Source organism: Pseudomonas migulae (genome assembly GCF_024169315.1).
In the GTDB taxonomy this organism is placed as follows: Bacteria; Pseudomonadota; Gammaproteobacteria; order Pseudomonadales; family Pseudomonadaceae; genus Aquipseudomonas; species Aquipseudomonas migulae_B.
This window is the reverse complement of the sequence record NZ_JALJWR010000001.1, coordinates 2203212-2259208: the sequence shown is the minus strand read 5'-3', so window position 1 is coordinate 2259208 and position 55997 is coordinate 2203212. Positions and strand designations below refer to the sequence as shown.

Genomic DNA, 55997 nt, shown 5'->3' with positions numbered 1-55997 from the left:
CGGACGCTTCGAGCCGGCGTGGACAATGCGTCAGGAACGGCGTTTCTGGCGCTCCCCGCCATAACCGAGCGTTATTAAAGCCCGACCGGATGCGACATCACGGTCTTCGGTGAGTCGACCCCCTATGTTAGAGTGGCGCACTTTTTCGAGGGGACTGTCACTGTGTGGGAATTGGTCAAATCCGGCGGCTGGATGATGCTGCCGATCATTCTGAGTTCCATCGCGGCCATGGCGATCGTCGCCGAGCGTCTCTGGACCCTGCGTGCCAGCCGTGTGACCCCGGAGCATCTGCTCGGACAGGTCTGGGTGTGGATCAAAGACAAGCAGCTCAATAAAGAAAAGCTCAAGGAACTGCGTGCCAACTCGCCGTTGGGCGAGATTCTGGCGGCGGGCCTGGCCAACTCCAAACATGGTCGGGAGATCATGAAAGAGTGCATCGAAGAGGCCGCTGCACGCGTGATTCACGAGCTCGAGCGCTACATCAACGCCCTCGGCACCATCGCTGCGATGGCACCGTTGCTGGGGCTGTTGGGCACGGTGCTGGGCATGATCGATATTTTCAGCGCGTTCATGGGCACGGGCATGGGCACCAACGCCGCCGTGCTGGCGGGTGGTATTTCCAAGGCCTTGATCACCACGGCCGCCGGCCTGATGGTCGGTATCCCGGCGGTATTCTTCCACCGTTTCCTGCAGCGCCGGATCGATGAACTGGTCGTCGGCATGGAGCAGGAAGCGATCAAGCTGGTCGAGGTGGTGCAGGGGGATCGTGACGTGGACCTGGCTGAGGGCAAAAAAGCGTGAAATTCCGCCGAAAGCCGCGGGAAACGGTAGACATCAACCTCGCGTCGCTGATCGACGTGGTGTTTATCCTGCTGCTGTTTTTCGTTGTCACCACCACCTTCACCCGTGAAACCCAGTTGCGCGTCGATCTGCCGGAAGCGGTCAGCGGTTCGCCTGCCGAAGACCAGCAGGTCAAGCACCTGGACGTCGCCATCAGTGCCGAAGGCGTGTTCTCCGTGAACAATCAGCTCTTGCCGAAGAATGACCTGACCACGCTCATGGAGGCGTTGCAGAAAGAATCCAACGGTGACACCAACCTGCCGTTGTCCATCAGTGCCGATGGCAAGACCCAGCATCAGTCGGTAATCACCGCCATGGACGCCGCCGGCAAACTCGGTTTCAGTCACTTGCGCATGACCACAGTCGAGGCGGCGCCGCCCGCGCCCTGATGGCCATGTCCGATCGCTTGCTCGCCGCCTGGTACGGCGGTCATCCGGCCCTGAAGTTGTTGCAGCCACTGGAGTGGTTGTATCGGCGCGTGGTCACGAACAAGCGCAAACGCTTTCTGGCGGGTGAGGGCGAGATTTATCAGCCACCGGTGCCGTTGATCGTCGTCGGCAACATCACCGTGGGCGGTACGGGCAAGACGCCGCTGATTCTGTGGATGATCCAGCATTGTCAGCGCAGTGGCTTGCGGGTCGGCGTGGTCAGCCGCGGCTATGGCGCCAAACCGCCACAGTTGCCGTGGCGTGTCGAGGCCGAGCAAAGCGCCGAAGTGGCGGGCGATGAACCGCTGTTGATCGTCCAGCGCACCGGCGTTCCGTTGATGATCGACCCGGACCGCAGCAGTGCCGTCAAAGCGCTGCTGGCGAGTGAGCCGCTGGACCTGATTCTGTCCGATGACGGCATGCAGCATTACCGGCTGGCGCGGGACCTTGAACTGGTCTTGATCGACGCCGCCCGTGGCCTGGGCAACAAACGTTGCCTGCCCGCCGGACCCTTGCGCGAGCCGGTCGAACGTCTGCAAAGCGTTGACGCGGTGCTGTACAACGGCGCCACTGAAGATCGCGACAACGGTTTTGCCTTTCAGCTGCAACCCACCGAACTGGTCAATCTGCACAGCGGCGAACGGCGTCCCCTCGATCACTTCCCCGCAGGCCAGGCGCTGCACGCCGTGGCCGGGATCGGCAATCCGCAGCGTTTCTTCACGACCCTCGAAACGCTACACTGGCGGCCAGTCCCGCATGCATTTGCCGATCACGCCGAGTACAGCATGCAGGCCTTGAATTTCACTCCGTCATTGCCGTTGGTGATGACCGAAAAGGACGCGGTGAAGTGCCGTGCCTTCGCCGCCGCCGATTGGTGGTACCTGGCAGTCGATGCTGCGCCGTCGCCGGCCTTCGTGGCCTGGTTCGATACGCAGCTGATGCGCCTGTTGCCGGCTCGTCTTTTGCCTTAAACCGTTTTTATCCAGGGAATGCTCATGGACACCAAATTGCTCGACATCCTCGCTTGCCCGGTCTGCAAGGGCCCGCTCAAGCTCAGCGCCGACAAAACCGAGCTGATCAGCAAGGGCGCCGGCCTGGCGTACCCGATTCGCGACGGCATCCCGGTGATGCTCGAAACCGAAGCCCGCACCCTGACCACTGACGAGCGTCTGGATAAATGACCACAGCCTTTACCGTTGTCATTCCATCGCGTTACGCCTCCACCCGCCTGCCGGGAAAACCGCTGCTGCTGATCGCCGGCAAACCGATGATCCAGCACGTCTGGGAACAGGCGAGCAAAAGCAGCGCCGAGCGCGTGGTGGTCGCCACCGACGATGCGCGCATTGTCGAGGCGTGCAACGGGTTTGGCGCTGAAGTGGTGCTGACCCGCGAAGATCACAACTCCGGCACGGACCGCCTGGCCGAAGTCGCCGCAAAACTCGGCCTGGCGCCTGACGCCATCGTGGTCAACGTTCAGGGTGACGAACCGCTGATCCCTCCGAGCGTGATCGATCAGGTTGCCGCCAATCTGGCCGCCCACACCGAAGCGCGCATGGCCACATTGGCCGAGCCGATCGAAGACGTTGAAACCCTGTTCAACCCGAACGTGGTCAAGGTCGTCAGCGACCTCAATGGCCTCGCGCTGACATTCAGTCGCGCGACGTTGCCGTGGGCCCGGGACGCGTTCGCGAAAAGCCGCGATGCGCTGCCGGAAGGCGTGCCGTATCGCCGTCACATCGGCATCTATGCCTACCGCGCCGGTTTCCTGCATGACTTCGTCAGCTGGGGACCGTGCTGGCTGGAAAACACCGAGTCCCTGGAACAACTGCGTGCCTTGTGGCACGGCGTGCGAATTCACGTCGCCGACGCGTTGATCGCGCCGCCCACCGGCGTCGACACCGTCGAAGACCTTGAGCGCGTTCGTCGCCTGCTGGAGGCCTGATGCGGGTTTTGTTCGTGTGCCTGGGCAACATCTGCCGTTCTCCGACGGCCGAAGGCGTGCTTCGACACAAACTGCGTGAAGCGGGGCTGGCCGATCAAATCGAAGTCGCCTCCGCCGGCACCGGTGACTGGCACGTTGGCAGGGCGCCGGACCAGCGCAGCCAGGCAGCGGCCAAACTGCGCGGTTACGACCTGTCCATGCAGCGTGCCCAGCAAGTGACCCGCGCCGATTTCGCCACGTACGACCTGATCCTGGCGATGGACCACAGCAACCTGCGCAACCTCAAGTCGATGCAACCGGCCAAAGGCAAGGCCGAGCTGGATCTGTTCCTGCGTCGCTACCAGTCGGATGTCGATGAAGTGCCGGATCCTTACCACGACGGTGACCAAGGGTTCGAGTACGTGCTGGACCTGATCGAGCGCGCGACGGACTTGCTGGTGATCGAATTGAAGGGCCGGTTATGAGTTTGCAGGTTCAACCCGGAGTTTCGCTCAAACCGTTCAATACCTTTGGCGTGGACGTCCAGGCGCGTTTGTTTGCCGAAGCCCACAGCGATGCCGACGTGCGCGAGGCTCTGGCCTATGCGGCGGAGCATGACGTGCCGCTGCTGGTGATCGGCGGTGGCAGTAATCTTCTGCTGACGGCCGATATCCAGTCGCTGGTGCTGCGCATGGCGACACGCGGGATTCGTATCCTGAGCGACGACGGCAGCAAGGTCGTGATCGAAGCCGAGGCCGGCGAGCCTTGGCATCCGTTCGTGCAACACACGCTGGCGCAGGGGCTGTCGGGGCTGGAAAACCTCAGTCTGATCCCCGGTACCGTCGGCGCGGCACCGATGCAGAACATCGGCGCCTACGGTGTGGAGATCAAGGACGTGTTTGCCGGCCTGACCGCTCTGGATCGCCAGACCGGCGAATTGCGCGATTTCACGCTGGCCGAGTGCAACTTCGCTTACCGCGACAGCCTGTTCAAACAGGAACCGGGACGTTGGTTGATCCTGCGGGTTCGTTTCGCCCTGGACCGTGCCGCTCCTTTGCATCTGGAGTACGGCCCGGTGCGTCAGCGCCTGACCGAGCAGGGTATCGATCACCCGACCGCCACCGACGTCAGCCAGGCGATTTGCAGCATCCGCAACGAAAAGCTTCCGGACCCGGCAGTGCTCGGCAACGCCGGCAGCTTCTTCAAGAATCCCTTGGTGTCGGCTGAATTGGTCACCCGGCTCAAAGGCGAATACCCGGATCTGGTGGCCTACGCGCAACCCGACGGGCAGATGAAACTGGCCGCAGGCTGGCTGATCGAGCGGGCAGGGTGGAAAGGTTTCCGCGAAGCCGACGCTGGCGTGCATAAATTGCAGGCGCTGGTGCTGGTCAACTACGGGGCCGCGACTGGCCTACAGTTGTTGAGCCTGGCGCAACGCATTCAAAAAGACATTGCCGAACGTTTCCACGTCGAACTGGAAATGGAGCCCAATCGGTATTGAGGCTACGCTTTCAAGACTGATCTCAAAGCCCTGCACAGCTTCAACTGTGCAGGGCTTTTTTGTTAATGCTGGGTTAACTTAGCCACCTGACGATCAAGCGTTTGTTCCACCAAAGGCCCGATGCAGACGTCCCCGTCCGCATAAGAGAGCCTCATTAGCCTGAGTCGATCTGTGATGCCAACCGCTTGTTCCCAAGCGGCAGATTGCTCGACCCCATAACCCTATAAATATGCGGGCGTGCCCATGATTACCCTGAAGCTCAATGGTCAAGACCATCAACTCGATGTCACCGAGGACATGCCGCTGCTCTGGGCCATCCGCGACGTGGCCGGTTACAACGGCACCAAGTTCGGCTGCGGCATGGGCCTGTGCGGCGCCTGCACCATTCATATCGAAGGCGCCCCGGCGCGCAGTTGCATCACGCCGATCGGCTCGGTGATCGGCCAGAACGTCACCACCATCGACAACCTGCACGCCGACCCGGTCGGGCAAATCGTCCAGCAAGCCTGGCTCGACACCGCCGTCGCCCAATGCGGTTACTGCCAGGGCGGGCAGATCATGTCCGCCACGGCACTGCTCAAGACCAACCCGAACCCGAGCGACGAACAGATCGAAGAGGCGATGGTCGGCAATATTTGCCGTTGCGGCACTTACAACCGCATCAAGACCGCCATCCGCCAGGCATCCACCCACCTGAAGGAGGCCAAGGCATGAGCCAGTTACCGAATGATTTCGCCCTGAGCAACTTCAGTCGCCGTGGTTTCCTCAAAGGCGTCGGTGCCACCGGTGCGCTGGTCATCGCCGCGAGTTGGGGCTGGCAGGACGCTTTTGCTGCCGAGAAAGAAAAGAAATTCGGCGCCGACGGCATGCCCAACGGCTGGATCGATGATCCGAAGGTGTACGTCAGCATCGCCGCTGATGGCACGGTGACGGTAGTCTGCAACCGTTCGGAAATGGGCCAGGGCGTGCGCACCAGTTTGACCATGGTGGTGGCCGATGAACTGGACGCCGACTGGGCTCTGGTGAAAGTGCAACAGGCGCCGGGCGACGAAGTGCGGTTCGGCAATCAGGACACCGACGGTTCGCGCAGCATGCGTCACTGGTACGAACCGATGCGCCGTTGCGGTGCTGCTGCGCGGACCATGCTCGAACAAGCCGCCGCCGAGCAGTGGAAAGTCCCGGTCGGCGAATGCCATGCGCAATTGCACAAAGTCATCCATAAACCGAGTGGGCGTGAGCTGGGCTACGGCGCGCTGGCCGTCGCTGCCAGTGCGTTGGCGGTACCGGCGCGCGACAGTGTGCGGCTCAAGGAGCCTTCGGAGTTCCGCTACATCGGCAAGGAAGGCACCAAAGCCATCGACGGTGCAGACATCGTCAACGGTCGCGCCATCTACGGTGCCGACGTGCATTTCGACGGCATGCTGTACGCCACCATCGCGCGTCCGGCGGTCTATGGCGGCAAGGTCAAATCCGTGGATGACAGCGCCGCGCTGAAAGTCCCGGGGGTGATCAAAGTCATCCGGATCGAAGGCCGTCCGCTGCCCTCGGAATTCCAGCCGCTGGGTGGCGTGGCCGTGGTCGCCAGCAACACTTGGGCGGCAATCAAGGGCCGAGACGCGCTGAAAATCGAATGGGATGACGGGCCTAACGCCAGTTACGACTCGATCGCCTACCGCAAGGAAATTGAAGCCGCGTCGCTCAAACCCGGCAAAGTCGTGCGCAATACCGGCAACATCGACGAGGCCATGAGTAGCGCCAACAGCACTGTCGAAGCCTCCTACTATCTGCCGCATCTGACGCAGGCGCCGATGGAGCCAATGGTCGCCATCGCACGCTACAAGGACGGCGTATGCGAAGCCTGGGCACCGAGCCAGGCGCCGCAAGTCACCCGCGAACGGATCGGCGAGCGCCTGGGCATTCCGTTCGATAACGTCACCTTTAATGTCACCTTGCTCGGTGGCGGTTTCGGTCGCAAGTCCAAGCCGGACTTCATTATCGAAGCGGCGATCCTTGCCAAGGAATTCCCCGGCAAGGCGGTTCGGGTGCAGTGGACCCGTGAAGACGACATCCATTGCTCCTATTTCCACACCGTGTCGGCCGAGTATCTGAAAGCCAGCCTGAACAAGGATGGCCTGCCGTCCGGCTGGCTGCACCGCACTGTGGCGCCGAGTATCACCGCGCTGTTTGCACCGGGCATGAACCACGAGGCGGCCTTCGAGTTGGGCATGGGTTTCACCAACATGGCTTACGCGATTCCCAACGTGCGCCTGGAAAACCCGGAAGCGGCGATCCATACGCGGGTTGGCTGGTATCGCTCGGTGTCGAACATTCCCCACGGGTTTGCGATTCAGAGCTTTGTCGATGAGCTGGCGCACAAGGCCGGTGAGGATCCGCTCAAGTATCAGATCAAGTTGCTGGGGCCGGATCGTCAGATCGATCCGCGCACCTTGAGTGAAGAGTGGAACTACGGTGAGTCGCCCGAGCGCTATCCGATCGACACCGGGCGGATGCGCACGGTGCTGGAAACCGCTGCCAAAGCGGCGGGTTGGGGGCGTGAGTTGCCGAAGGGTCGGGGCCTGGGGCTGGCGGTGCATTACAGCTTCGTCACCTATGTGGCGGCGGTGATCGAAGTCGAAGTCAAGGACGACGGCACATTGATCGTGCACAAGGCCGATATTGCGGTGGATTGCGGTCCGCAGATCAACCCGGAGCGGATTCGCTCGCAGTTCGAAGGTGCCTGTGTGATGGGCCTGGGCAATGCGGTGCTGGGGGAAATCAGTTTCAAGGACGGCAAGGTCCAGCAGGACAACTTCCATATGTACGAAGTGGCGCGCATGTCCCTGGCGCCGAAGGAAGTCGCCGTGCATCTGGTGACTCCTCCGGGCAACGTACCGCTGGGCGGTGTCGGTGAACCGGGCGTGCCGCCGATCGCGCCAGCGCTGTGCAATGCGATCTTTGCCGCGACTGGCAAACGTATCCGCGATCTGCCGGTTCGCTTTCAGTTGCAGGGTTGGCAGAAGGCTGAGGCTTGATGGACAGCGTCGATCTGAACGTCCTGCGCAGCGTGCTGGAATGGCGCCGCGCCGGTCAGCGAGTGGTGTTGTACAGCGTGGTCCAGACCTGGGGCACCGCGCCCCGGGCACCTGGCGCCATGTTGGCCTTGCGCGAAGACGGGGTGGTGATTGGCTCGGTGTCCGGTGGTTGTGTCGAGGATGACCTGATTGCCCGGCTGCACGATGGCCGGATTCCGGCTGACGGGCCGCCGGTGCAACTCATCACCTACGGCGTTACCCGCGAGGAGGCCGCACGCTTCGGTTTGCCGTGCGGTGGCACCTTGCGCCTGACCGAGGAACGCGTCGGTGACCCGGAATGGGTCGCTGAATTGCTGGCGCGTTGCGAAGGCCATGAAATCGTTGCTCGCTCGCTGGATCTTGCAACCGGTGACGTGGTGTTGCAGCCGGCGAACAAGAGCGATGTGCTGAGTTTCGACGGTCACACGTTACGGGCGATCTACGGTCCGCGCTGGCGATTGTTGCTGATTGGTGCGGGGCAACTGTCCCGGTATGTCGCCGAGATGGCGCGGTTGCTGGATTTCGAAGTGCTGATCTGCGACCCGCGCACCGAATTCGCCTACGGCTGGGAAGAACAGCACGGTCGCTTTGTCTCCGGCATGCCGGACGAAGCGGTGCTGAACATTCAAACCGACGAACGCACGGCCATCGTTGCGCTGACCCACGATCCGCGCCTGGATGACATGGCGCTGCTCACGGCCCTCGACTCCCGGGCCTTTTATGTCGGCGCGCTGGGCTCACGGGTCAACAGCCTGAAGCGCCGGGATAACCTGGCTCAGCTAGGCTTGTCACAAGAGGCCATCGAACGCTTGCACGGTCCGATCGGTCTGCACATCGGCAGCCATTCCCCGGCGGAAATCGCCTTGTCGCTGCTGGCCGAAATTGTGGCGATCAAGAACGGTGTCGAGCTGAAACAGAAGAAGCCGTTGCGGGAGGAAGTATGAGTGAGCCAATCGGCGCTATCGTGTTGGCGGCGGGGCAGGGCAACCGGTTTCGGCAAGTGGCGGGAGCCGACAAGGATAAGTTGCTGGCGGACTGTGCGGGACGCGATGGCGCCGTTCGTTCGGTGATCGAGCAGGTGCTGGTGAGTGTGCCGGCCAGCCTTGAAAAACGCGTTCTGGTGACGACCGAAGATCGCCCGCAAGTGATTCGCATGGCCCAGGCTTATGGATTTGAGATTGTGCTGATCGAATCGACCGGCATGGGTGACAGCATCGCGGCTGGGGTGGCGGTGTGCCCGCAGCTCGGTGGGTGGTTGATTGTGTTGGGGGATATGCCGTTTATTTTGCCGTCGAGTATTGAGCGGGTGGTAGCGGGGGTTGCTGATGACTCTGTCAGTGTGCCGGTACATCAAGGGAAGTATGGGCACCCAGTGGGTTTCGGGCGTTCGTTTGGACCGGGATTGATGGCGTTGTCCGGAGATCACGGGGCCAAGCCATTGTTTGCGTCGGCGAGGATGGTCGAGGTCGCGGTGGACGATCCCGGGGTGTTGTGGGATGTGGATGTGCCCGCTGCGTTGGTCTTCAAGTAGGCGTGGCGCAGCTCAAATGTGGGAGCGGGCTTGCTCGCGAATCCGGTTCAACATTCAAACATTGATGCACGCTGATCCACCGCATTCGCGAGCAAGCCCGCTCCCACATTCGTTCTTGGTGATATTCAAGACATAAAAAAAGCCCCGCCTGGATCACCAGACGGGGCATTTTAATGGCCGATGGAATCAGACGAGGGGTTTAGGCTCGTGTTCTTTTTCCAGGGCTTGTTCGTGTTGCTCTACCGCTTCCTGAACGGAGCGCGGTGCTTCGTCGATCACGGAGTCAGCTGGCTCGGCAGTGACTTCAGCAGCCGGGGCAGGAGCTGCCTCGACGACTTCAGCCACAACAGGTGCCACTTCGACAGCGACCGGAGCAGCAGCGGCAGCTAGTTCGGCTTCCTTCTGCAGACGCTCTTCTTCACGCTTGCGACGACGCACTTCACGCGGGTCGTTCGGCGCGCGGCCACTTGGCGTCAGGGCGCTGACGGGAGCGGCTTCGACGGCTGGTACAGCCACTTCAGCGACAACCGGCGCAGGCGCTTCGACCACCGGAGCAGGTTCGGCAGCAGCCACTACTGGCTCGGAGACCTTGGCTTCAGCTTCTGGTGCTGGCGCTTCGGCAACAGCTGTCTCGGCAACCCAGTTGAACGCGGTTTGCTCTTCGCGAACTTCACGAACCGTTTCGGTCACGGTTTCAGCAACGGTTTCAACAACCGGCTCTGCAACCACGGCAGGCGCTTCAGCAATGAACGCCGGTTCAGCGGCAGCTTCAACCTGAGGCTGTGCTTCCTGAGCCGGTGCCACTTCGATTTCCGGAGCGGAAGTTACTTCTACAGGCGTAGTCGCTTCAACGACCGGCGCTTCTACTGGAGCAGTTTCCAGTGTGGCGGCAGTGGCGCGTTCGGCTTGCTCGTTGGCTTGTGCTTCGGCCGGAGCGCTGATCACGCTGCTGGCAACGGCTGCGGTAACGGCAAGACCGGCGGCCAGATCGGCAGCGCTTGGCGCTTCGCGGCTTTCGCCCGCTTCGTTGCCTTCCGCGGATTCCGATTCTTCCGAACCTTCGATCACGTTGCCGTTGGCATCGCGTTGACGCTCGCGACGGTTGCTGCGACGACGCTGGCCACGGGAGCGGCGGCGTGGACGATCGCCTTCGGCGCCTTCCTGACCGTCTTCCTGCAGTTGCTCTTCGTTGCCGGTCAGTTCTTCTTCGGCTACAGCGGCAGCGGCTTGCTCGGCACGTGGTTGACGCTCTTCACGCGGTGGGCGTGGAGCACGTTCTTCGCGTGGCTGGCGGGCTGGACGCTCTTCAGCGGTAGCTGCAGCTGCAGCGACCGGAGCCGTGGCATCCAGAGGTTCACGCAGTTCACGAACCCGCTCTTCACGCTCGCCACGTGGCTTGCGATCTTCGCGAGGCGCGCGCGGTGCACGTTCTTCACGCGGGGCGCGCGGTGCGCGTTCTTCGCGTGGAGCGCGTTCTTCACGAGCGACTGCCGGGGTTTCTTCGCGGGCTTCGCGGGCTTCGCGTGGCTCACGTGGTGCGCGTTCTTCACGCGGTGCACGTTCCTCGCGAGGCTTGCGCTCTTCATCGCGGCGACCGTTACGGTTGCGGCTCTGCTGGCGACCGTTGCGGCGCTCTTCGTTGCGGGCCGGACGCTCGGTGGTCGCCGGTTTTTCAACCGCAACCGGAGCAGCAGGCTCTTCCTTGGTTGCAAACAGACCAACCAGCGACTTCACCAGGCCTTTGAACAAGCTTGGCTCTGGCACGACGGCCGGTGCAGCAACAGGAGCAGCAACGACTTCGGTCGGAACCGGAGCGTTGGCGCGGGCCGGAGCAGTCTTGACCGCGGCTTCCTGGCGAACCAGGGTGCGGGTCGCAGCGGCTGGCTGGACTTCTTCGACTTCGGCAGCGGCAGCAGCGATTTCGTAGCTGGACTGGCCAACCGCGGCTTCCGGGCTGTCATCGCGCAGACGCTGAACTTCGAAGTGCGGCGTCTCGAGGTGATCGTTCGGCAGAATGACGATGCGGGCACGGGTGCGCAGTTCGATCTTGGTGATCGAGTTGCGTTTTTCGTTGAGCAGGAAGGCTGCGACCGGAATCGGCACTTGGGCGCGGACTTCGGCGGTGCGGTCTTTCAGGGCTTCTTCTTCGATCAGGCGCAGGATCGCCAGCGACAGCGATTCAACGTCACGGATGATGCCGGTGCCGTTGCAACGCGGGCAAACGATGCCGCTGCTTTCGCCGAGCGATGGACGCAGGCGCTGACGGGACATTTCCAGCAGGCCGAAGCGCGAGATGCGACCGACTTGCACGCGAGCGCGGTCGGCTTCCAGGCATTCGCGGACTTTTTCTTCCACGGCGCGCTGGTTCTTGGCAGGGGTCATGTCGATGAAGTCGATGACGATTAGGCCGCCGATGTCGCGCAGGCGCAACTGACGGGCGATTTCTTCGGCGGCTTCAAGGTTGGTCTGCAGGGCGGTTTCTTCGATGTCGCTGCCTTTGGTGGCGCGCGCCGAGTTGATGTCGATGGACACCAGGGCTTCGGTCGGATCGATAACGATGGAGCCGCCGGAAGGCAGTTCAACGACGCGCTGGAAAGCGGTCTCGATCTGGCTTTCGATCTGGAAACGGTTGAACAGCGGAACGCTGTCTTCGTACAGCTTGATCTTGCTGGCGTACTGCGGCATCACCTGGCGGATGAAGGTCAGGGCTTCGTCCTGGGCTTCAACGCTGTCGATCAGCACTTCGCCGATGTCCTGGCGCAGGTAATCGCGGATGGCGCGGATGATCACGTTGCTTTCCTGGTAGATCAGGAATGGCGCGGAACGATCCAGCGAGGCTTCTTTGATGGCGGTCCAGAGTTGCAGCAGGTAATCGAGGTCCCACTGCATTTCTTCGCTGCTGCGGCCGAGGCCGGCAGTGCGCACGATCAGACCCATGTCGGCCGGGGCAACCAGGCCGTTCAGGGCTTCACGCAGTTCGTTGCGCTCTTCACCTTCGATGCGACGGGAGATACCGCCGGCACGCGGGTTGTTCGGCATCAGAACGAGATAACGACCGGCCAGGCTGATGAAGGTGGTCAGGGCGGCGCCCTTGTTGCCACGTTCTTCTTTTTCGACCTGAACGATGACTTCCTGGCCTTCGCTCAGGACGTCCTTGATGTTGACGCGGCCTTCAGGAGCCTTCTTGAAGTATTCGCGGGAGATTTCTTTGAGGGGCAGGAAGCCGTGGCGCTCGGAGCCGAAATCGACAAAGGCAGCCTCAAGGCTTGGTTCGATGCGAGTAATCCGGCCTTTATAGATGTTGGCCTTCTTCTGCTCGCGTGCACCGGATTCGATGTCCAGGTCGTAGAGGCGTTGGCCATCTACCAGTGCAACACGCAACTCTTCGGGTTGAGTTGCGTTAATCAGCATTCTTTTCATGTAGTACCGTCGGTTTCCGGGCTGCCGGAAACGGCGTTCGGCACACACGACTTCTCATGGTCGGTGTCAGGTGCGTCGGGAGTGGTTGGCCATTCCCGTGTCCAGCGAAGTCCGGCCAATGTGGGCCTTCGTCGCGACGTACGCGTCCTGCTTGCTGTGGCTACTTAAGCACTCAGTCAGGAGGAGGAATCAACCAGCGGCTGTGGACGAGATGAAGCGTCTTGATAAAGCCTATTGCTACACAGTCCAGCGGTTGTGCATCTCCACCCTACACGTATCCCTGATAATTCGGGTGCTGCCGCGCGCAGAATCCGCAGCGGGTTGGCATTTACCGTGAGCTCCGAAAGGGGAGGTCACGCATCATGGCTAATTTAGGCGTTGTTTCCGAAGCGTTCGCTCGGGGTCATTCGCAGCTGACTGCACTTTGTGAACTGGCCGTGAATATTGGCTCGTAAAGCGAGTGAAAACTCTGCTTTGCGGCGTGATTCAGGCCTTATGTCACCTGCGCTCGTTACACCTGCAAACTCCACCGTTACGTAGCGAAAGCCCCGTAGGACGGCCTCGCGTCCTGGTGAATTGCATTGGTCAGGGCCGGTTTTTGACCGTTGGTCCGCTGCCCAGGCCGCTTTTGGCGGCGTTCGCGACTATAGCAGTAATGATTAAGTGCTTCAATTCCATAAAAAATTGATATCATCCGCGCCATGACGACTACTGCCCCTTCGACCCCAGCCGTACAACTGCTGGAGGTCTCGCCGGAATATGCCGGCCAACGAATTGATAACTTCCTTCTCGCTCGGCTCAAAGGCGTGCCCAAGACCTTGATTTACCGCATTTTGCGTAAAGGCGAAGTGCGAGTGAACAAAGGCCGGATCAAGCCCGAATACAAGCTGCAGGCGGGCGATATCGTGCGCGTGCCGCCGGTTCGCGTGCCTGAACGCGACGAACCTGTGCCGCTGGCCCAGGGCCTGCTGCAGCGACTCGAAGCCTCGATTATCTATGAAGACAAAGCGTTGATGGTGATCAACAAGCCTTGCGGTATCGCGGTTCACGGCGGCAGCGGCCTGACTTACGGCGTGATCGAAGCCTTTCGTCAGTTGCGCCCCGATGCCAAGGAGCTTGAGCTGGTTCACCGTCTCGACCGTGACACGTCCGGCCTGCTGATGATCGCCAAGAAACGCAGCATGCTGCGTCACTTGCACACGGCCTTGCGCGGTGATGGCGTGGACAAACGCTACATGGCGCTGGTCCGCGGTAACTGGGCGGCCTCGATCAAGCAAGTCCGAGCATCGCTGGGCAAGAGCAATCTGCGTTCCGGCGAGCGGATGGTCGAAGTCGACGAGGAGGAGGGCAAGGAGTCTGTGACCGTGTTCAAGGTCCTGCGCCGATTCGGCGACTTTGCCACCCTGATCGAAGCCAAGCCGATTACCGGCCGGACTCACCAGATCCGCGTCCACACCCTGCACGCCGGGCATTGCATCGCTGGCGACACCAAGTACGGCGACGAAGGTTTCAGCAAGGAAATCCGTGACCTGGGCGGCAAGCGCCTGTTCCTGCATGCCTACATGCTGACCGTGCCGCTGCCCGATGGTGGCGAGCTGAAGTTGCAGGCACCTGTCGACGAGATGTGGGCCAAGACCGTGGAGCGATTGAGTGCGCCCATCTGATTACAAACTGCTGATTTTCGATTGGGACGGCACGCTCGCCGACTCCATTGGTCGGATTGTCGAGGCGATGCACGTCGCGTCCGAACGATCCGGTTTCCCGTTGCGCGATGATTTTGCCGTCAAGGGCATCATCGGGCTGGGCCTTCCGGAAGCCATTCGCACGTTGTATCCGGAAATCGGCGACAACGAACTGGTGGCTTTCCGTCAGCACTATGCCGATCACTACATCGCTTCGGAAGCCGTTCCTTCGCCGCTGTTTGAAGGGGTGGTCGAGTCGATGGAGGCGTTTCGCGCCGAGGGTTATCACCTGGCGGTTGCGACCGGCAAGGCGCGTCGCGGGCTGGATCGTGTGCTGCAGGCGCATGGTTGGGAGGATTATTTCGACATCACCCGCGCGGCCGACGAAACCGCCAGCAAGCCCCATCCGCTGATGCTCGAGCAGATCCTCACCCATTGCGAGGTTCGCCCGGAGCAAGCGTTGATGGTCGGTGATTCATCCTTCGACCTGCAGATGGCGCGCAATGCCGGCATGGATTCGGTGGCGGTCAGCTACGGCGCGCAATCGATCGAGGCGCTGAAGCTGTTCGAGCCGGCACTGGCCATCGATCGTTTTTCAGAATTGCATGCCTGGCTGAGTCAGCGGGCCTAATAGATTTTTGCTGGGGTAGATGTCATGACCGACGAATGGAAAGCACCCGCCAAGGCGAGCGCAGAGAGCGGTGACGAGAAGAGCTGGAAGCTGCTGGAAAAAACCCTGCTGGCCAGCGTGCAGGAGCAGCGCCGTTCGCGGCGCTGGGGGATTTTCTTCAAGCTGCTGACCTTTGTGTATCTGTTTGGCGCGCTGGTCCTGTTCACGCCGCTGATGGACATGGAAAAAGCCGCCAGCCGCAGCGGCAATTACACCGCGCTGATCGACGTGACGGGCATGATCGCCGACAAGGAGCCCGCCAGCGCTGACAACATCGTCGGCAGCCTGCGCGCAGCCTTTGAAGATGAGAAGGTCAAGGGCGTCATCCTGCGCATCAACAGTCCGGGCGGCAGTCCGGTGCAGTCGGGTTACGTTTATGACGAGATCCGCCGCTTGCGTGGCCTGCACCCGGACACCAAGGTTTATGCGGTGATCTCCGACCTGGGCGCTTCCGGCGCCTATTACATCGCCAGTGCGGCGGATCAGATTTATGCCGACAAGGCGAGTCTGGTGGGCTCCATTGGTGTGACGGCGGCGGGTTACGGGTTTGTCGGCACCATGGAGAAACTGGGTGTCGAGCGTCGCACCTACACGTCTGGCGAGCACAAGTCGTTCCTCGATCCGTTCCAGCCGCAAAAGCCTGAAGAGACGCGGTTCTGGCAGGGCGTGCTCGATACGACGCACCAGCAGTTCATCAGCAGCGTCAAGAAGGGGCGTGGCGATCGCCTCAAGGACAAAGAGCATCCGGAGTTGTTCTCCGGGTTGGTCTGGTCCGGTGAGCAGGCGTTGCCGCTGGGCTTGATCGATGGCCTGGGCAATGCCAGTTCGGTGGCGCGTGACGTGATTGGTGAAAAAGAGCTGGTGGACTTCACCGTTCAGGAATCGCCGTTCGATCGCTTCTCGAAGAAGCTTGGTGCCAGCGTGGCTGAGCATTTGGCGATGTGGATGGGGTTTAACGGTCCGTCGCTGCGCTGATCTTCTGTCTGCATAAAAAACCGGCCTGTTTGGCCGGTTTTTTGTGTTCAGGGGATTTGCACGCCTTCATTCAGCAGCATGTCGATCAGGCGAATCAGCGGCAGTCCGATCAGACTGGTGGCGTCAGGGCCTTCGGTGCTTTGAAACAGGCTCACCCCCAAACCTTCGGCCTTGAAGCTGCCAGCGCAATCGTAGGGTTGTTCGGCGCGCAGGTAGCGTTCGATGCGTGCAGTGTCGAGCGTGCGCATGTGTACGGTGAATGGCACGCAGTCGACCTGGCAGTGTCCGGTCTGGCTGTTGAGCAGGGCGAGGCCGGTCAGGAAGGTCACGCTGGCGCCGCTCGACGCCTGCAGCTGTTCACGGGCCTTTTCGAAGGTGTGGGGCTTGCCGATGATCCTGTCGCCGAGCACTGCGACCTGATCGGAGCCGATGATCAGATGAGCGGAATGGCTGCCGGTGAGGGCCTGGGCTTTTTCTTTGGCGAGGCGCTTTACCAGCTCGATGGCGGGCTCTCCCGGGCGATGACTTTCATCGATATCCGGCGAGCTACAGGTGAATGGCAGCTGCAAGCGGGCCAGCAATTCCCGGCGATATGCCGAGCTAGAAGCGAGTAATAAAGGCAGCATGCGCATCTCCAGAAGACAGGCGCGAATTCTAACGAGGCTTCCAGGTGACGGACAGGGCTGAATTTCCTTTGACATGGCCGGGTGCATCCCTATAATGCTGCGCCTATGTTGAATGACCCGATTCCACCTCACGTTGACCCGCGCAAATTGGCTGACCGTGGCACCACCCTTCAAGGTGAACTGCTGCTGGCCGATTTGGAGAGACTCTGCGACCCGCTTTCCGACACTGTCGGTACGGTGCAGGCTAAATTCGTTTTTGAACGAGATGAACGTAAGTCTGTGGTAATCCACAGCTTTATCGACACCGAAGTCAAAATGGTTTGCCAGCGTTGTCTTGAGCTGGTCACCCTGCCGATCCATAGCGAATGCAGTTATGCTGTGGTGAAGGAGGGTGCGAATACCCAGTCGTTGCCGAAAGGTTATGACGTGCTGGAACTGGGCGAAGATCCATTGGATCTGCAGTCACTGATCGAGGAGGAGCTTCTGCTCGCCTTGCCCATTGTGCCTGCTCATCATCCGGAAGAATGCCAGCAGCCGGGGGGTCTCGAAGAGGCCGAACCGAGCGAGGACGAGGTAACGCGGTCCAACCCGTTCAGTGTATTGGCGCAGTTAAAGCGTGACCCAAACGTTTAGGAGTTAATCAATTATGGCTGTTCAGCAGAACAAAAAATCCCGCTCTGCCCGTGACATGCGTCGTTCGCACGACGCTCTCGAGGCTAGCACCCTGTCTGTAGAAAAAACCACCGGTGAAGTTCACCTGCGTCACCACGTATCGCCAGAAGGCGTATACCGTGGCCGTAAAGTGATCGACAAGGGCGCTGACGAGTAATCACTTGTCCGCTCAAGTCATCGCGATTGACGCAATGGGCGGGGACTTCGGTCCCCGCAGCATTGTTCAGGCCAGCCTTGCTTGCCTGTCTGCTACGCCCTCGCTGCACCTGACCCTTGTCGGTCAACCCTCCCTTCTTGAAGAATTGATCGCTGGCCAATCGGCTGTGGATCGCTCGCGCCTGTCGATTGCTCCGGCATCCGAAGTCATCACCATGGACGAAAAGCCTGCCCAGGCCTTGCGCGGCAAGCCCGATTCGTCAATGCGCGTGGCACTCGAGTTGCTGCGGGACGGCAAGGTCCAGGCCTGCGTCAGCGCTGGCAATACCGGTGCGCTGATGGCTTTGTCGCGGTTTGTGCTCAAGACGTTGCCGGGTATTGACCGGCCGGCCATGGTCGCGGCGATTCCGACGCAGAAGGGCTTTTGCCAGTTGCTCGATCTGGGCGCCAACGTCGATTGCAGTGCCGAGCATCTGCTGCAGTTCGCGGTGATGGGTTCGGTCGCGGCAGAAACCCTCGGCATCGTTCGCCCGCGTGTCGCGTTGCTGAACATTGGCACCGAAGACATCAAGGGCAATCAGCAGGTCAAGCTGGCGGCGACTTTGCTGCAGAGTGCTCGCGGCATCAACTACATCGGTTTTGTCGAAGGTGACGGCTTGTACCGGGGCGAGGCGGATGTGGTGGTGTGCGACGGCTTCGTCGGCAATATCCTGCTGAAATCCAGCGAAGGGTTGGCGACTATGATCTCTGGTCGCATCGAAGCCCTGTTCAAGAAAAACCTTGCGTCAAAAATGGTCGGCGCCATGGCGCTGCCATTGATGAAGCGGCTGCAGGCGGACCTGGCGCCCGCGCGGCATAACGGCGCAAGCTTCCTCGGTTTGCAGGGAATTGTGGTGAAAAGTCACGGTTCTGCGGGGGTTCAGGGTTTCCAGAGCGCCATCTCCCGTGCCTTGATCGAGATTCAGGAAAACCTGCCGGAACGGATTCACGGTCGTCTGGAGGATTTGTTGCTTTAGGCATTTTCGTCGGACAATGCTTAAATGTGACCGCTCAGTTCAATTGGCCATCCAAACTGTCAGTTTCTTGCGTCCCCGAAGCGGGACGTCAATTCTCCGACGACAAGATCATTAGGGGCTTGTTACATGTCTGCTTCCCTCGCATTCGTCTTTCCGGGACAGGGTTCGCAGTCCCTCGGCATGCTGGCCGAGTTGGGCGCGCAACATCCGGTTGTCCTCGAAACATTCAAAGAAGCTTCCGATGCTCTGGGTTACGACCTGTGGGCACTGACCCAGCAAGGGCCGGAAGAGCAACTCAATCAAACCGATAAAACCCAGCCGGCCATTCTGACCGCCTCGATCGCCTTGTGGCGTCTGTGGCTGGCTGAAGGCGGCGCGCGTCCGGCTTACGTTGCCGGTCACAGCCTGGGCGAATACAGCGCGCTGGTCGCGGCGGGTAGCCTGAGTCTGGGCGACGCGGTGAAGCTGGTGGAGCGTCGCGGTCAGTTGATGCAGGAAGCCGTTCCGGCCGGGCAGGGCGGCATGGCTGCCATCCTCGGTCTGGACGATGCCGATGTACTGGCAGCCTGCGCCGAAGCGGCGCAGGGCGAAGTGGTCAGCGCGGTGAATTTCAACTCGCCAGGCCAGGTGGTTATCGCCGGTGCCAAGGCTGCAGTCGAGCGTGCCATCGAAGGCTGCAAGGCGCGTGGTGCCAAGCGCGCCATGCCATTGCCGGTCAGCGTGCCGTCCCACTGCGAGCTGATGCGTCCGGCGGCCGAACGTTTTGCGGCGTCGATCGCTGCGATCGACTGGCAGGAACCACAGATTCCTGTGGTACAAAACGTCAGCGCCAACGTGCCGGCCGATCTCGAAACCCTCAAGCGCGATCTGCTTGAGCAGCTCTACAAGCCTGTGCGCTGGGTCGAATCGGTCCAGGCGCTGGCTGCCAAGGGCGCGGTCCAGCTGGTCGAATGCGGTCCTGGCAAAGTGCTGGCCGGCTTGAACAAACGCTGCGCCGAAGGCGTGTCGACATCCAATCTCAATACCCCAGACGCCTTTGCTGCCGCCCGCGCAGCCTTGGCCTGAATCAGGAGAAGCTTGCATGAGTCTGCAAGGTAAAGTTGCACTGGTCACCGGTGCGAGCCGCGGTATCGGCCAGGCTATCGCCCTGGAACTGGGTCGTCAGGGTGCCATCGTCGTGGGCACCGCGACGTCCGCGTCGGGCGCCGAGCGTATCGCCGCTACCCTGAAGGAAAACGGTATTCAAGGCACTGGCCTGGAGCTCAATGTCACCAGCGACGAATCCGTTGCTGCAGTGCTCGCGAGCATCCAGGAGCAGTTCGGTGCGCCGGCGATCCTGGTCAATAATGCCGGTATCACCCGCGATAACCTGATGATGCGCATGAAAGATGACGAATGGCATGACGTCGTCGATACCAACCTGAACAGTCTGTTCCGCCTGTCCAAGGGTGTTTTGCGCGGTATGACCAAAGCCCGTTGGGGACGAATTATCAGTATTGGCTCGGTTGTGGGTGCCATGGGCAACGCAGGCCAAGTAAACTACGCTGCCGCCAAGGCCGGTCTGGAAGGTTTCAGCCGCGCACTGGCGCGTGAAGTCGGTTCGCGTTCGATTACGGTAAACTCGGTGGCCCCTGGGTTCATCGACACCGATATGACCCGCGAACTGCCCGAGGCACAGCGTGAAGCCTTGCAGACGCAAATTCCGCTGGGCCGTCTGGGGCAAGCACAAGAGATCGCGTCTGTGGTCGCTTTTCTTGCGTCCGACGGTGCGGCTTACGTTACTGGGGCTACAATCCCGGTGAACGGCGGGATGTACATGAGTTAAATGTGACGGATTGCTTCAAAAAAATGTCATACGAGCTGTCTAAAATCCGTTATAAAGCTGCAATCTATTTATAGGCAGAGGGCTGCAGGGTTTGAGGAGTGAAGCTTTCAGTTGAAAAACTGAAAAGTCTTTCTATACACTTACCCACTGGCCAGCTGCCTGAATTTGTCCATTAGGAGTGAAAACAAGGTATGAGCACCATCGAAGAGCGCGTCAAGAAAATCGTTGCCGAGCAACTGGGCGTTAAAGAAGAAGAAGTGGTCAACACTGCTTCCTTCGTTGAAGACCTGGGTGCCGACTCCCTTGACACCGTTGAGCTGGTGATGGCTCTGGAAGAGGAATTCGAGACCGAAATCCCTGACGAAGAAGCTGAGAAGATCACTACTGTACAAGCTGCAATCGACTACGTTACTAGCCACCAGGCGTAATAGTTTGTAATCGTTGCTTGCTGTCATGGAAAAACCGCACTGCCATCATGGCGTGCGGTTTTTTCTTTAGGCCTGATGCAAAGTCGTCATTTGAAAAAAGGAGAGTGCTGTGTCGCGTAGACGCGTCGTAGTCACCGGTATGGGTATGTTGTCGCCACTGGGCACGGATGTGCCGAGCAGTTGGCAGGGCATTCTGGCCGGCCGCAGTGGCATTGGTCTGATCGAACACACCGACCTTTCTGCCTATTCCACCCGTTTTGGCGGCTCGGTAAAGGGCTTCAATGTCGAGGAATACCTGTCGGTCAAGGAAGCTCGCAAGCTCGACCTGTTCATTCAGTACGGTCTGGCCGCCGGTTTCCAGGCTGTGCGTAACGCAGGGCTTGAAGTCACCGACGCCAATCGTGAGCGCATCGGCGTGGCCATGGGTTCGGGTATTGGCGGTCTGACCAATATCGAAGAAACCAGCCGCACGCTGCATGATTCCGGCCCACGACGGATCTCTCCGTTTTTCGTGCCTGGCTCGATCATCAATATGATTTCCGGTTTCCTGTCGATCCATTTGGGTGCACAGGGACCTAACTACGCCATCGCCACTGCGTGTACCACCGGTACGCACTGCATCGGCATGGCGGCACGCAACATCATGTACGACGAAGCCGACGTGATGATTGCCGGCGGCGCCGAGATGGCCGCTTGCGGCCTGGGCATGGGTGGCTTCGGTGCCTCCCGCGCACTGTCGACCCGCAACGACGAGCCAACCCGCGCCAGCCGTCCATGGGACAAGGGCCGTGATGGCTTCGTCCTGTCCGACGGTGCCGGTGCGCTGGTTCTGGAAGAACTGGAGCACGCCAAGGCGCGCGGCGCGACCATCTACGCCGAGCTGATCGGCTTCGGCACCAGTGGCGACGCCTACCACATGACTTCGCCTCCGGCGGACGGTGCAGGCGCTGCACGTTGCATTACCAACGCCCTGCGCGACGCGAAAATCAACAGCGATCAAGTCCAGTACATCAACGCCCACGGTACCTCGACTTCGGCCGGCGACCTCGCCGAAGCCTGTGCGATCAAGTCGGTGTTCGGCGATCACGCCTACAAGCTGGCGGTCAGTTCGACCAAGTCCATGACCGGTCACCTGTTGGGTGCAGCGGGTGCGGTCGAAGCGATCTTCAGTGTGCTGGCGATCAACAGCCAGGTGGCACCGCCGACCATCAACCTCGATGAGCCCGACGAAGGCTGCGATCTGGACTTCGTGCCGCACACCGCGCGCAACATGGACATCGATGTGGTCCTGTCCAACTCCTTCGGGTTTGGTGGGACCAACGGTTCGCTGGTGTTCCGCCGGTTCGCTGACTGATGGACAGCTGGGTCGACGGTCAGCCGGCTGACGCTCTGTCGCTGAAGGATCGCGGCCTGGCCTACGGCGATGGTCTGTTCGAAACCATCGCCGTGCGCGGCGGCCAGCCGCTGTTGCTGGACCGGCATCTGGCGCGTCTGGCCGAGGGCTGTTCGCGTCTGGCGATCACGGCTGATCAGGTACTGATCCGCAGCGAACTGCTGGCCTACGCCGCAGCGCTGGGGGAGGGTGTGCTCAAGCTCATCCTCACTCGCGGCGACAGCTTGCGCGGTTACGCACCCGATCCTGCCGCCCAGGCCCGACGCATCCTGCAAGGCAATCCTCCTGCTGCTTATCCTGCTGTTCATGCAGAGCAGGGCGTGCGATTGTTTCCCTGCACCACGCGACTGAGCAAACAACCCTTGCTTGCCGGGCTCAAACACCTGAATCGTCTTGAGCAAGTCATCGCCCGTTCCGAATGGCAAGACACCGAGCATGCCGAAGGCTTGATGCTGGATCAGGCCGGGCGCGTGATCGAAGGCGTGTTCAGTAATCTGTTCCTGGTCCGCGATGGCGTGTTGATCACTGCCGATCTAAAACGCTGCGGCGTCGCTGGCGTGATGCGTTCCGAATTATTGTTTCAAGCCGAGTCGCTGGGGATTCCCACGCAAATCACCGATATCACCCTCGAACAGCTGCAATGGGCTGACGAAGTCTTTGTCTGTAACAGCGTGTATGGCGTTTGGCCGGTGCGCGCCTATGCAGCACTGAGCTGGTCGGTTGGGCCGCTCACCCGTAAACTCCAAACCATTGCTCGTGCGCTACTGGATGCTTGATACGTGAGACGTAAATTCTTGCTGTTGCTGGAAACCGGCCTGGTTCTGGCAGGGCTGTGTCTGGGCGCTTCGGCCTGGAAAATCCATTCGGCGCTGGAACAGCCGCTGAACATTACCCAGGAACAACTGCTGGACGTGCCCAAGGGTACGACACCTACCCGCACTTTCTATCGACTCGAAGCCGATGGCGTCATCAAGGACGCTTTCTGGTTGCGCGTGTATTGGCGCTTCAATCTGGCCGGGCAACCGCTGCACAAAGGCGAGTACCGCATGCAGCCCGGCATGACCGTTGAAGGCCTTATCGATCTGTGGAAGCGCGGGGAAATGGTTCAGTACAGCTTGACGCTGGTCGAAGGCTGGAATTTCCATCAGGTCCGTTTGGCCCTGGCCAAGGATGAAAAGCTCGAGCAGACGTTGAACGGCTTGAGCGATAGCGAAGTGATGGACAAGCTCGGTCACGCCGGGATCTTTCCGGAAGGGCGATTCTTCCCGGACACCTACCGTTTCGTGCGTGGCATGACGGACGCCGAGCTGCTGAAAAAAGCTTACGACCGCCTCGACGAAGTCCTCGCCAAGGAGTGGGCGCAGCGTTCGGCGGACGTGCCGTATACCGAACCCTATCAAGCGCTGATCATGGCTTCGCTGGTGGAAAAGGAAACCGGCGTACCACAAGAGCGGGGGCAGATCGCCGGCGTGTTCGTGCGGCGCATGGAAATGGGCATGCTGTTGCAGACCGATCCGACCGTGATCTACGGCCTGGGTGATCGTTACAACGGCAAGTTGACCCGTGCGCACCTCAAGGAAGCGACTCCTTACAATACCTACGTGATCGCCGGCCTGCCGCCGACGCCGATTTCGATGGTCGGCCGGGAAGCGATCCACGCTGCGTTGAATCCGGTGGCTGGCAACAGCCTGTATTTTGTCGCGCGCGGCGATGGCAGCCACGTGTTCTCCGATGATATGGACGCACATAACAACGCGGTGCGCGAATTCCAGCTCAAGCGCCGCGCCGATTATCGTTCCAGCCCGGCACCGGTCACCGCACCTGAGGCGACGGATGAGCCAGCACCGATTCCGGCGGCTTCGCCCGACACGGCCCCCGAGGCTTTGCCACCCGTGACGCCGCAAGAGCCGGTTCAACAAGCGCCGACTCAAGAGGCAACGCAAGAACCGGCTCAAGAACCTGCCAAAGAGCCCGCCGCGCCTGCGTCCGAACCGGACGCCACTGCGCCGCAAAGCCCGCAATGATTCTGACTAAGGACTGCCTGTGACTGGCTTGTTTATTACCCTGGAAGGCCCCGAAGGCGCCGGCAAGAGCACCAACCGTGAATACCTGGCCGAGCGCCTGCGCGCCGCCGGTATCGAGGTGGTGCTGACCCGCGAGCCGGGTGGCACGCCGTTAGCCGAGAAAATTCGCGAGGTGTTGCTGGCGCCGGTCGATGAAGTCATGGACCCGGACACCGAATTGCTGCTGGTGTTTGCCGCGCGCGCCCAGCATCTGGCCGGCGTGATCCGCCCGGCACTGGCCCGTGGTGCGGTGGTGTTGTGTGATCGCTTTACCGATTCTACCTACGCCTATCAGGGTGGCGGTCGTGGCTTGTCGCTGGAGCGCATTGCGACGCTCGAAACGTTCGTCCAGGGCGATCTGCGCCCGGACCTGACACTGATTTTCGATCTTCCGGTGGAAGTGGGTCTGGCGCGTGCCAGTGCGCGCGGTCGCCTGGATCGCTTCGAACTGGAAGGCCGGACGTTTTTCGATGCGGTGCGCAGTGCGTTTCTCAAGCGTGCTGAAGCCGATCCGGCGCGTTATGTGCTGGTCGATGCCGCCCAACCGCTGGCCCAGGTTCAGCAGTCGCTGGACGCCTTGCTCCCACGTTTGCTGGAGCTGACACGTGGCTGAAGCCTATCCGTGGCAGGACAGCCTCTGGCAGCAGCTGGCGGGTCGCAAGCAACATGCTCACGCCTATTTGCTGCATGGCCCGGCCGGGATCGGCAAGCGCGCGTTGGCCGAACGCTTGATGGCCAGTTTGCTGTGCCAGCGCCCGACAGCCGAGGACGCCTGCGGTGAATGCAAATCCTGCCTGTTGCTGAAGGCCGGTAGCCATCCCGACAACTACATCCTGGAACCGGAAGAAGCCGACAAGGCGATCAAGGTCGATCAGGTGCGGGATCTGGTCAGCTTCGTGGTGCAGACCTCGCAGATGGGCGGCCGCAAAGTGGTGTTGATCGAGCCGGTCGAGTCGATGAACATCAACGCGGCCAACGCCTTGCTCAAAAGCCTTGAAGAGCCGTCCGGCGACACGGTATTGCTGCTGGTCAGCCATCAGACCAGCCGTCTGTTGCCGACCATCAAGAGTCGTTGCGTGCAGCAAGCCTGCCCGCTGCCGAGCGAGGCCATGAGTCTGGCGTGGCTGGCGAAGGCGCTGCCGGACTGTTCCGAAGAAGAGCGCATCGAGTTGCTGACCCTCGCCGCCGGTTCGCCGCTGGCCGCCGTCAACTTGCAGGCCCAGGGCGTTCGCGAGCAGCGGGCGCTGGTAGTCGACGGCGTGAAGAAGTTGCTCAAGCAACAGCAATCGCCGACGCAACTGGCCGAAGGCTGGAACGCGATTCCGCTGTTGTTGCTGTTCGACTGGTTTTGCGATTGGTCGAGCCTGATCCTGCGTTATCAGTTGACCCAGGACGAAGAAGGACTGGGACTGGCCGATATGCGCAAGGTGATTCAATACCTGGCGCAGAAGAGCGCTCAGGACAAAGTCCTGAACATCCAGGACTGGATACTCGCCCAGCGCCAGAAAGTCATGAGCAAGGCCAACCTCAATCGGGTGCTGTTGCTCGAAGCGTTGCTGGTGCAATGGGCGTCATTGCCTACCCAGAAGTGACCGACTGGGCCTATCCTCTGAACATCAGCAGTGGAGGTCAGCATGAATGAAGCCGTCAACCCAGGACCGCGCAACGGCATTTTGTCCCTGACCATCAAGGACAAGTCCGTGCTGTACGCGGCCTATATGCCATTCATCAAGAACGGTGGCCTGTTTATTCCGACCAACAAAAGCTACAAGTTGGGCGATGAGGTATTCATGCTGCTGAACCTGATGGATGAACCGGAGAAGATTCCAGTGGCCGGCAAGGTCGCCTGGATCACGCCCAAAGGCGCTCAAGGCAATCGCGCTGCCGGCGTCGGCGTGCAGTTCAACGACGGCGACGATACCGCCCGCAGTCGAATCGAAACCCATCTGGCCGGAGCCCTGAAGTCCGACCGTCCCACCCATACGATGTAAGTTGCAGCCATTTTTATGCTCGTAGATTCCCATTGCCACCTTGATCGCCTCGACCTCGCCGCCCACGACGGCTCTCTGGATGCCGCACTCGATGCGGCCCGGCAGCGCGGGGTAGGGCACTTTCTGTGTATCGGTGTCAGCGTCGACAACGCGGCCGACGTCAAGGCCCTGGCCGAGCGTTACGACGATGTCGACTGTTCCGTCGGCGTGCATCCGCTGGACGTGCAGCCGGGTGCTGCGCCGGCGCTGGACTGGCTGTTGCAGGAGCTCAACCATCCGCGTGTGGTGGCGATTGGTGAAACCGGCCTGGATTATCACTACGAACCTGAAGCGGCGGAGCTGCAGCAGGAATCGTTTCGCCTGCACCTGCAAGCCGCGCAGCAGACCGGCAAGCCCGTGATCATTCACACCCGTGGCGCCCGGGCCGACACCTTGAACCTGTTGCGTGAAGCCGCGCTGCCCCAGGCCGGCGTCCTGCACTGCTTCACCGAAGATTGGGACATGGCCAAAGCGGCGCTGGACATGGGTTATTACATCTCCTTGTCCGGCATTGTCACCTTCCGCAATGCCGATGCGCTGCGTGATGTGGCGAGCAAGGTGCCCGCTGACCGCCTGCTGGTGGAAACCGACTCGCCGTACCTGGCGCCGATCCCCTATCGCGGCAAGCCGAACCTGCCGCAGTATGTGCGGGAAGTGGCAGAGTTTCTGGCGATGTTGCGCGGGGAGTCCTACGAGCGATTTGCCGAACAGACGACGGAAAACTTCAAGCGGCTGTTCCCGCTCGCGCATGTGAAAGGTTAAATCGCAGGCAAAAAAAACCCGGGTTCTGGGGGGTGAATCCGGGTTAAGACCATTAGGAGTAAAACAATGGTACGCGGTCCGTTGGTACCAATATCGTCGCGGCACTTGGGGGAGATGCCCCGCCGACAGTTGAAGTATTGATCAGTATTGCGCCGAGTCCAGTTCACCGGTCGAGGTTTTTAAACAATTTTGGAATACGTGCGCTTCGGAAGCGTTCTCATTAAATGGCGGCGCTGCCAGAATTCATCAAGAAACACAGATATGGATGGATGATCCGTGCATTTTGCCGCAAGTTAGGCATAATACGCGGCTTCGAATTTTGACCCCGACAGACCTTTTCTTATGCATAAAGAACCTCGTAAGGTCCGTGAATTTCGTCGCCGTGAGCAAGAAATTCTCGATACCGCGCTCAAGCTGTTCCTCGACCAAGGTGAAGACAGTGTCACCGTCGAGATGATTGCTGATGCCGTCGGTATCGGCAAAGGCACGATCTACAAGCATTTCAAATCGAAGGCCGAGATTTATCTGCGCCTGATGCTCGATTACGAGCGCGATTTGAACGAGCTGTTGCATTCGGCAGACGTCGACAAGGACAAGGAAGCCCTGTCCCGGGCCTACTTCGAATTCCGTATGCGCGATCCGCAACGCTATCGCTTGTTCGATCGCCTTGAAGAAAAGGTGGTCAAGGGCAACCAGGTGCCGGAGATGATCGAGGAACTGCACAAGATCCGTGCCTCGAACTTCGAACGCCTGACCCTGCTGATCAAGGGTCGGATCAGCGAAGGCAAGCTCGAAGACGTGCCGCCTTACTTCCATTACTGCGCGTCCTGGGCGCTGGTGCACGGCGCCGTGGCGCTGTATCACTCGCCGTTCTGGAGCAATGTGCTGGAAGACCAGGAAGGTTTCTTCCAGTTCCTGATGGACATCGGCGTGCGCATGGGCAACAAGCGCAAGCGCGACACCGACACGCCGAGCAGCTAAGCCATTCAGTTGCCTTATTGCGTCATTATTTCGCTACATGGCGCGGTACCTCAGGAATATACTCAGGCATGGGACTTGCTAAAACTTGATTTGTAAGTCAAGTTTTACGCCGTCCGATTTCCTTGTGCCGGAGTGACCATGATCGTTGACCGTCAAGGCAGGCGTTTCCGCAATCTGCGAATCAGCCTGACCTCAGCCTGCAATTACGCGTGTACCTACTGCGTGCCCAACGGCAAGCGGCTGGTCGCTGCGCAGGATGAACTGTCGGCCGACGCCATGGCGCGCGGCGTTGCCTACCTGATCGAAGCGGCGGGGATCGAGCGGCTGCGCATCACTGGTGGTGAGCCGCTGGTCAGCCCCAAACTCGAAGCCTTCATGACCGCCGTCGGACAGATGGGCCTGCAAGACATCAGCCTGACCACCAATGGTCAACTGCTGGCGAAAAAGCTGCCTCTGCTGGTCGACGCCGGCATCCGGCGCATCAACGTTTCCCTCGATACCCTGGATGCAAGTGCATTCCGCAGCATTGCCCGTGGCGGTGATCTGGCGACGGTGCTCGACGGCATGGACCAGGCCAGCGCTGCCGGCATGAAGATCAAGGTCAACATGGTGCCGTTGCGCGGGCAGAACCTCGATCAGGTGATGCCACTGCTCGATTACTGCCTTGAGCGTGGCTACGAGCTGCGCTTCATCGAGCTGATGCGCATGGGCCACCTGGCCAGTGACAACAACGCCTTTCTGCAACAGTTCGTCAGCCTTCAGCAGCTGCTGAGCCTGATCGGTGATCGCTATGAATACCTTCAGGCCGATGCACCCGTTGACGCGACGGCGGTGCGTTATGAAATTCCAGGTCAGGGTTACTTCGGTGTGATCGCCAACGAAAGCGTGCCTTTCTGTCGTACCTGCTCGCGACTGCGGTTGTCGTCGACGGGCTGGTTGCATGGCTGTCTGTCGTCGAGCAATCGTCACTATGTCGGTGATCTGCTGGACAAACCGCGCCATCAGGCGTTGCCGGCCTTGCAGCGCCTCCTGGTGAAAGCCTTGGGTGACAAGCAGGAAGTGGCGTTTTCCGGTGGTGCGACTGTCATGAAGATTATCGGCGGCTGATCGGGCTTCTTCGCGGGCAAGCCTCGCTCCTACAGGGATCGCGTACAACCTGTAGGAGCGAGGCTTGCCCGCGAAAGCTATCTGCAGGGCGACGATGAGCATGAGCTGGCGCGGAAGCTGCATCCAATGGCCATTCGCCGGTTTTCCGTCACCGGCCTCTGGAGGGTAGGATGCGTAGCCTGGTTTTGCTGCTGGCCGTTTTGGCGCTTGGTGGCTGCATGAATGTCAGCGATCTGGCTGAAGGGACTCGCTACCACATGAGCGACGCGGGTCTGCTCGACCACAGCGATAGCCGCCGGGTGAACAACCTGCGCATTCAGCCGGACTCGTTCGTCTATATCGCCCAGGGCGCCTTTGCTCCGCCGGGCAGCGCGGTTTATCCGCGACCTAACGTGATCGCCGAAGTCGCGTTCGACGGCTTTATCGAATACTTTCCGATGGTCCGCCGTGCGCGTGCGCCCGAAGGCCTCGACCAGGCCATGGGCGAAGCCCGTGCGGCCGGTGCGCATTACCTGCTCTATACCCGTTTCGCCAAGTCTGATGACCGCATCGGCAACTCGGACGAATGGCTCGATCAGGAAGCCGTGGATCGCCTCGGTATCGACACCGGCGTGATTCAGATCATGTTGATCGAGACCAGCACCCAGTATTTGATCGATACTGCACGCATCAAGAGTCGTGGCGGTTTACTGACGTTCCACGACAAAAAGCCAGAAGACCTGATGGGCCCGCCGCTGGAGCAATACGCGCGTAGCCTGCTGGGGCTCAGCGACCAGTAATTTCGAGGAGAACGCCATGAGTGGCCCGCAAAAAGCCAACGACCTGTTGGGGCAGATCCCCAAGACCAAAGGCTTGCCACCGGTCCACTTGTGGAGCCCCGACTTCTGCGGCGACATCGACATGCGCATCGCCCGCGACGGCACCTGGTATTACCTGGGCACGCCGATCGGGCGCAAGCCGATGGTCAAACTGTTCTCCACCATCATTCGCCGCGACGGCGATGATTATTTCCTCATTACTCCGGTCGAGAAAGTCGGCATCAAGGTCGACGATGCGCCGTTTGTGGCCATTGCCGTGGATGTGGAAGGCGAGGGTGAAGCCCAGGTCTTGCGCTTCATCACCAACGTCGATGAAACCGCCGAGGCGGGCGCCGAACATGCGATTCGCGTGGTGATTGATCCGGTGACACAAGAGCCTGCGCCGTATGTGAATGTGCGCACCAACCTTGAAGCGCTGATCCATCGCAATGTGTTTTACCAATTGGTGGAACTGGCGGTGACCCGCGAGATCGATGGGCAGCGCTGGCTGGGCGTATGGAGCGGCGGCATCTTCTTCCCCATCGGCCTGGAGCCGTAACCCAATCAAAATGTGGGAGCGGGCTTGCTCGCGAAAGCGGTGTGTCATTCAGCACAGATGTTGACTGGCACACTGCCTTCGCGAGCAAGCCCGCTCCCACATTTGGTTTTGTGCGGTCCTTCGAAAAATCAAATTGACACCCAATCGTATGATGATTAGCGTGGGCATCCATCGCGAACGGCTTTGAGGTGCCCATGTCCAGCAGTTTTCACGCATCGACGGTCGACTGGCTGGGTTGCTGGATTGCCACCGGCCAGGTGAAACCGGGGGAGACCCTCAAGGTTGAAGCCGATCTGGGCGAGCAGCTCGGTGTCAGTCGCACGGTCATCCGCGAAGCCATCAAAACCCTGGTCGCCAAAGGTATGCTCGAAGTCGGGCCCAAGGTGGGCACGCGGGTGTTGCCGGTGCGGCGCTGGAACCTCTTCGATCCGCAAGTCGTCGGTTGGCTTTCCCGCAGCGGCTTGCCGGAAAATTTCGTCGACGACCTGCTCGACCTGCGCCGCACCATCGAACCGATGGCCGTGCGCTGGGCCTGCGAGCGGGCGACCGTCGAGCAGGTGCAAGCGGTGCTTCAGGCCTATAACGCGCTGGAGCGCGCGGTGGACAGCGGCATCGATTACAACCGCGCCGACCAGTTCTTCCACGAGTGCATTCTGGCGGCCAGCCACAATCAATTCATCGAACAAATGGTCCCGGCCCTCGGCGCGCTGCTGGCGGTGTCTTTCGAAGTCTCCGCCGCCGACCCGGACGAGCTGCGCCGCACGTTACCGATTCACAAAGACATGGCCGATGCCATCGCCGCCCGCGATGCGGCGCGTGGTGTGTGGGCCTGCATGACGCTCATCGACAACGCCGACCTGGCCATCAAACGCTTCTACCCAAAAGTCATGGCCGACAAAAAGGCCGGCTAAAAACACAAAACACTGTGGGAGCGGGCTTGCTCGCGAAGACGGCTTAACATTCAGTAAAAAGTCGGCTGCAAGATCGCAATCGCGAGCAGGCTCGCTCCCACATAAAAGCAACAGGAAGGAGGTTTCATGGAGTGGACCGCAGTTACCCAGCACCGGGCGCACCTCGGCGAAGGCCCGTTCTGGGATGCGCCGACGCAGGCCCTGTACTGGGTGGATATCGCCGGCAAACAGGCGCTGCGCCTGATCGGCGCCAACGTGCAGATCTGGCAGATGCCCGAGCACGTGTCAGCGTTCATTCCCTGCGAAAGCGGCGATGCGCTGGTGACGTTGAGCAGCGGCGTGTACCGGCTCGATCTCGATTCTCCGGGGCTTGAACCACACCTGACCTTGTTCTGCGTCGCCGACCCGCAACCCGGCAATCGCGCCAACGAAGCCCGTTGCGATGCACAAGGCCGGCTCTGGCTCGGCACCATGCAGAACAACATCGGCGAAAACGCTGAAGACCTGCCCATCGTGCGGCGTTCCGGCGGTTTGTTTCGTATCGACCGCGATGCCCGGGTCACGCCGCTGCTTCGCGGATTGGGCATTCCCAACACGATGCTGTGGAGTGACGACGCCACCACGCTTTATTTTGCCGACAGCCTGGATGGCACGCTCTACCAGCATTTCATCCGCACCGATGGCGGCCTCGATCCCGCGCAAGTCTGGTTCGGCCCCCATGAGCGTGGCGGCCCTGACGGCTCGGCGATGGATGCCGAGGGTTACCTGTGGAACGCACGCTGGGACGGCCGTTGCCTGCTCAGGTTGACGCCGGATGGTCAGGTCGATCGCGTGATCGAACTCCCGGTCAGCCGCCCCACCAGTTGTGTGTTCGGCGGTCCGGACCTGAAAACCCTCTACATCACCAGTGCCGCGAGCCCGCTCAACCATCCTCTGGACGGGGCGGTGTTATCGCTTCAGGTCGATGTGCCCGGAAAAACCTGTACGAGGTTTATCGGATAAATCCCAAAATATGGGATGTAAAATTATATATTGAGATTATTTGGCGGTCGGGTTTATAGTCGGCTCCATCAGTTACACGCACTCACACTTAAAAAAACAAAACAGGTGAAGTGATGCAGCGATTTTCCAAACAGTTTTTTGGCCGGACATCGACAGATGCCCGGTTTTTGTCGTGTGCGCTAAATGGAGTTCCGGCTCATGGCTGAATCTCTTTCCCTGCCACCGGTGCCCGAGCCACCGAAGGGTGAGCGCCTGAAGAACAAGGTCGTGCTGCTGACCGGCGCCGCCCAGGGCATCGGCGAAGCGATTGTTGCGACTTTCGCCTGCCAGCAGGCCAGGCTGATCATCAGTGATATCCAGGGAGAGAAAGTCGAAAAAGTCGCGGTGCATTGGCGTGATAAAGGTTTCGACGTTCAGGCGATCAAGGCCGACGTATCCAACCAGCAAGACCTGCACGCCATGGCCAGACTGGCAGTCGACCTGCATGGCCGCATCGACGTGCTGGTCAACTGCGCGGGGGTCAATGTATTCCGCGATCCGCTGGAAATGACCGAAGAAGACTGGCGTCGCTGCTTCGCCATCGACCTCGACGGCGCCTGGTTTGGCTGTAAAGCGGTGCTGCCGCAGATGATCGAGCAGGGCGTCGGCAGCATCATCAACATCGCCTCGACCCATTCCACTCACATCATTCCGGGTTGCTTTCCGTACCCGGTGGCCAAGCACGGTCTGCTGGGCCTGACCCGCGCGCTGGGCATCGAATATGCGCCGAAAGGCATTCGCGTCAACGCCATCGCGCCGGGCTACATCGAAACCCAACTGAACGTCGATTACTGGAACGGTTTTGCCGACCCGCACGCCGAACGCCAGCGGGCTTTCGATCTGCATCCACCGCGGCGTATCGGGCAGCCGATCGAAGTGGCGATGACTGCCGTGTTCCTGGCCAGCGACGAAGCGCCGTTTATCAACGCATCGTGCATCACCATCGATGGTGGTCGTTCGGTGATGTATCACGATTAGGCAAAACGTATTTCAGGTGCGGAACTCCGTCTGAAATCCAATCATCATACGATATGACTATTTGCTGTACCGGCTTTCCAAATAACGCTCAAAAAAAATAACAAGGAGTCAGCTTATGAATCGTCGTCGTGGGATCCGTTCCCTGTGCTGTGCCGCTTTGGCGGTCACTGCGGTCAGTCTGAGCAGTACGCTGCTGGCGGCCGAGGAAGTGAAGATCGGTTTTCTGGTCAAGCAGGCGGAAGAGCCCTGGTTCCAGACCGAATGGGCCTTTGCCGAAAAGGCCGGCAAAGACAAAGGCTTCAAAGTCATCAAGATCGCCGTGCCGGACGGCGAGAAGACCCTTTCCGCCATCGACAGCCTGGCGGCCAACGGCGCCAAGGGTTTCGTGATCTGCCCACCGGACGTGTCCCTCGGCCCGGCGATCATGGCCAAAGCCAAGCTCAACGGTTTGAAAGTGATTGCCGTGGATGACCGCTTTGTCGATGCCAGCGGCAAGTTCATGGAAGACGTTCCGTACCTGGGCATGGCCGCTTTTGAAGTCGGCCAGAAGCAGGGCGCGGCGATGGCCACCGAAGCGAAAAAACGCGGCTGGGACTGGAAAGACACCTACGCGGTCATCAACACCTACAACGAACTCGACACCGGCAAGAAGCGCACCGACGGCTCGGTAAAAGCGCTGGAAGAGGCCGGCATGCCGAAAGACCACATTCTGTTCTCGGCGCTGAAAACCCTCGACGTGCCGGGCAGCATGGACGCCACCAACTCGGCGCTGGTGAAACTGCCGGGCGCGGCGAAAAACCTGATCATCGGCGGCATGAACGACAACACCGTACTGGGCGGCGTGCGCGCCACCGAGAGCGCCGGTTTTGCCGCGGCCAACGTGATCGGCATCGGCATCAACGGCACCGATGCCATTGGCGAACTGAAAAAACCCAACAGCGGCTTCTTCGGTTCGATGCTGCCGAGCCCGCACATCGAGGGCTACAACACAGCGGCGATGATGTACGAGTGGGTCACCACCGGCAAGGAACCGCCGAAATACACCGCCATGGACGACGTGACCCTGATCACGCGCGACAACTTCAAGCAGGAACTGGAAAAGATCGGCCTTTGGAACTGAGGCGCGGTTGATTTCATCGGCGGCCCCGGCGACGGGGCTGCCTGATCTGTTCATGAGGTGGGTTATGCACGCGCAAGTACTGACACAACACGACAGCGCCGGCGGCAGCCTGCGCTTCAACGGGATCGGCAAGACCTTTCCCGGGGTGAAGGCGCTGGACGGCATCAGCTTCGTCGCCCATCCGGGCCAGGTTCACGCCTTGATGGGCGAGAACGGTGCCGGCAAATCGACGCTGCTGAAAATCCTCGGCGGTGCCTACACGCCGAGCAGCGGTGACCTGCAGATCGGCGAGCGAACGATGGTCTTCAAATCCACCGCCGACAGCATCGGCAACAAGGTGGCGGTGATCCATCAGGAGCTGCACCTGGTCCCGGAAATGACCGTGGCGGAAAACCTGTTCCTCGGTCATCTGCCCGCCAGTTTCGGCCTGATCAATCGCGGCGCATTGCGTCAGCAAGCGTTGGCCTGCCTCAAAGGCCTGGCCGATGAGATCGATCCGCAAGAGAAAGTCGGGCGCCTGTCCCTGGGGCAACGGCAACTGGTGGAAATCGCCAAGGCGTTGTCCCGTGGCGCGCATGTGATCGCATTCGACGAGCCGACCAGCAGCCTCTCGGCGCGGGAGATCGATCGCTTGATGACGATCATCGGACGCCTGCGCGACGAGGGCAAAGTGGTGCTCTACGTCTCCCATCGCATGGAAGAAGTGTTCCGCATCTGCAATGCGGTGACGGTGTTCAAGGACGGCCGTTACGTGCGCACGTTCGAGGACATGAGCGAGTTGAACCACGATCAACTGGTCACGTGCATGGTCGGTCGCGACATTCAGGACATCTACGATTACCGCCCGCGCAAACGTGGCGCGGTGGCGTTGAGGGTCGACGGTCTGCTCGGGCCGGGCTTGCGTGAGCCGGTGAGCTTCGACGCGCACAAGGGCGAAATTCTGGGGCTGTTCGGCCTGGTCGGCGCTGGCCGTACCGAGCTGTTTCGCATGCTCAGCGGCCTTGAGCGCAACACCGCCGGGCGCCTGGAATTGCGCGGTCATGAACTGAAATTGCGCTCACCCCGGGATGCCATTGCCGCAGGGATTCTGCTGTGCCCTGAAGACCGCAAGAAGGAGGGCATCATGCCGCTCACCAGCGTCGCTGAGAACATCAACATCAGCGCACGCGGTGCCCACTCCACCTTCGGTTGCCTGTTGCGCAGCCTGTGGGAGAAGGGCAACGCCGACAAGCAGATCAAGGCGCTGAAAGTGAAGACACCCAGCGCTGCGCAGAAAATCATGTACCTGTCCGGCGGCAATCAGCAGAAGGCGATTCTCGGTCGCTGGCTGTCGATGCCGATGAAAATCCTGCTGCTCGACGAACCGACTCGCGGCATCGATATCGGCGCAAAAGCCGAGATCTACCAGATCATCCACAACCTCGCGGAAAGCGGCATCGCGGTGATCGTGGTGTCCAGCGACCTGATGGAAGTCATGGGCATTTCCGACCGCATCCTGGTGCTCTGCGAAGGCGCGATGCGCGGCGAACTGTCCCGTGACGAGGCCAACGAATCCAACCTGCTGCAACTGGCTTTGCCGCGCCAACGCGCTGACGGCGTGGCGAACTGAGAGGTGACTATGATGACAACCCAAAACAACGCTCTGCCTACACAGCGCAAACCTTTGGACCTGCGACGCTTTCTCGATGACTGGGTGATGCTGCTCGCCGCGGTCGGGATCTTTGTGGCGTGCACGTTACTGATCGATAACTTCCTGTCGCCGCTGAACATGCGCGGCCTGGGCTTGGCGATTTCCACCACCGGCATTGCCGCGTGCACCATGCTGTATTGCCTGGCGTCGGGGCACTTCGACTTGTCGGTGGGCTCGGTGATTGCCTGCGCCGGTGTGGTCGCGGCGGTGGTGATGCGCGACACCGACAGTGTGTTCCTCGGTGTCGCTGCGGCGCTGTTCATGGGGCTGATTGTCGGGCTGATCAATGGAATCGTGATCGCCAAGTTGCGGGTCAATGCGTTGATCACCACGCTGGCGACCATGCAGATCGTTCGTGGCCTGGCTTACATTTTTGCCAATGGCAAAGCGGTGGGCGTGTCGCAAGAGTCGTTCTTCGTCTTCGGTAACGGCCAGTTGTTCGGCGTGCCGGTGCCGATTCTGATCACCATTGTCTGCTTCCTGTTTTTCGGCTGGCTGCTGAACTACACCACCTACGGGCGCAACACCATGGCCATCGGTGGCAACCAGGAAGCGGCGTTGCTGGCCGGGGTCAACGTTGACCGGACCAAGATCATCATCTTCGCCGTGCATGGCGTGATCGGGGCATTGGCCGGGGTGATCCTGGCTTCGCGGATGACTTCGGGGCAGCCGATGATCGGCCAGGGTTTCGAACTGACGGTGATCTCGGCGTGCGTGCTCGGCGGGGTGTCGCTGAGCGGCGGGATCGGCATGATTCGGCATGTGATTGCCGGGGTGCTGATTCTGGCGATCATCGAGAACGCGATGAACCTGAAGAACATCGATACGTTTTATCAGTATGTGATTCGCGGTTCGATCCTGTTGTTGGCCGTGGTTATCGACCGCCTCAAACAACGCTGAGATTTGTGCGGTTTGGGCTGACGTCTTCGCGGGCAAGCCCGCTCCCACAGGGTTTTGCATAACCTGTGGGAGCGTGGCTTGCCCGCGATGGCGGTGTATATGATTCACCTTGTTATCAAGAACTCCACATCCTCCCGTCACCTCCCCTAAATATTTCTTGCCTGTTACAACTCGTTTCGGTTATCAATTTGTACATGATTAGACAGGTACGATTTGACAAGAAACAACGGGTGGTCGACGAGCTCATCCGGCGCATCGAAAGCGGCCTCATGGAGGACGGCTTTCTGTTGCCCGGGGAGCATCAGTTGGCTCAAGAATTCAAAGTCAGCCGAGGTACGCTGCGTGAAGCCCTGGCCGAACTGAAACGGCGCAACTACATCGCGACGCAAAGCGGTGTCGGCTCCATCGTCACGTTCGACGGTGTGGTGCTCGATCAGCGCAGCGGCTGGGCGCAGGCCCTGGCCGACAGCGGGGCGCTGATCAATACCGAAGTGCTGCGGCTGGAGGCGGTAACCCGGCCTGACCTGCTGTCGCGTTTCGGCACCGACCAGTTCATCACCCTCGACCGCCGTCGCCGTTCCACTGACGGCAAACTGGTTTCCCTCGAACGCTCATTGATGCCCGCCACCGGAGGCCTGGAAAGCCTGCCGCGCGTGGGCCTGATCGACAATTCCCTGACCATCACCCTGGCCGCCTACGGCTACATCGGCGAGCGCGGCGATCAATGGATCGGCGCCGAACCCTTGAGCGCCGAAGACGCCGAGCTGCTCGGTCGCCCGGTCGGCACGGTTTTCCTCAAGGCCTTGCGCACCACCTACGACCGGCAAAACCGTTTCATGGAGCAAGTCGAAAGCCTGCTCGATCCCGTGCACTTTCGCTTGCACCTGCAATTTGGAAACCCGCAATGACCGCGCTCAATCGTGCCCTGGGTGCGTTTTACGGACTTGCCCTGGGCGATGCGCTGGGCATGCCGACGCAATCCCTGAGCCGCGCTGAAATCAAGGCGCGTTTCGGTGAAATCACCGATCTGCAAGACGCCGGTCCCGATCAACCCATCGCTGCAAACATGCCCAAGGGCTCGATCACCGACGACACCGAACAGGCGATTCTGGTCGGCCAGTTGTTGATCGACGGCGAAGGCAAGATCGAACCTTCGGTGCTAGCCCAGCGGCTGATCGAATGGGAAGCCGCGATGCAGGCCAAGGACTCGCAGGATTTGCTCGGTCCGTCGACCAAACGGGCGATCGAGATGATTCTCGCCGGCCAGTCGCCCGAAGAAGCGGGGCGCTACGGCACCACCAACGGCGCAGCGATGCGTATCACGCCGGTCGGGATTTCGGCGGATGTCAGCGATCCCGAGCGTTTCATCAACGCCGTGGTGCAGGCCTGCCAGGTCACTCACAACACAACGCTGGGCATTTCCAGCGCGGCGGCGGTGGCGGCAGTGGTGTCGGCCGGCATCAACGGCATGGACCTGGGTGAGGCATTGAACCTCGGCCAGCAAATCGCTCAGCAAGCTGAAAGCCACGGCCACTGGGTCGCGGGCGGGCGCATTGCCTCGCGCATCAGTTGGGCGCGGACGATCAGCGTCGACAGTGACAAGGCGTTGCTGGCGGACTTGATGTACGACGTGATCGGCACTTCGGTGGCGTCACAGGAGTCGGTGGTGGTTTCGTTTGCCCTGGCGCAACAAGTGGCCATCGGTGAGATGAATGCCTTCGAAGCCGTGTGCATGGCCGCCAGCCTGGGCGGCGACACTGACACCATCGCGGCGATCCTGGGGGCCATGCTGGGGGCCTGTCTGGGGCTTGAGAGTTGGCCTGTCGGGATGATCGAGCAGGTCAAAGCCGTTAATTCGTTGGAGCTGGAACCGTTGGTGCAAGGGCTGTTGGCTTTGCGTTGACTGGGCTGACGCCTTCGCGAGCAAGTCGGATCGCCGCACCGCCGCTCCCACAGGGATCGACGCTGTACCTGTGGGAGCGGGCTTGCCCGCGATAGGCGCACCGCATATTTGAATTTTTAACCCGCAATGGATCGCACTGACTTGGCCAGGACAGCCGGGCTGTAGTTTTCGTCTTCCGTCATTGCCCATAACCACAACAAAGGCAACAGGAGCATTTCACATGAGTTCATCGAACGCCGGGCAAAGTGCCGGGCAACTGGAAACCCGTGGCATCGAACCGGTGCCGGAAGCGGAGTGCAACGGTCATCCGCTGCAACTGTTCTGGGTCTGGTTCGCCGCCAACATTTCCATCCTCGGCCTGCCGCTGGGCGCCACGCTGGTGGCGTTTCGCGGCTTGGCGATCTGGCAGGCAATCATCGTCGCGATCCTCGGCGCTGCCGGCTCCTTCGCGGTGGTCGGGATCATTTCCATCGCCGGTCGCCGTGGTCGCGCACCGAGCCTGACGCTGTCGCGGGCGATCTTCGGGGTGCGCGGCAACATCGGTCCGACGCTGGTTTCATTGATGTCGCGGCTGGGTTGGGAAACGGTCAACACCACCACAGCTGCGTTCGTGTTGTTGTCGCTGTGTTCGATCCTGTTCGGCTCGCCGGTGGAAGCCAAAAGTGCGCCGTTGTTGACCCTGGTCTTCATCGCGATTTTCGTGCTGCTGACCCTGTCGGTGTCCGGCCTCGGTCATGCGACGCTGCTGGTCATCCAGAAGTGGGCGACCTATGTATTCGGCGCGCTGAACATTCTGGTCGGCGGTTTCCTCTGCGCCACCATCGACTGGAGTGCCGTGTTCAACGCCACGCCTGCGCCGCTTAGCGCAATGATCATCGGCGTCGGCACCATGGCCGCCGGCACCGGGATCGGTTGGGCCAACGCCGGTGCCGACATGTCGCGTTATCAGCATCGCAGCGTCAAAGCCGCGCGCCTGGTGGCCTCGGCCGCATTTGGTGCGGGGATTCCGCTGGTGTTGCTGATCACCCTCGGCGGCCTGCTGTCGGTGGGCAACAACGACCTGGCGTCGGCCACTGACCCGATCATCGCGATCCGTGACATGCTGCCGACGTGGATGGCCGTGCCGTACCTGATCACCGCGTTCGGCGGCTTGCTGCTGTCGAATAACCTGTCGGTGTACTCCGCCGGTTTGACCACGTTGACCCTGGGCCTCAAGGTCAAGCGCGTCTACGCTGTGGTGGTCGACATCGTGGCGATCTTCGCCGGTTCGATTTACTTCATGCTGATCGCCGACAGTTTCTACGGCCCGTTCATTACCTTCATTTCCTTGCTGGCCGTTCCGATCACGGCGTGGGTCGGGATCTTCGTCGTTGATCTGATTCACCGTCATTACTACAGCCCGAAAGACCTGCTGGACGTCAGCCCGAGCAGCGCCTACTGGTATCGCGGCGGCGTCGAGTGGCGTGCCTTCGGTGCATGGGCGGTGGCGATCGTGCTGGGTTTCAGCTTCACCACCATCGGCACCACCGAACAAACCGTCTGGTTCCGCGGGTTCCTTTCCGATTCGTGGCTGGGTCATAACGGCCTGGGCTGGATCGTCACGTTCCTGGTGGCTGGCGGGATTTATTTTGTACTCGGCGGGGCGAAAGATCGCCGCGCTGCGTCGCTCGAGAACGCTCATGCCTAAAATGCTGCACACCGGCCAGGTCATCATCGATCTGGTCATGGCCGTGGATAAACTGCCGCAGCCCGGCGGCGATGTACTGGCGCAGTCCGCCAGTTTCGAAGCCGGCGGTGGCTTCAATGTGATGGCCGCCGCTCAGCGTAATGGCTTGCCGGTGGTTTACCTCGGCCGGCATGGCACCGGTCGTTTTGGTGACTTGGCGCGGGAGGCGATGAAGGCTGAAGGCATTCGTATCGGCATCGCTCACAGCGCCGAACGGGATACCGGATTGTGCGTGGCGATCACGGACGCCTCGGCTGAGCGCAGTTTCGTTTCCTACATTGGTGCCGAAGGCGATGTGACAGCCGAGGACCTGGCCAGTGTGCCAGCCGAGGCGGGCGACTATGTCTACGTCAGCGGCTATAGCCTGCTACATGTCGGCAAGGCGCAAGCGTTGGTGGATTGGTTGCTGGCGTTGCCGACCGGCATTAACGTGGTGTTCGATCCGGGGCCGTTGGTGGAGTCACCGGATGCGCCGTTGATGCGGGCCTTGTTGCCGCGCATCGATATTTGGACCAGCAACAGTGTCGAGGCACTGCGGTTTACCGGGGCGTCGGACATTGCCGAGGCGCTGGATCGATTGACCGATCATTTGCCCGCCGACGTGTTGATGGTCGTTCGCGATGGGCCGCAAGGGTGCTGGATCAGCCAGGGTGGCGAGCGTCAGCATGTGCCGGGTTTCGAGGTCGAGGCGGTGGACAGCAATGGTGCGGGCGATGCGCACGCCGGGGTGTTTGTGGCCGGGTTGGCGCAGGGGTTGTCGGCGGGGGAGGCGGCGCGGCGGGCGAATGCGGCGGCGGCACTGGCGGTGACTCGGTGGGGGCCGGCGACTTCGCCTGGGGCTGCCGAGGTTGATGCATTAATCAGTGAGAGTTTCGGCGCCTGATCTAGCGCTTTCGCGAGCAAGCCCGCTCCCACATTTTGAACGAATTACTCCAGCAGGAATGCGAACAAATGTGGGAGCGGGCTTGCTCGCGAAGGGGCCCTCAGATTCATCGCAAGTTCTGACCTTACCCAGCCTTGCGCAACGCCTCGATCAATTCCTGCTTGCGCATACCCGAACGCCCGGGAATCTTCTTCGCCGTGGCTTCCTTCCTCAAACTGTCCACCGTCTGCGCATCCCGCGACGCCTTGCTGTTACGCGGGTGACCTTCGCGACTGGATACCGCTCGCCGCGAAGATTCCTTGCGGTCTTCGGCTTTCGCACTCGCCGGTTTCTTGCGCCCGGAACCACCGCTGCGCTCACCACCGCCCGACTGCTTGTTCACCGTCGCCCAGGCGCGGGCCTCCGCTTCATCTTTCGAGACACCTTTGTGCTCATAGCTCTCTTCGATGTGCTCGGCCTTGCGCTTCTGTTCGGTGGTGTATTTGTCTTTGCTTCCACGAGGCATGGGATTTCTCCTGCTGCTTGTAGAGTCAGTCGGTCGCAGCCGAGCACGACTGCGACCTGATTCGTCTTGCTTAAACGTCCAGCTTGCGCGCTGCCTCAACCCCGGCCGCGCTGAGCTTGATCGGCAAGTTCAACGAGTGCTCGCCGGTCTCGTCGCAGATCACATGGCCATGCTGGATCAGCCCCCGATCCTGTAGCGTGGCGAGGGCGCTGGCCACGACTTTCTCCCCCCGGTAATTGTCCAGGACCTCCTTGCCCAGCCCACTCGGGTGGGCGTGCAGCAGTCGGGTCAGGACTTCTTTCTCAAGGTTTTTATCAACGTTCATGGTTACCTCTTCATGGATGTGGATAGTGCAACTCGCGTGGGCGATTTATTGGCTGGCACCGCCTTCGGAACCCGAGCCACCGGTGGTGGTTTTCGAGCCGACGCCGGGGCCGGCGTTATCGGGTGTCTGGGTGTCGGGCATGTTCATGCCACCTTGACGGCCCGCGTCGTTGCCCTGGATCCGCGGGTCGGTGCCCGTGGACGGCGGCAGGCTGCTGTCGACGCCAGTGCCATTGGTGTTGATGCCGGGAGCGCTTTGGATGGCGGGGGATCTGGGTTTTTCGACCGGGTCGGTCGGGCCGGTACCAGAGGCGGTAGTGGCGGCGAAGGCAGCAGAGGACAGCAGGGTAGCGAGAGCGAGGGCGGTCAATCGGGACATGATCATGATGTCGTCTCCATTGAATTAGAGTCCTTACCCGATATTGGTCCGCCCTCGATTTGGTTTGGTGCCTGATGAACGACGAACGGTTCAGGCCTGCTGCAGTGTCTTGAGCCTGAAGCGGCGCCAGAGCAAGCGGCCCACGGTGATCAGCCAGTTCAGCAGCGCGACGCAGAGCACGGTGAGCAACAGCGGTGTCATCCCGTGTTCCACGATGATCTTCCCGGCCAGCAACGGAAATCCGAATACGCCGATGAAGTACGACAGGCTGAACAACAGCAACGCTTGCGCCGTGGTGCCGCTCGGCGCTTCGTTCGCGGCCAGGCCGTTGATCACCGAATACGTCAGCCCGTAACCGACGCCCAACATCATCGCGGCGAGCACGTAGCTGACGCTGCTGTCGACCACGAAACCGAACATCACGATCGAGCCCGTCATCAGCCCCGACAACAGGCAGGATGCGCGGAACGGATCGCGCTTGACCACAAACCCGGCAATCAACATCCGGCTGCTGATCGCCGCGCCCATGAAGCCGAAAAAGAACAGCGAGTAATCCAGCGAGCGAGACGCCGCGTAACTGGTTTGAAAACTCGACAGGCCACCGAAGACACAGCCGCCGAGGCCAACCATGAGAATCGGGAACACGGCTCTGGACGACAGCACCTGAACCGTTGCTCGCCAGGAAATGCGCGCGACCGAGGCGCTGGGCGAGGGCGCTTTTTTCAGTTGCGCGTCCAGCCGCCAGAACAGCACAACGCCGATCAGGCTGGCGAGCGCGGCGAGGTAAAACGCCGCCGTCACCGGATAGCCGAGTGCACTGGCCGCACGGCCCAGCAACGGGCCGCTGCCGATCCCGGTCATCATGCTGCCCGACAGCAGCGCAAAGTATTTGGCACGCTGAGCGGGCGTCACCAGGCTCGCGACGATGATCGGCCCGAGCGTGTAGAAAACGCCCCAGCCCAACCCCAGCAGCAACCCGAAAAACAGCAGCAGATTGCCGAAGCCCGGCGTCAGCGCGAAGCCCAGGCTGGCCGCTACCAGCAGCACGCCGAACAGCGCAATCGAACGCGCCGCTCCCAGCAGATCAGACAAATGCCCGGAGACAATCACCGCGGCAAACGTGCTGAGCATCGCCGCCGAAATCACGCTGCCGGCATCGTGTTCGTTGCCGCCACGGGAACCGATCAACAGCGACAGCAAAAACGTCGAGCCGTAGGACAGCGACAGTAAATAGCTGGCGAGGCAAAACAGGCCGAACAGCTTGCTGGAGACGTGTGGCGGTGCGATGGACATGACGCGGTTCCTTGACCCGATAACGGTGAGTGTCATCTATCTATCATGCGCGGCGCGGATGTTAGGTCCGAGGTTATCGATTCGAGGGTTAGTGGTGGGCGGAGTAATGGCGAGTCAGCTTTTGTGGCAAAGGGATTATCTGTGGCGAGAGGATTTATCCCCGTTGGACTGCGCAGCAGTCCCTATAAGAGCGACCTCGTTTTTTCTGAAAGATCACGCCTAATGATCCAGGGGGGTTGCTGCGCAACCCAACGGGGATAAATCCCCTCGCCACAGATAAATCCCCTCACCATAGAAGTCCCCTCGCCAGAGGTCCTGTGTCGACTTAGTATGGCGTTTTCCACTTTTGACGAAGGCACGTCCATGACGATCGAAATCCGCCCGGCGACCCCCAGCGATGCACCGCAAATCCTCGGGTTCATCACTGAACTGGCCGATTACGAACGTGCCCGTCACGAAGTCATCGCCAGCGTCGCCGACATCGAGCGCAGCCTGTTCAGCGAAGGTGCCACCGCTCACGGCCTGATCTGCCTGCGGGACGGTTTGCCAATTGGTTTTGCGGTGTTTTTCTTCAGCTACTCCACCTGGCTCGGCAGTAACTGCCTGTACCTCGAAGACCTTTACATCACCCCGGAACAGCGCGGCGGCGGCGCGGGGAAAACCTTGCTGCGCCACTTGGCGAAAATCGCCTGCGCCAATGATTGCGGGCGATTCGAGTGGAGCGTGCTGGACTGGAACAAGCCGGCTATCGAATTCTATAAATCCCTGGGTGCGCAGCCGCAGGAAGAGTGGGTTCGGTATCGGATGGATGGTGCCGTGTTGAGGGATTTTGCCGCGGGCAATTGATCTCTTAAAAGATCGCAGCCTTCGGCAGCTCCTGCAGGTGAACGCCACCCAATGCAGGAGCTGTCGATGGCTGCGATTTTTTTTGTATTCGTCCCAATATATGGGAGTGATATTTATATATTGAGATTTAGCCGCGTCCGGGTTTATAGTCCAGCTCACTCACTGCCAATAAACAAAACAGGTGAAGCGATGCTGGCGCAATTGATCGCGCTCGATTGGGGGACAACCTCATTACGTGCTTACAAACTCGCCGCAGGTGGCCAGGTGCTCGAACAGCGTTCGCTGTCATCGGGGATCATGCAGCTGCCCCGGACGCCGCGAATCATCAAAGGCCAGGAATGCAACGACGGTTTTGAACTTGCTTTTGATGAGGCCTGCGGCGACTGGCTCGACGCGCAACCCGGTTTGCCGGTGATTGCCTGCGGCATGGTCGGCAGCGCCCAGGGCTGGCGCGAAGCGGCCTACCGCGATACGCCGGCAAACGTGGCCAATCTCGGAACTTCCCTACAAACCATTCGCAGTCTTCGCGGTGTCGATGTGCACATCGTGCCGGGCGTGCTTCAACGTTCGCATCTGCCGAACGTGATGCGCGGCGAAGAAACCCAGGTCCTCGGCGTGCTGCAGAATCTGCCGGCCGGGGCGGGTGGTGATCTGTTGATCGGCCTGCCGGGCAGTCATTCGAAATGGGTGGAAGTGGCCGACGGCTGCATCGTGCATTTCGATACCTTCATGACCGGCGAAGTCTTCGCCGTGCTCAGCGAGCACAGCATTCTGGGGCGCACTCAACAAAAGGGCGCGTCCTTCGATGGCCAAGCCTTCGATCGTGGTGTGCAAGTGGCGTTGTCGGCGGATGGTGAGATCGGACCGTTGTCGACATTGTTCAGTGCCCGTAGCCTCGGTTTGACCGGCGAACTCAGCGCCACTGCCCAACCGGATTACTTGTCCGGCCTGTTGATCGGCCATGAACTGTCGGCGCTGGCCACTGTTCAGCGGCGTCGGCGCAACAGCGTTCATCTGCCGTCGATCATCCTCATCGGTAACACCCAACTCTGCACCCGTTACAGCCGGGCCCTCGATGCCTGCGGCTTTGCTCGCGTGACGCTGGCCGAGCAAGCCACCGAACACGGGTTGTGGCAGCTGGCGCTCGCTGCCGGACTCGTCACCCCACATCCATCCCGTTAAACCTGACTGGAGGTCTGACATGCTCAAGCAAGCCCTGGCGCAAAACGGCCTGATCGCAATCCTGCGTGGCCTGCGCCCGCAGGAGGCGGCGGCTATCGGAGAAGTCCTTTATGCCGCCGGATTTCGCGTCATTGAAGTGCCGCTCAATTCCCCCAAGCCGTACGAAAGCATCCGCATCCTGCGCAGTACCTTGCCCGCCGATTGCCTGATCGGTGCCGGCACGGTGTTGACGCCGGAGCAGGTCGAGCAAGTGAAAGCCGCCGGCGGGCAGGTGATCGTCATGCCCCACAGCGATCCTAAAGTGCTGCGCGCAGCAAAAGCGGCGGGGCTGTTCCTGTCGCCGGGTGTTGCGACGCCGACCGAAGCCTTCGCCGCATTGGCCGAAGGGGCGGACGTGCTGAAGATGTTCCCGGCCGAGCAAATGGGCCCGGCCGTCGTCAAGGCCTGGCTCGCGGTGTTGCCGGCCGGAACCATTCTGGCGCCGGTGGGCGGGATCACGCCGGACAACATGCAGGAGTTTATCGACGCCGGCGTCAAAGGCTTCGGCCTCGGTTCCGGGTTGTTCAAACCGGGCATGACGGCGCAAGAAGTGGCCGTGAACGCCAAGGCGTATGTCGCTGCATGGAACGCTCTGCGTTAAGACTTTCTGGCGCCGAGCGCGCTGCATCCAATAAGAGAGAGAAGAGATGAAAATCACCAAACTGACCACCTTCATCGTTCCGCCGCGCTGGTGCTTCCTCAAGGTCGAGACCGACGAGGGCGTGACCGGTTGGGGCGAGCCCGTGGTCGAAGGCCGCGCTCACACTGTCGCCGCCGCCGTTGAAGAATTGTCCGACTACCTGATCGGCAAAGACCCACGCAACATCGAAGACATCTGGACCGTGCTGTACCGCGGCGGCTTCTACCGGGGCGGGGCGATTCACATGAGTGCGCTGGCCGGTATCGATCAGGCGTTGTGGGATATCAAGGGCAAGGCCTTGGGGGTGTCGGTCAGCGATCTGCTCGGTGGTCAGGTGCGGGACAAGATCCGTGTTTACTCGTGGATCGGCGGCGACCGGCCAGCGGATACCGCTCGCGCCGCGAAAGAAGCGGTAGAGCGTGGTTTCACTGCGGTGAAAATGAACGGCACCGAAGAACTGCAATTCCTCGACTCCTTCGAAAAAGTCGACCTGGCCCTGGCCAACGTCGCGGCGGTGCGTGACGCGGTCGGCCCGAATGTCGGCATCGGTGTCGACTTCCATGGCCGGGTGCACAAGCCCATGGCCAAGGTGCTGATGAAGGAACTCGATCCGTACAAACTGATGTTCATCGAAGAGCCGGTGCTCAGCGAAAACTACGAAGCGCTGAAGGAACTGGCGCCGCTGACCAGCACGCCGATTGCCCTTGGCGAGCGGTTGTTCTCGCGCTGGGATTTCAAGCGCGTGCTCAGCGAAGGTTACGTCGACATCATCCAGCCGGACGCGTCGCACGCCGGCGGCATCACCGAAACCCGCAAGATCGCCAACATGGCCGAAGCCTATGACGTGGCGCTGGCGCTGCATTGCCCGCTGGGTCCGATTGCCCTCGCGGCGTGCCTGCAACTGGACGCGGTTTGCTACAACGCCTTCATCCAGGAGCAGAGCCTGGGCATTCACTACAACGAGAGCAATGACCTGCTGGATTACGTCAAGGATCCGCGGGTGTTCGATTACGACAAAGGCTTCGTGAAGATTCCGAACGGCCCGGGCCTGGGCATCGAGATCAACGAGGAATACGTGATCGAACGCGCGGCGGTCGGGCATCGCTGGCGCAACCCGATCTGGCGCCATGCCGATGGCAGTTTTGCCGAGTGGTAAGTTCTCCCTGACCCACCGCAACTCCTGTGGGAGCCAGCCTGCTGGCGATTTGGTCGGCACATCCAGCATTCAGGGTGACTGACCCACCGCGATCGCCAGCAGGCTGGCTCCCACAGTTTGATCTCCATGGACAGGGAGATTTGTGGCAACCCCCGATTTCACATCGACCTCAATAAACATAAGAAGAGGCAATCCCCATGCAACCGCAAACCCTCACCGGGCAGGCGTCGTTGGTGACGCCCAGTCGCAAGCGTTTTTTCATCATGGTGCTGCTGTTTATCACCGTAGTGATCAACTACCTCGACCGCAGCAACCTGTCCATCGCCGCCCCGGCGCTGACCAGCGAACTGGGCATCGACCCGATTCACGTCGGGCTGATTTTCTCGGCCTTCGGCTGGACTTACGCCGCCATGCAAATCCCCGGCGGCTGGCTGGTGGATCGCGTTCCGCCGCGCATTCTTTATAGCGTCGCCTTGTTGCTGTGGTCGATCGCCACGGTGATGCTCGGCTTCGCCGCCAGCTTCATTGCGCTGTTCGTCTTGCGCATGGCGGTCGGTGCGCTGGAAGCGCCGGCGTATCCGATCAACAGCCGCGTGGTCACCACCTGGTTTCCCGAACGCGAACGCGCCACGGCCATCGGTTTTTATACGTCCGGTCAGTTCGTCGGCCTGGCATTCCTGACGCCGGTTCTCGCATGGTTGCAGCATGAGTTCGGCTGGCACATGGTCTTCGTCAGCACCGGTGCGGTGGGCATTCTCTGGGCGGTGATCTGGTACGCGGTGTATCGCGAGCCACGGGATTTCAAAGGCGCCAATGACGCCGAAATCGAGCTGATCCGCGAAGGTGGCGGTTTGGTGGATATCCAGGCCGAGACGGCCAAGGCCAAGGCGAAATTCAGCTGGACCGATCTCGGCATCGTGCTGACCAAACGCAAGCTCTGGGGCATCTACCTCGGTCAGTTCTGCCTCAACTCGACGTTGTGGTTTTTCCTGACGTGGTTCCCGACCTACCTGGTGAAATACCGCGGCATGGACTTCATCAAGTCCGGCCTGTTGGCATCGCTGCCATTTCTCGCGGCGTTCGTCGGCGTGCTGTGTTCCGGGTTCTTCTCCGACTTCCTGATCCGTCGCGGCTACACAGTGGGTTTTGCCCGCAAATTGCCGATCATTGGCGGCTTGCTGATTTCCACCTCGATCATCGGCGCCAACTTCGTCGAGTCGACACCGTTGGTGATTGCCTTCCTCGCGTTGGCCTTCTTCGGTAACGGGCTGGCCTCGATCACCTGGTCGCTGGTTTCAACGCTGGCACCGGCACGTTTGTTGGGGCTGACCGGCGGGGTGTTCAATTTCATCGGCAACCTGTCGGCGATTACCACGCCAATCGTCATCGGTTTCCTCGCCAGCGGTGATTCATTTGCCCCGGCGATTACCTACATCTCGGTTCTGGCGTTGATCGGTGCGCTTTCCTACATCTTGCTGGTCGGCAAGGTCGAGCGTATCAAGTTGTAGTCGCAGCCGTCGGGCGACCATAATGCCGCCCGTTCCCTCGCTCAACGGTAAAGGCTGGATATGCAGGAAGACGCCCCAAAAATCGCCAAGGACGCCGCGCCGACCGGCACCCAGACACTGCTTCGCGGTCTGGGTGTGGTTCAGGCCGTGGCCAGTGGCGCCCGCGATCTCAAGGAAATCGCCCGGCTGATCGGCACGACGCGCAGCACCACTCATCGTCTGGCCAGTTGCCTGGTGGACGAGCGCTATCTGCGGGTGGTGCCGCAAGTCGGGTATCTGTTGGGGCCGAAGTTGATCGAACTGGGTTTCCAGGCGCGCGAGGAACTGCCGCTGGTGACGTTGGCCGGGCCGTATCTGGATGAGCTGTCGGCGTTGACCGGCGACACCATTCACCTGGCGATTCGCGAAGGCGACGAGGTGCTGTACCTGCACAAGAATCCGGGGCGCAACGGTCCGGAAATGCGTTCGCGGGTCGGTCACCGCATGCCATTGGCGCGCACCGGGATCGGCAAGGCACTGATGCTCGATGACACGCAGGAAGAATGGCAGCGGCTGTACGAAGTTAGCTTGCCGGCGGGTGGGAAAAATCAGTTCTGGCCGCAGCACCCGGAGCAGTCCTGGGAGCAGTTTCAGCAGCGCATGATCGAGTACGTGGCGGGTGGTTACGCCTTCGACCTGGAAGACAACGAGCCGTCGATCCGCTGCGTGGCGGCACCGATCCGTGACGCCAGCAAGCGCATCGTTGCCGGCATCAGCATCGCCAGCACCGTGCCGTACATGCCACTGGAAAAAATGGCCGAGCTGATTCCCCTGATCAAAGGGGTCACGGCCCGGCTTTCGGCGGAGCTTGGCGCGAAGGTTTAGACCTTCAGCGTCGCCATGTCGATGACGAAGCGGTATTTCACGTCACCGGCGATCATGCGCGCGTAAGCCTCATTGATCTGGCGGATGTCGAGCATTTCGATGTCGCAGGTGATGTTGTGCTCGGCGCAGAAATCCAGCACTTCCTGGGTTTCGGCGATACCGCCGATCAGCGAGCCGGCCAGCACGCGGCGGCTCATCACCAGTTTGCCGGCGTGGACCGGTGGATCGACCGGTTCGATCAGCCCGACCAGAATGTGCACGCCGTCGAAACGCAGCGTGTCGAGGTAGGGATTGAGGTCGTGCTGCACCGGAATGGTGTCCAGCAGGAAGTCAAAATAACCCGCTACCGCTTTCATCTGCTCGGCATCGGTGGACACGATCACATGATCCGCGCCCTGACGACGAGCTTCTTCGGCCTTGCTCGCTGAACGGGTGAACAACGTCACCTCTGCGCCCATCGCCTTGGCGAACTTGATGCCCATGTGGCCGAGGCCGCCCATGCCGAGAATCCCGACCTTGTCGCCTGCCTTGACGCCGTAGTGCTTGAGTGGCGAGTAGGTGGTGATGCCGGCACACAGGATCGGTGCCGCGCTGGCCAGTGCGAGTTTTTCCGGGATGCGCACCACAAAGTGCTCGCTGACGACGATGCTGTCGGAGTAACCGCCCATGGTGTTGCTGCCATCCACGCGGTCCGGGGTGGCGTAGGTCATGGTCGGACCTTCGAGGCAATATTGCTCGAGATTCGACTGGCAGGCTTCGCAGCTGCGGCAGGAATCGACCATGCAGCCAACGCCGACCAGATCGCCGATTTTGTGCCGGGTGACATTCACACCGACAGCGGTAACTTTGCCTACGATCTCGTGGCCGGGCATCAGCGGGTAAACGGCAATGCCCCACTCGTTGCGGGCCTGGTGGATGTCGGAATGGCAGACGCCGCAGTAGAGAATTTCGATTGCTACGTCGTCGGCCCGAGGGCTGCGGCGTTCGAATTTCACGGGGGCGAGGGGAGTGGTGGCTGATTGAGCGGCGTATCCGATGGCGGTGTACATGAGGAACCTCGCAAAAGCGGTGACAGGTGAGGCGGCGCATTCTGGGCGCGGTGCCTGTCACCGGCCATGGCGATTCCTCCGGGTGTCATGCCTATTCCTCCGGCATCAGCGTTCGATGGGTCAAATACGCCATCAGACCTGCGATGATGCTTTCATCCCGATTTCCGCGATTTTTTCTGTGAAGAACTCCATGTTGTTGACCCGTCATCTCGATGCCAATGCCACTCTGGTTTCACTGATCCAGCCGCTGACGACGCGTGACGGTTTCGCCCCCACGGCGTTGCCGGGTGTGCAGGTTTTGCGCGCCAGTTGTGACGTGGCCCGTGGTCCGCAGATCTATGAGCCGAGCCTGGTCATCATCGCCCAAGGCAGCAAACTGGCGTACCTGGGGCCGCGGACGCTGGAATATGGTGCCGGGCATTACCTGATTCAGGCATTGCCGGTGCCTTTTGAGTGCGAGACTTTTTCGGCGCCGGATGGGCCGATGTTGGGGATATCCATCGCCATCGACCGGGTGTTGCTCGGTGAGTTGGTCCTGGCCATGGGGCTGGTGCCGGCGCGTGATATTGCGGCGCAAACGCCAGAGTCCATGACCTCGGCGGTGCTCGACGATGCGATGCGCGGTTGCGTGGAGCGATTGCTGCGCTGCCTGCACGATCCGCTGGAATGCCAGATCATGGGCCAGGCACGTTTGCGTGAGTTGTTGTTCGTCGCCTTGCGCGGGCCACAGGCCGACGTGTTACGGGCATTGGTGGAACAGCAGGGGCAATTCGCCCGGATCGCGGCATCGCTGAGTCATCTGCATGCGCATTACACCGAGCCATTGAATGTGGAAACCCTGGCCAGTTGCGCGAACATGAGCGCGTCGACCTTTCACGAGCATTTCAAGCGCAGCACCTTGTTGTCACCGGTGCAGTATTTGAAACGCTTGCGGTTGCTCAGGGCTCAGCAGTTGTTGCTGGGCGAGGGACTGGGCGTGGCGCAAGTGGCGCATCGGGTGGGGTATCAGAGCACGTCGCAGTTCAGTCGCGAGTACAAGCGCTACTTCGAGCGCAATCCGGGGGATGAACGCGCGGCCTGATCCACCGAAAATCCCTGTGGGAGCGGGCTTGCTCGCGAAAGCGGTGTGTCAGTCAATATAAATGTCGAAGGATCAACCGTATTCGCGAGCAAGCCCGCTCCCACATTGGATCTTCAGCAGTACATAAATTGCAGGCAACAAAAAGGCCCCCGTTCGGGAGCCTTTGTGTTCAGCGATTCAACTTACATGTTCGGGTAAGTCGGGCCGCCGGCACCTTCCGGTGCCACCCAGGTGATGTTCTGTGCAGGGTCCTTGATGTCGCAGGTCTTGCAGTGAACGCAGTTCTGGGCGTTGATCTGGAAGCGCTTCTCGCCGTCTTCCTTGGTCACCACTTCATACACGCCGGCCGGGCAGTAACGCTGGGCGGGCTCATCGTACATCGGCAGGTTCTTGGCGATCGGGATGCTCGGATCGGTCAGCTTCAAGTGGCAAGGCTGTTCTTCTTCATGGTTGGTACCGGAGATGAACACCGAGCTGAGTTTGTCGAAGCTGATCTTGCCGTCCGGTTTCGGGTAGTCGATCTTCTTGCAGTCTGCCGCCAGTTTCAGGCAAGCGTAATCCGGCTTGGTGTCATGCAGGGTGAACGGCAGTTTGCCGCCGAAGATGTTCTGGTCCAGCCAGTTGAAACCGCCGCCGACGATGGCGCCGAACTTGTGGATCGCCGGGCCGAAGTTGCGGCTGGCGAACAGTTCGTCGTAGAGCCAGCTCTTCTTGAACGCATCGACGTAGGTGGTCAGCTCTTCGGTGCCGTCTTTCTCGGCGAACAGCGCCTCGGCCACGGATTCAGCGGCGAGCATGCCGGACTTCATCGCGGTGTGGCTGCCTTTGATCTTGGCGAAGTTCAGGGTACCGAGGTCGCAACCGATCAGCGCGCCGCCCTTGAACACCATTTTCGGCAGCGAGTTCAGGCCGCCTTTGCAGATGGCCCGCGCGCCGTAGCTGATGCGCTTGCCGCCTTCCAGGTACTGCTTGAGCACCGGGTGATGCTTGAGGCGCTGGAACTCGTCGAACGGCGACAGGTAGGTGTTGCTATAGGAAAGGTCGACGATCAGACCGACAACGACCTGGTTGTTTTCCAGGTGATAGAGGAACGAGCCGCCGGTGTTCTCGGTGCCCATGATGTCCAGCGGCCAACCGGCGGTGTGGACCACCAGGCCTGGCTGATGCTTGGCCGGGTCGATTTCCCAGATTTCCTTCAGGCCGATGCCGTAGTGCTGGGCGTCGGCTTCGCTGTCGAGGTTGAAGCGCTTGATCAGCTGCTTGCCGATGTGGCCACGGCAGCCTTCGGCGAACAGCGTGTACTTACCGCGCAGTTCCATGCCCGGGGTGTACAGGCCTTCTTTCGGATGGCCTTCGCGGTCAACGCCCAGGTCACCGGTGATGATCCCGCGAACCACGCCGTTCTCGTCGAACAGTGCTTCCTGAGCCGCGAAGCCCGGGTAGATTTCCACACCCAGGTTTTCGGCCTGCTGAGCCAGCCAGCGGCACAGGTTACCCAGGGAGATAATGTAGTTGCCTTCGTTGTGCATGGTCTTGGGCACAAAGAGGTCAGGAATTTTCTGCGCGCTGTCGGCGTTCTTGAGAACGAAGATGTCGTCGCGGGTCACTGGCGTGTTCAGCGGGGCGCCGAGTTCTTTCCAGTCCGGGAACAATTCGTTCAGGGCGCGTGGTTCGAACACGGCACCGGACAGAATGTGAGCACCGACTTCGGAGCCTTTTTCGACCACGCAGACGCTGATTTCCTTACCGGCTTCAGCAGCCTTCTGCTTCAAGCGGCAGGCGGCGGAAAGACCAGCGGGGCCGGCACCGACGATGACGACGTCGAATTCCATGTATTCGCGTTCCACAGGCTATCTCCTACTCAAGGCTCAACAGTTTTTTTTCTAATTGGAGGTTTGGTGTCGCATCCATGAATCCCTGCGCGAGCGGGGAAGAGGACAATCGATGAACCACCTTTCTCTCTGGGTGGCGCATTATATCTACACCACTCCTAGCGTCCAATACAAACGTTTGTTTGAATTGGCTCAAAGCCAGAGAAATCAAAGTCACGCGGCTTATGAACGGCTATTTTGCCGTATTGACCGGAATAGGCGTTCCGGTCAAGATACGGTCGGTTTTGCGCTCGCCGTAGGCTGACTGTTGGTTTCAAGAGCACCTCTAAAGACAGGGCGATGGCAGTACAAGGTGATGCGCAGCGCAGTGTTGGCGCGCAGTTTACACGCCGCGATATTGAATGACTTGTCGGTCACCACTGACGAACGGCCGTCAACATCATGAGCGATGTTCCCTTGATACATAGGCCGGCGTTTTTAGAGGTGCCCTTGCGCCCGATGAGCATCAACCGCCAGGTTCGCCTAGGCGACTTTCTTTTCACCGGAGAGTAACGAGGAATCCATGAAGGTTCTTGTAGCTGTCAAACGCGTTGTGGATTACAACGTCAAGGTTCGCGTCAAGGCGGACAATTCCGGCGTCGACCTCGCTAACGTGAAGATGTCGATGAACCCGTTCTGCGAAATCGCCGTGGAAGAAGCCGTACGCCTGAAAGAGAAAGGTGTTGCGACTGAAATCGTCGTCGTTTCCGTCGGCCCGTCCACCGCTCAAGAGCAACTGCGCACCGCGCTGGCTCTGGGTGCCGACCGCGCCATCCTCGTCGAATCCGCTGAAGATCTGACTTCCCTGGCCGTTGCCAAGCTGCTGAAAGCTGTTGTCGACAAGGAACAGCCGCAGCTGGTGATCCTTGGCAAACAAGCCATCGACAGCGACAACAACCAGACTGGCCAGATGCTCGCTGCATTGAGCGGCTACGGTCAGGGCACTTTCGCTTCGAAAGTCGAAGTGTCCGGCGACAGCGTTGCCGTGACCCGCGAAATCGACGGCGGCGCGCAGACGGTTTCCCTGAAACTGCCGGCCATCGTCACCACCGACCTGCGTTTGAACGAGCCGCGCTACGCGTCCCTGCCAAACATCATGAAAGCCAAGAAGAAGCCTCTCGAAGTGCTGACTCCGGACGCTTTGGGCGTTTCCACCGCCTCCACCAACAAGACCGTGAAAGTCGAAGCGCCGGCTGCACGCAGCGCGGGTATCAAGGTCAAGTCGGTGGCTGAACTGGTCGAGAAACTGAAAAACGAAGCGAAGGTAATCTAAATGACTATCTTGGTTATTGCTGAACACGACAACAAAGTACTGGCCCCGGCCACGCTGAACACCGTGGCGGCTGCTGCGAAAATCGGCGGCGACATCCACGTACTGGTTGCTGGTCAAGGCGCTGGCGCCGTGGCTGAAGCCGCTGCGAAAATCGCTGGCGTGGCTAAAGTGCTGGTGGCCGACAACGCCGCCTACGCTCACCAGTTGCCGGAAAACGTAGCACCGCTGGTGGCCGAGCTGGGCGCTGGCTACAGCCACATCCTGGCTGCCGCGACCTCCAACGGCAAAAACATCCTGCCGTGCGTTGCCGCTCAGCTGGACGTTGACCAGATCTCCGAGATCATCTCGGTCGAAAGCGCTGACACGTTCAAGCGCCCGATC

General features: G+C 60.5%; 59 protein-coding genes (2 of these 59 cut by a window edge). 51 read left to right on the top strand and 8 right to left on the bottom strand.

Going from position 1 to position 55997, the window contains the following annotated elements; genetic code table 11:
* The 12 genes from J2Y86_RS10340 to J2Y86_RS10285 form a co-directional block, all read left to right on the top strand.
* Positions 1-64, top strand: partial view of a DNA internalization-related competence protein ComEC/Rec2 gene (locus J2Y86_RS10340; RefSeq protein ID WP_253430538.1) — the end only. It extends 2159 nt beyond the left edge of the window; the window shows 64 of its 2223 coding nt (coding positions 2160-2223); the start codon falls outside the window, past its left edge; the stop codon is at positions 62-64.
* Between the two features lie 98 nt (positions 65-162).
* On the top strand, positions 163-801 hold the full coding sequence (locus J2Y86_RS10335; RefSeq protein ID WP_167362937.1) for a MotA/TolQ/ExbB proton channel family protein: 639 nt from the start codon (positions 163-165) through the stop codon (positions 799-801).
* Positions 798-1229: an ExbD/TolR family protein gene (locus tag J2Y86_RS10330; RefSeq protein WP_253430535.1), complete on the top strand. Its 432-nt coding sequence runs from the start codon at positions 798-800 to the stop codon at positions 1227-1229. Before J2Y86_RS10335 ends, J2Y86_RS10330 begins: the two co-directional genes overlap by 4 nt.
* Positions 1229-2239, top strand: a complete 1011-nt coding sequence (gene lpxK / locus J2Y86_RS10325; RefSeq protein WP_253430532.1) for a tetraacyldisaccharide 4'-kinase — start codon at positions 1229-1231, stop codon at positions 2237-2239. The genes J2Y86_RS10330 and lpxK overlap by 1 nt, the downstream gene beginning before the upstream one ends.
* Before the next feature lie 24 nt (positions 2240-2263).
* Positions 2264-2449, top strand: a complete 186-nt coding sequence (locus tag J2Y86_RS10320) for a Trm112 family protein (protein ID WP_007945752.1) — start codon at positions 2264-2266, stop codon at positions 2447-2449.
* Positions 2446-3210: a 3-deoxy-manno-octulosonate cytidylyltransferase gene (kdsB, locus tag J2Y86_RS10315; protein ID WP_253430529.1), complete on the top strand. Its 765-nt coding sequence runs from the start codon at positions 2446-2448 to the stop codon at positions 3208-3210. Before J2Y86_RS10320 ends, kdsB begins: the two co-directional genes overlap by 4 nt.
* Entirely contained in the window at positions 3210-3674 is a 465-nt protein-coding gene (locus tag J2Y86_RS10310; protein ID WP_253430526.1) for a low molecular weight protein-tyrosine-phosphatase, read from the top strand. Before kdsB ends, J2Y86_RS10310 begins: the two co-directional genes overlap by 1 nt.
* Complete coding sequence (gene murB, locus J2Y86_RS10305; RefSeq protein WP_253430523.1) at positions 3671-4690, top strand: UDP-N-acetylmuramate dehydrogenase; 1020 nt, start codon at positions 3671-3673, stop codon at positions 4688-4690. Before J2Y86_RS10310 ends, murB begins: the two co-directional genes overlap by 4 nt.
* A 243-nt stretch (positions 4691-4933) precedes the next feature.
* A complete protein-coding gene (locus tag J2Y86_RS10300; protein WP_084323824.1) occupies positions 4934-5404 on the top strand; it encodes a (2Fe-2S)-binding protein in 471 nt (156 codons plus the stop codon).
* Positions 5401-7722, top strand: a complete 2322-nt coding sequence (locus J2Y86_RS10295) for a xanthine dehydrogenase family protein molybdopterin-binding subunit (protein ID WP_253430520.1) — start codon at positions 5401-5403, stop codon at positions 7720-7722. Before J2Y86_RS10300 ends, J2Y86_RS10295 begins: the two co-directional genes overlap by 4 nt.
* Positions 7722-8705: an XdhC family protein gene (locus J2Y86_RS10290; protein WP_253430517.1), complete on the top strand. Its 984-nt coding sequence runs from the start codon at positions 7722-7724 to the stop codon at positions 8703-8705. Before J2Y86_RS10295 ends, J2Y86_RS10290 begins: the two co-directional genes overlap by 1 nt.
* Entirely contained in the window at positions 8702-9292 is a 591-nt protein-coding gene (locus J2Y86_RS10285; protein ID WP_253430513.1) for a nucleotidyltransferase family protein, read from the top strand. Before J2Y86_RS10290 ends, J2Y86_RS10285 begins: the two co-directional genes overlap by 4 nt.
* 186 nt (positions 9293-9478) lie before the next feature.
* On the opposite strand, the gene rne is transcribed toward J2Y86_RS10285, so the two are convergent.
* Positions 9479-12712, bottom strand: a complete 3234-nt coding sequence (gene rne, locus J2Y86_RS10280; protein ID WP_253430510.1) for a ribonuclease E — start codon at positions 12710-12712, stop codon at positions 9479-9481.
* A gap of 701 nt (positions 12713-13413) precedes the next feature.
* Between rne and rluC the strand changes: the two genes are divergently transcribed.
* Genes rluC through sppA form a run of 3 tightly spaced genes read left to right on the top strand, consistent with a single transcriptional unit; the run spans position 13414 to position 16039 of the window.
* Positions 13414-14376 carry a 23S rRNA pseudouridine(955/2504/2580) synthase RluC gene (gene rluC / locus J2Y86_RS10275; RefSeq protein WP_253430507.1) on the top strand — a complete coding sequence of 321 codons (963 nt, stop codon included), beginning with the start codon at positions 13414-13416 and terminating at the stop codon, positions 14374-14376.
* Positions 14363-15025 (top strand): HAD-IA family hydrolase, encoded by a 663-nt coding sequence (locus tag J2Y86_RS10270; protein WP_253430505.1) that lies wholly within the window; start codon positions 14363-14365, stop codon positions 15023-15025. The genes rluC and J2Y86_RS10270 overlap by 14 nt, the downstream gene beginning before the upstream one ends.
* 24 nt (positions 15026-15049) lie before the next feature.
* Complete coding sequence (gene sppA, locus J2Y86_RS10265) at positions 15050-16039, top strand: signal peptide peptidase SppA (protein ID WP_253430502.1); 990 nt, start codon at positions 15050-15052, stop codon at positions 16037-16039.
* A gap of 47 nt (positions 16040-16086) precedes the next feature.
* Here sppA and J2Y86_RS10260 read toward each other — a convergent pair whose 3' ends face one another.
* Positions 16087-16665 carry a Maf family protein gene (locus J2Y86_RS10260; protein ID WP_253430499.1) on the bottom strand — a complete coding sequence of 193 codons (579 nt, stop codon included), beginning with the start codon at positions 16663-16665 and terminating at the stop codon, positions 16087-16089.
* Positions 16666-16770: 105 nt separating this feature from the next.
* Here J2Y86_RS10260 and J2Y86_RS10255 point away from each other — a divergent pair, with 105 nt between their 5' ends.
* The 27 genes from J2Y86_RS10255 to J2Y86_RS10125 all read left to right on the top strand — a co-directional run bounded on the left by J2Y86_RS10255 (position 16771) and on the right by J2Y86_RS10125 (position 41606).
* A complete protein-coding gene (locus J2Y86_RS10255) occupies positions 16771-17298 on the top strand; it encodes a YceD family protein (protein ID WP_017340114.1) in 528 nt (175 codons plus the stop codon).
* A gap of 13 nt (positions 17299-17311) precedes the next feature.
* Positions 17312-17494, top strand: coding sequence for a 50S ribosomal protein L32 (rpmF, locus tag J2Y86_RS10250; RefSeq protein WP_003179396.1), 183 nt, complete (start codon positions 17312-17314; stop codon positions 17492-17494).
* A 4-nt stretch (positions 17495-17498) separates the two neighbouring features.
* Positions 17499-18509: a phosphate acyltransferase PlsX gene (gene plsX, locus J2Y86_RS10245; RefSeq protein WP_253430495.1), complete on the top strand. Its 1011-nt coding sequence runs from the start codon at positions 17499-17501 to the stop codon at positions 18507-18509.
* A gap of 126 nt (positions 18510-18635) precedes the next feature.
* A complete protein-coding gene (gene fabD, locus J2Y86_RS10240; RefSeq protein ID WP_253430491.1) occupies positions 18636-19574 on the top strand; it encodes an ACP S-malonyltransferase in 939 nt (312 codons plus the stop codon).
* A gap of 16 nt (positions 19575-19590) precedes the next feature.
* Entirely contained in the window at positions 19591-20334 is a 744-nt protein-coding gene (gene fabG, locus J2Y86_RS10235; protein ID WP_007942004.1) for a 3-oxoacyl-ACP reductase FabG, read from the top strand.
* Between the two features lie 191 nt (positions 20335-20525).
* Complete coding sequence (gene acpP, locus J2Y86_RS10230; protein ID WP_003175607.1) at positions 20526-20762, top strand: acyl carrier protein; 237 nt, start codon at positions 20526-20528, stop codon at positions 20760-20762.
* A 109-nt stretch (positions 20763-20871) separates the two neighbouring features.
* Positions 20872-22116: a beta-ketoacyl-ACP synthase II gene (gene fabF, locus J2Y86_RS10225; RefSeq protein ID WP_084322981.1), complete on the top strand. Its 1245-nt coding sequence runs from the start codon at positions 20872-20874 to the stop codon at positions 22114-22116.
* A complete protein-coding gene (gene pabC / locus J2Y86_RS10220) occupies positions 22116-22931 on the top strand; it encodes an aminodeoxychorismate lyase (RefSeq protein WP_253430487.1) in 816 nt (271 codons plus the stop codon). The genes fabF and pabC overlap by 1 nt, the downstream gene beginning before the upstream one ends.
* Positions 22932-22934: 3 nt before the next feature.
* Complete coding sequence (mltG, locus tag J2Y86_RS10215) at positions 22935-24179, top strand: endolytic transglycosylase MltG (RefSeq protein ID WP_253430484.1); 1245 nt, start codon at positions 22935-22937, stop codon at positions 24177-24179.
* Between the two features lie 19 nt (positions 24180-24198).
* Entirely contained in the window at positions 24199-24831 is a 633-nt protein-coding gene (gene tmk, locus J2Y86_RS10210) for a dTMP kinase (RefSeq protein WP_253430481.1), read from the top strand.
* Positions 24824-25810, top strand: coding sequence for a DNA polymerase III subunit delta' (locus J2Y86_RS10205; protein WP_253430478.1), 987 nt, complete (start codon positions 24824-24826; stop codon positions 25808-25810). The genes tmk and J2Y86_RS10205 overlap by 8 nt, the downstream gene beginning before the upstream one ends.
* A 42-nt stretch (positions 25811-25852) precedes the next feature.
* Positions 25853-26209 (top strand): PilZ domain-containing protein, encoded by a 357-nt coding sequence (locus J2Y86_RS10200; RefSeq protein ID WP_084322986.1) that lies wholly within the window; start codon positions 25853-25855, stop codon positions 26207-26209.
* Positions 26210-26224: 15 nt separating this feature from the next.
* Positions 26225-27010, top strand: coding sequence for a TatD family hydrolase (locus J2Y86_RS10195; RefSeq protein WP_253430474.1), 786 nt, complete (start codon positions 26225-26227; stop codon positions 27008-27010).
* Between the two features lie 342 nt (positions 27011-27352).
* Entirely contained in the window at positions 27353-27991 is a 639-nt protein-coding gene (locus tag J2Y86_RS10190; protein ID WP_008031613.1) for a TetR/AcrR family transcriptional regulator, read from the top strand.
* A 138-nt stretch (positions 27992-28129) separates the two neighbouring features.
* Positions 28130-29098 carry a GTP 3',8-cyclase MoaA gene (locus J2Y86_RS10185; protein ID WP_253430471.1) on the top strand — a complete coding sequence of 323 codons (969 nt, stop codon included), beginning with the start codon at positions 28130-28132 and terminating at the stop codon, positions 29096-29098.
* A gap of 170 nt (positions 29099-29268) precedes the next feature.
* Positions 29269-29877: a DUF4823 domain-containing protein gene (locus tag J2Y86_RS10180; RefSeq protein WP_214377640.1), complete on the top strand. Its 609-nt coding sequence runs from the start codon at positions 29269-29271 to the stop codon at positions 29875-29877.
* Between the two features lie 16 nt (positions 29878-29893).
* The gene (locus J2Y86_RS10175; protein ID WP_253430468.1) at positions 29894-30454 is read left to right on the top strand and encodes a DUF1285 domain-containing protein; all 561 of its coding nucleotides are present in this window, start codon (positions 29894-29896) and stop codon (positions 30452-30454) included.
* Between the two features lie 194 nt (positions 30455-30648).
* Positions 30649-31365, top strand: a complete 717-nt coding sequence (locus J2Y86_RS10170; RefSeq protein WP_017340101.1) for a FadR/GntR family transcriptional regulator — start codon at positions 30649-30651, stop codon at positions 31363-31365.
* A 126-nt stretch (positions 31366-31491) separates the two neighbouring features.
* Positions 31492-32367, top strand: a complete 876-nt coding sequence (locus J2Y86_RS10165; RefSeq protein WP_253430464.1) for an SMP-30/gluconolactonase/LRE family protein — start codon at positions 31492-31494, stop codon at positions 32365-32367.
* 198 nt (positions 32368-32565) lie between these two features.
* Complete coding sequence (locus J2Y86_RS10160) at positions 32566-33384, top strand: SDR family oxidoreductase (protein WP_253430461.1); 819 nt, start codon at positions 32566-32568, stop codon at positions 33382-33384.
* A gap of 115 nt (positions 33385-33499) precedes the next feature.
* Positions 33500-34504, top strand: coding sequence for a substrate-binding domain-containing protein (locus J2Y86_RS10155; protein WP_253430458.1), 1005 nt, complete (start codon positions 33500-33502; stop codon positions 34502-34504).
* Between the two features lie 64 nt (positions 34505-34568).
* Positions 34569-36113, top strand: a complete 1545-nt coding sequence (gene araG / locus J2Y86_RS10150) for an L-arabinose ABC transporter ATP-binding protein AraG (RefSeq protein ID WP_253430455.1) — start codon at positions 34569-34571, stop codon at positions 36111-36113.
* Positions 36114-36125: 12 nt separating this feature from the next.
* On the top strand, positions 36126-37094 hold the full coding sequence (gene araH, locus J2Y86_RS10145) for an L-arabinose ABC transporter permease AraH (RefSeq protein WP_253440204.1): 969 nt from the start codon (positions 36126-36128) through the stop codon (positions 37092-37094).
* A 194-nt stretch (positions 37095-37288) separates the two neighbouring features.
* Positions 37289-38002, top strand: coding sequence for a GntR family transcriptional regulator (locus tag J2Y86_RS10140; RefSeq protein ID WP_253430452.1), 714 nt, complete (start codon positions 37289-37291; stop codon positions 38000-38002).
* Positions 37999-38997, top strand: coding sequence for an ADP-ribosylglycohydrolase family protein (locus J2Y86_RS10135; RefSeq protein WP_253430448.1), 999 nt, complete (start codon positions 37999-38001; stop codon positions 38995-38997). The genes J2Y86_RS10140 and J2Y86_RS10135 overlap by 4 nt, the downstream gene beginning before the upstream one ends.
* Before the next feature lie 220 nt (positions 38998-39217).
* A complete protein-coding gene (locus J2Y86_RS10130) occupies positions 39218-40684 on the top strand; it encodes a purine-cytosine permease family protein (RefSeq protein ID WP_253430445.1) in 1467 nt (488 codons plus the stop codon).
* Complete coding sequence (locus tag J2Y86_RS10125; protein WP_253430442.1) at positions 40677-41606, top strand: PfkB family carbohydrate kinase; 930 nt, start codon at positions 40677-40679, stop codon at positions 41604-41606. The genes J2Y86_RS10130 and J2Y86_RS10125 overlap by 8 nt, the downstream gene beginning before the upstream one ends.
* A gap of 124 nt (positions 41607-41730) precedes the next feature.
* Here J2Y86_RS10125 and J2Y86_RS10120 read toward each other — a convergent pair whose 3' ends face one another.
* From J2Y86_RS10120 to J2Y86_RS10105, 4 genes are all read right to left on the bottom strand, one after another.
* Positions 41731-42111, bottom strand: coding sequence for a Rho termination factor N-terminal domain-containing protein (locus J2Y86_RS10120; RefSeq protein ID WP_253430439.1), 381 nt, complete (start codon positions 42109-42111; stop codon positions 41731-41733).
* Between the two features lie 70 nt (positions 42112-42181).
* On the bottom strand, positions 42182-42436 hold the full coding sequence (locus tag J2Y86_RS10115; RefSeq protein ID WP_253430436.1) for a hypothetical protein: 255 nt from the start codon (positions 42434-42436) through the stop codon (positions 42182-42184).
* A gap of 45 nt (positions 42437-42481) precedes the next feature.
* Positions 42482-42820: a hypothetical protein gene (locus tag J2Y86_RS10110; protein ID WP_253430433.1), complete on the bottom strand. Its 339-nt coding sequence runs from the start codon at positions 42818-42820 to the stop codon at positions 42482-42484.
* Between the two features lie 84 nt (positions 42821-42904).
* Positions 42905-44107 (bottom strand): MFS transporter, encoded by a 1203-nt coding sequence (locus J2Y86_RS10105; protein WP_253430429.1) that lies wholly within the window; start codon positions 44105-44107, stop codon positions 42905-42907.
* Between the two features lie 363 nt (positions 44108-44470).
* On the opposite strand from J2Y86_RS10105, the gene J2Y86_RS10100 reads away from it, so the two are divergent.
* From J2Y86_RS10100 to J2Y86_RS10075, 6 genes are all read left to right on the top strand, one after another.
* Positions 44471-44953: a GNAT family N-acetyltransferase gene (locus J2Y86_RS10100; RefSeq protein WP_031319060.1), complete on the top strand. Its 483-nt coding sequence runs from the start codon at positions 44471-44473 to the stop codon at positions 44951-44953.
* Positions 44954-45142: 189 nt separating this feature from the next.
* The gene (locus J2Y86_RS10095) at positions 45143-46135 is read left to right on the top strand and encodes a 2-dehydro-3-deoxygalactonokinase (RefSeq protein WP_253430426.1); all 993 of its coding nucleotides are present in this window, start codon (positions 45143-45145) and stop codon (positions 46133-46135) included.
* A 19-nt stretch (positions 46136-46154) separates the two neighbouring features.
* Positions 46155-46775 (top strand): 2-dehydro-3-deoxy-6-phosphogalactonate aldolase, encoded by a 621-nt coding sequence (locus tag J2Y86_RS10090; RefSeq protein WP_253430423.1) that lies wholly within the window; start codon positions 46155-46157, stop codon positions 46773-46775.
* Between the two features lie 46 nt (positions 46776-46821).
* Positions 46822-47970, top strand: coding sequence for a galactonate dehydratase (gene dgoD, locus J2Y86_RS10085; protein WP_008152275.1), 1149 nt, complete (start codon positions 46822-46824; stop codon positions 47968-47970).
* Positions 47971-48167: 197 nt separating this feature from the next.
* Positions 48168-49478, top strand: a complete 1311-nt coding sequence (locus tag J2Y86_RS10080) for an MFS transporter (protein ID WP_253430420.1) — start codon at positions 48168-48170, stop codon at positions 49476-49478.
* Positions 49479-49538: 60 nt separating this feature from the next.
* Positions 49539-50342: an IclR family transcriptional regulator gene (locus tag J2Y86_RS10075; protein WP_223480819.1), complete on the top strand. Its 804-nt coding sequence runs from the start codon at positions 49539-49541 to the stop codon at positions 50340-50342.
* Here J2Y86_RS10075 and J2Y86_RS10070 read toward each other — a convergent pair.
* The gene (locus J2Y86_RS10070) at positions 50339-51391 is read right to left on the bottom strand and encodes an NAD(P)-dependent alcohol dehydrogenase (RefSeq protein ID WP_253430417.1); all 1053 of its coding nucleotides are present in this window, start codon (positions 51389-51391) and stop codon (positions 50339-50341) included. The genes J2Y86_RS10075 and J2Y86_RS10070 overlap by 4 nt on opposite strands.
* 190 nt (positions 51392-51581) lie before the next feature.
* Between J2Y86_RS10070 and J2Y86_RS10065 the strand changes: the two genes are divergently transcribed.
* Positions 51582-52472 carry an AraC family transcriptional regulator gene (locus tag J2Y86_RS10065; RefSeq protein ID WP_253430414.1) on the top strand — a complete coding sequence of 297 codons (891 nt, stop codon included), beginning with the start codon at positions 51582-51584 and terminating at the stop codon, positions 52470-52472.
* Between the two features lie 182 nt (positions 52473-52654).
* On the opposite strand, the gene J2Y86_RS10060 is transcribed toward J2Y86_RS10065, so the two are convergent.
* A complete protein-coding gene (locus J2Y86_RS10060) occupies positions 52655-54319 on the bottom strand; it encodes an electron transfer flavoprotein-ubiquinone oxidoreductase (protein ID WP_084323004.1) in 1665 nt (554 codons plus the stop codon).
* Positions 54320-54866: 547 nt separating this feature from the next.
* Between J2Y86_RS10060 and J2Y86_RS10055 the strand changes: the two genes are divergently transcribed.
* A complete protein-coding gene (locus J2Y86_RS10055) occupies positions 54867-55616 on the top strand; it encodes an electron transfer flavoprotein subunit beta/FixA family protein (RefSeq protein ID WP_017340080.1) in 750 nt (249 codons plus the stop codon).
* Positions 55617-55997 carry the beginning of an electron transfer flavoprotein subunit alpha/FixB family protein gene (locus J2Y86_RS10050; protein WP_253430411.1) on the top strand. The gene runs 549 nt beyond the window's last position, so the window shows 381 of its 930 coding nt (coding positions 1-381); its start codon is at positions 55617-55619; its stop codon lies beyond the right edge, outside the window.

What these genes read in the sequence shown, in the direction of transcription:
- pabC (WP_253430487.1), top strand. Translation starts at nt 22,116, where the DNA reads ATGGACAGCTGGGTCGACGGTCAGCCGGCTGACGCTCTGTCGCTGAAG.
- acpP (WP_003175607.1), top strand. Translation starts at nt 20,526, where the DNA reads ATGAGCACCATCGAAGAGCGCGTCAAGAAAATCGTTGCCGAGCAACTG.
- J2Y86_RS10065 (WP_253430414.1), top strand. Translation starts at nt 51,582, where the DNA reads ATGTTGTTGACCCGTCATCTCGATGCCAATGCCACTCTGGTTTCACTG.
- J2Y86_RS10110 (WP_253430433.1), bottom strand. Translation starts at nt 42,820, where the DNA reads ATGATCATGTCCCGATTGACCGCCCTCGCTCTCGCTACCCTGCTGTCC.
- J2Y86_RS10160 (WP_253430461.1), top strand. Translation starts at nt 32,566, where the DNA reads ATGGCTGAATCTCTTTCCCTGCCACCGGTGCCCGAGCCACCGAAGGGT.
- lpxK (WP_253430532.1), top strand. Translation starts at nt 1,229, where the DNA reads ATGGCCATGTCCGATCGCTTGCTCGCCGCCTGGTACGGCGGTCATCCG.
- J2Y86_RS10255 (WP_017340114.1), top strand. Translation starts at nt 16,771, where the DNA reads ATGTTGAATGACCCGATTCCACCTCACGTTGACCCGCGCAAATTGGCT.
- J2Y86_RS10080 (WP_253430420.1), top strand. Translation starts at nt 48,168, where the DNA reads ATGCAACCGCAAACCCTCACCGGGCAGGCGTCGTTGGTGACGCCCAGT.
- J2Y86_RS10100 (WP_031319060.1), top strand. Translation starts at nt 44,471, where the DNA reads ATGACGATCGAAATCCGCCCGGCGACCCCCAGCGATGCACCGCAAATC.
- kdsB (WP_253430529.1), top strand. Translation starts at nt 2,446, where the DNA reads ATGACCACAGCCTTTACCGTTGTCATTCCATCGCGTTACGCCTCCACC.
- J2Y86_RS10125 (WP_253430442.1), top strand. Translation starts at nt 40,677, where the DNA reads ATGCCTAAAATGCTGCACACCGGCCAGGTCATCATCGATCTGGTCATG.
- J2Y86_RS10295 (WP_253430520.1), top strand. Translation starts at nt 5,401, where the DNA reads ATGAGCCAGTTACCGAATGATTTCGCCCTGAGCAACTTCAGTCGCCGT.
- J2Y86_RS10290 (WP_253430517.1), top strand. Translation starts at nt 7,722, where the DNA reads ATGGACAGCGTCGATCTGAACGTCCTGCGCAGCGTGCTGGAATGGCGC.
- J2Y86_RS10135 (WP_253430448.1), top strand. Translation starts at nt 37,999, where the DNA reads ATGACCGCGCTCAATCGTGCCCTGGGTGCGTTTTACGGACTTGCCCTG.
- fabG (WP_007942004.1), top strand. Translation starts at nt 19,591, where the DNA reads ATGAGTCTGCAAGGTAAAGTTGCACTGGTCACCGGTGCGAGCCGCGGT.
- J2Y86_RS10105 (WP_253430429.1), bottom strand. Translation starts at nt 44,107, where the DNA reads ATGTCCATCGCACCGCCACACGTCTCCAGCAAGCTGTTCGGCCTGTTT.
- murB (WP_253430523.1), top strand. Translation starts at nt 3,671, where the DNA reads ATGAGTTTGCAGGTTCAACCCGGAGTTTCGCTCAAACCGTTCAATACC.
- J2Y86_RS10140 (WP_253430452.1), top strand. Translation starts at nt 37,289, where the DNA reads ATGATTAGACAGGTACGATTTGACAAGAAACAACGGGTGGTCGACGAG.
- J2Y86_RS10175 (WP_253430468.1), top strand. Translation starts at nt 29,894, where the DNA reads ATGAGTGGCCCGCAAAAAGCCAACGACCTGTTGGGGCAGATCCCCAAG.
- J2Y86_RS10130 (WP_253430445.1), top strand. Translation starts at nt 39,218, where the DNA reads ATGAGTTCATCGAACGCCGGGCAAAGTGCCGGGCAACTGGAAACCCGT.
- araH (WP_253440204.1), top strand. Translation starts at nt 36,126, where the DNA reads ATGACAACCCAAAACAACGCTCTGCCTACACAGCGCAAACCTTTGGAC.
- J2Y86_RS10075 (WP_223480819.1), top strand. Translation starts at nt 49,539, where the DNA reads ATGCAGGAAGACGCCCCAAAAATCGCCAAGGACGCCGCGCCGACCGGC.
- rne (WP_253430510.1), bottom strand. Translation starts at nt 12,712, where the DNA reads ATGAAAAGAATGCTGATTAACGCAACTCAACCCGAAGAGTTGCGTGTT.
- J2Y86_RS10185 (WP_253430471.1), top strand. Translation starts at nt 28,130, where the DNA reads ATGATCGTTGACCGTCAAGGCAGGCGTTTCCGCAATCTGCGAATCAGC.
- J2Y86_RS10195 (WP_253430474.1), top strand. Translation starts at nt 26,225, where the DNA reads ATGCTCGTAGATTCCCATTGCCACCTTGATCGCCTCGACCTCGCCGCC.
- sppA (WP_253430502.1), top strand. Translation starts at nt 15,050, where the DNA reads ATGACCGACGAATGGAAAGCACCCGCCAAGGCGAGCGCAGAGAGCGGT.
- J2Y86_RS10090 (WP_253430423.1), top strand. Translation starts at nt 46,155, where the DNA reads ATGCTCAAGCAAGCCCTGGCGCAAAACGGCCTGATCGCAATCCTGCGT.
- araG (WP_253430455.1), top strand. Translation starts at nt 34,569, where the DNA reads ATGCACGCGCAAGTACTGACACAACACGACAGCGCCGGCGGCAGCCTG.
- J2Y86_RS10115 (WP_253430436.1), bottom strand. Translation starts at nt 42,436, where the DNA reads ATGAACGTTGATAAAAACCTTGAGAAAGAAGTCCTGACCCGACTGCTG.
- J2Y86_RS10190 (WP_008031613.1), top strand. Translation starts at nt 27,353, where the DNA reads ATGCATAAAGAACCTCGTAAGGTCCGTGAATTTCGTCGCCGTGAGCAA.
- J2Y86_RS10170 (WP_017340101.1), top strand. Translation starts at nt 30,649, where the DNA reads ATGTCCAGCAGTTTTCACGCATCGACGGTCGACTGGCTGGGTTGCTGG.
- J2Y86_RS10095 (WP_253430426.1), top strand. Translation starts at nt 45,143, where the DNA reads ATGCTGGCGCAATTGATCGCGCTCGATTGGGGGACAACCTCATTACGT.
- J2Y86_RS10320 (WP_007945752.1), top strand. Translation starts at nt 2,264, where the DNA reads ATGGACACCAAATTGCTCGACATCCTCGCTTGCCCGGTCTGCAAGGGC.
- J2Y86_RS10155 (WP_253430458.1), top strand. Translation starts at nt 33,500, where the DNA reads ATGAATCGTCGTCGTGGGATCCGTTCCCTGTGCTGTGCCGCTTTGGCG.
- J2Y86_RS10285 (WP_253430513.1), top strand. Translation starts at nt 8,702, where the DNA reads ATGAGTGAGCCAATCGGCGCTATCGTGTTGGCGGCGGGGCAGGGCAAC.
- fabD (WP_253430491.1), top strand. Translation starts at nt 18,636, where the DNA reads ATGTCTGCTTCCCTCGCATTCGTCTTTCCGGGACAGGGTTCGCAGTCC.
- rpmF (WP_003179396.1), top strand. Translation starts at nt 17,312, where the DNA reads ATGGCTGTTCAGCAGAACAAAAAATCCCGCTCTGCCCGTGACATGCGT.
- J2Y86_RS10070 (WP_253430417.1), bottom strand. Translation starts at nt 51,391, where the DNA reads ATGTACACCGCCATCGGATACGCCGCTCAATCAGCCACCACTCCCCTC.
- J2Y86_RS10200 (WP_084322986.1), top strand. Translation starts at nt 25,853, where the DNA reads ATGAATGAAGCCGTCAACCCAGGACCGCGCAACGGCATTTTGTCCCTG.
- J2Y86_RS10260 (WP_253430499.1), bottom strand. Translation starts at nt 16,665, where the DNA reads ATGCTGCCTTTATTACTCGCTTCTAGCTCGGCATATCGCCGGGAATTG.
- J2Y86_RS10310 (WP_253430526.1), top strand. Translation starts at nt 3,210, where the DNA reads ATGCGGGTTTTGTTCGTGTGCCTGGGCAACATCTGCCGTTCTCCGACG.
- J2Y86_RS10120 (WP_253430439.1), bottom strand. Translation starts at nt 42,111, where the DNA reads ATGCCTCGTGGAAGCAAAGACAAATACACCACCGAACAGAAGCGCAAG.
- J2Y86_RS10300 (WP_084323824.1), top strand. Translation starts at nt 4,934, where the DNA reads ATGATTACCCTGAAGCTCAATGGTCAAGACCATCAACTCGATGTCACC.
- J2Y86_RS10165 (WP_253430464.1), top strand. Translation starts at nt 31,492, where the DNA reads ATGGAGTGGACCGCAGTTACCCAGCACCGGGCGCACCTCGGCGAAGGC.
- J2Y86_RS10180 (WP_214377640.1), top strand. Translation starts at nt 29,269, where the DNA reads ATGCGTAGCCTGGTTTTGCTGCTGGCCGTTTTGGCGCTTGGTGGCTGC.
- rluC (WP_253430507.1), top strand. Translation starts at nt 13,414, where the DNA reads ATGACGACTACTGCCCCTTCGACCCCAGCCGTACAACTGCTGGAGGTC.
- J2Y86_RS10055 (WP_017340080.1), top strand. Translation starts at nt 54,867, where the DNA reads ATGAAGGTTCTTGTAGCTGTCAAACGCGTTGTGGATTACAACGTCAAG.
- dgoD (WP_008152275.1), top strand. Translation starts at nt 46,822, where the DNA reads ATGAAAATCACCAAACTGACCACCTTCATCGTTCCGCCGCGCTGGTGC.